Below are 56,814 nucleotides of genomic sequence, written 5' to 3'. Positions count from 1 at the left end.
GGCAACGCAGGTGGTAAATCTCAAGATTAGCCGCAGCGTCCGTCCCGCCATGACCTAGCTTCACAATATGGCGACTGTGCCACGGTGTGTCTTTGGTCACCGGCTTGAAGCAGGCGCAGCACCTGCCGCCCTGTTGCACCCATACCCGATACAGCTTGGCTCGACCTTTAACGGAAGTGAGCATCTTCTTGCCCCAGCGGGACTCGAAGTACTCATCCCATGCAGGGTCGTGAGGGTTGGCAGCAGCCTTAATCTTGATATGTCGCACAATCGGTGTGTCTGAGGCGTCTACTAGCGTGTACTGACGCTTCCGACCATCGGCGGATTTTTCAGTACACGAGAACACCCAACGGCGCGCCCCTTGTACTTTGAAATACCGATCCTTCACCCATCGGCGTGTCTTGCGAGGGTGGCGACGTACCGCCCATCGCCAGAGCATTTCCCACACTGCGCTGTCCACCTGGTTGAAGACCTTCTTGGCGACGACATGACTGTGATAGTTCGCCCAGCCCCGTAGAACCGGGTTGAGCAAACCTATCAAGTTAGCCTGTCGTATCGTTTTGTTGGTCTTGATCAACTCTCGCAGCTTGGCAAGTAGAGCCCCGATGTTCGCCTTGGACGGCTTGATCAGGAGCTTGCCGTTGTACTTGCGCAGGTTCCATCCGAGGAAGTCGAACCCGTCCCCTATGTGCGTTATCTTGGTTTTTTCCGGAGAGAGGACAAGTCCACGCTCTGCCAGAAATTCAACCACGGCGGGCCTGACTTCATTCTCCAGCCATTCTTTCGAACAACCAGTGATGATGAAATCATCTGCATAACGCACCACGCGCATTTTTCGGGCTGTCCACTTCGCGTTGGGAAATCTCTTCGCCAGCATCGCTTCCAACCCATCCAGCGTCATGTTCGCCAACCCCGGGGATATGATGCCTCCCTGCGGGGTTCCGGCGTGGCTGGGGAATAGCTGCTTTTGGTAGACATAACCAGCCCGGAGCCATTTCTGCAAAATCGCCTTGTCCATGGGAATGTTGGCGATCAACCAGTCATGGCTGATATTGTCGAAACAGCCTTGAATGTCGCCCTCTAACACCCATTCCGCGTTTGCTTTTCGTGACAGCACACCAAAGCACTGTGCGACGGCATCCGCAGTTGAGCGTTCCGGCCTGAACCCATAAGAGTTCGGGTCGCCGGTAGTTTCCGCTATCGGTTCCAGAGCCAGCAGATGAAGCGCCTGCATGGCCCGGCATTTCATCGCGGGAATTCCAAGAGGTCTCGTTTTGCCGTTTTTCTTCGGAATAAGCACTCTCCGAAGCGGGAGCGGCGAGTAACCTCGCCGCGTCAACGACTCTATCGCGCCGAGCTTGGCCCTAGGCGTATTCCAAGTAACCTTGTCCACGCCGGGGGTATTTTTGCCTTTGTTTTCAGACACCCGTTTCACAGCAAATGCCTTGCCACTGAACGAGTGAGTCAGCAGCCATTGCAGGGCTTTCACCTTGTTATGTCTGCCATCTTGTACAGCCTTCACAATACGCGCTTGCAGCCCTCTGACACGACGTTGTACGGCGATCCAATCGATGCTGTCCCACGACGTGCCGGAAGGTGCACACGCCAATGCTGCTGCGTTCATTTGCTCTCCTTCCGTTGAAAGGGTTCTACCTACTCTCGTGTGAAGAGAGACCATGAGGACGTCTGCCCGCTTTCGCGTGAAGTGATGTTTCAACCTCTATCCAACCCATTACAGGACGGCGTTCGCTTTTTCCTCGTTCCTTCGCCCGCACCGCCATGGGCAATTTTTACAAACGGCTTTCCCTGACGGGAGCGATACGGGATTTCCACGTTCCGCTTACTGACGTGCGTCGGGTTAGGTGCCTGCTATCGACCGGGAGGCATGTGGGTCACGAATGCGTAGTAGAAAGACGCAGTTCCCACCTCCATTACCATTTTGGTTCGAGCGTGTAAGCCATTTCCGCTCGCTTAATTTAACGATCGTTGCGCAGATTCACGTGTGTTCACCATACCAACTATCTAGCACTTGTCCGGCCATGGCTGCCAGAAGGGTACGCCTCTCACGATTGGTACCCCGCACCTTGCGGCGCCTCGTAACATTGTCGAAGGCGCTCTTGATTCAGCCTTCTAGATTCACCCGGTGACACGGGTGGTTCCCACCAAGGGGGAACAACTTCATTAAGCGACTTCGTGTCGCACCTCCGCCCAATTATTATCAATGGGAACCGCCCCGTCATCGAGGTAGCGCGACAGCGCTGCCCAGCGTTTAAGGCTGTAATCGAGCGCTCTGCTGATGGCCGAACCTTCGGGCACAAGATCACGCTGCGCGTTCATCCAGGCATGCAGCCTATCCTTCACCGGTACGGCTTTTTCTTGCCGTATTCGGCGCCGTAAATCCGGCTCCAGGTCTCTGACTTCTCTTTCGATTTCGTACAACAACTGGATATAGCGCAGGGCTTGCTCGGCGAGCGTGCTTTTATTCGTAGCGTGCAGTTCAAAGAACTTGCGCCGTGCATGGGCCATGCAGCCGATCTCGGTCACGCCGAGTTCAAAGCTGGCCTTGTAGCCGCCAAAATCGTCGCAGACCAACTTGCCATTCCAGTCCTGAAGGAAGTCGCGAGCATGCTCTCCGGCGCGACTGGGGCTGAAGTCATAAACCACCGCTGCCACATCCGAGAACTGGCTGGTAGCGTAGGACCACACATAGGAGCGGTGGGTTTTCTTTGTTCCCGGCATGAGCATCTGCACCGGTGTTTCATCTGCGTGGATGATTTGTTGCCCAAGCACTACTTCGCGCAGCGCATCGACCAGCGGCTGCAACTGAACTCCGGTCACGCCAACCCATTGAGCCAAGGTTGAACGTGGAATCGCCAAGCCCGCTCGACCTAAGATCGATTCCTGACGGTAAAGCGGCAGATGGTCAGCAAACTTGGCGATCATGACGTGTGCGAGCAGGCCCGAAGTCGGGATGCCCTTATCAATGACCTGCGGCGGAACCGGTGCCTGGATCAGCGTTTCGCAGTTATCGCAGACCCACTTGCCACGGACATGGCGTTCGACGGTGAACACGCCGGGCGTGTAGTCCAGCTTCTCGCTAACGTCCTCACCGATGCGCTTCAGGGCGCAGCCGCATGGGCGGTGAGTGTTGTCCGGTTCGTGATGGATCAACGTTCGCGGAAATTCTGCCGGCAATGCCGTGCGCTTGGGCCTTAGCTTTTCCTCGGTCGCCTCTGGTGCTATTTGCAACGCCTGAAGCTCGGCCTCAATCGCCGCGATATCAGTATCGATCAGGTCATCTAGCAGGCTGGCCTGTTCAGGATTCATCTGCTCGCTGCGCTTGGCAAACTTCAAACGCTTGAGCTGGGCGATCTCGTGGGTCTGTTTCTCAATGACTGTTTGATCACGGTTGATTTTCTTGCCCATAGTGTCGACTTGCGAGAGCAACTGCGCTGCGAGGACGCGCAGTTGATTGGGAGACAGTTGGTCGAGATTGGGCGAAGAAGTCATACGCCGGACTTTGCCAGAGCGGGCGTTTCGCGACGATAGACCGATAGGCTAATGGCTGCCGTTAAAGCAGTGTGATCGAGCCTCCAGAACCTGCGCGTTGCCATGGCAGCCCCAGCAACAACGTTTGAAGTTGCTCGGCATCCAGTTCCATCTCAGGACCATGGCGGATGCCAGGCCAGTGGAACTTGCCTTGGTTTAACCGGCGCGCCGCCAGCCATATTCCGAAGCCGTCATGCACCAGCACTTTCATGCGATTGGCGCGGCGGTTGGCGAACAGATAAGCGCAGTGCGGCTGCGCCGCACCGAACACCGCGATCACCTTGGCTAGCGCCGTTTCGGTGCCTGCGCGCATGGCCATCGGTTCGGTGGCGAGCCAGATGGAGTCGATGTGAATCATCGCAGAATATCTCGAAGAAAAGTCGCGCAGGCGGCAGCACTTTCAGTGGGCCAGTCCACTTTGATGATGGCGCGCGGGTGCTGTATTTCAACGCAGATATTCGATGATGCTGGATGGGAGTTCGCCCCCGCCAGCGGCATGGCTAACGGAATAAATGCAGGTGGGTGTGCCGGAATTTTCTGCGTTTGCAGCCGAATCCATTTGTGGACGAGGTTTGCGTTGAGGCTATGGCCGAGCGCGACGCTGGCAATCGAAGCGCCTGGTTGGGCGCACTCTTGAATGATCTGGGCTTTGAAGGATTTGGAATAGGAACGGCGTGTTGGCTGCATGAAATACCCGCTTGAAAGGCTAGAATTGGTGTCCACTTAATTTAAATGCACACCATGTCTTCGCTTTGCAGAGCTGGGTAGATGACCTGGCCGGACGGTTACCCACTTTATTCTGACTCCGCAGATCATTATCACGGGTTTTTAAGACTTTACTCCGCGCAGTGGGGCTACGGTATATGGCTTTACCCAACACCTTGCAACAGGCATTTCGACGGTGATGGCGGATTGGGCAAAAGCAGCCAGTGAGGGTGTTTTTTTGGCTATGCCGGCAGCTCTCAGATTACTTGCCTGCAGTTGATGGCCAAGAAAATCGCCGTGATTCAAAGCACGTCGGGAGATGTGCCAGATTCTGGTCTCGACTCGCTGAACCAAGATGGTGATTCAGTTGAAATGACACTTGCAAGGCAGCTCATTGCTTCATAGTTTGACGGCCACCTTCGGGTGGCCATTTTTTTATAACGATCCCAATTTACCAGCGGCCAACTCGACACTTCAAAAACCATGCGTCCTGGAAAACCTATTTCCTGATGCACCTAAGAGACTGGTTTGAGAGGGTGTATTCGCTTTTGCGCGAGGACGCCCATGAACCTACCACGCCCTACTCGAACCACAGCGATACTCAGTCTGTGCCTTGCATTATTGGCAGGCATTCTGTGTTATGAGCATCATCAACTCTCCCAACTCCGCACCAGCTTGGCTGCGACTGCAGACAAAGAGTCGCTCGATGCGTTGTTGACGCGGCTTGGCAAAGTCGATGAGCGACTGGGCACGGTAGCCGGCAACCACCTGGTGACCAACGAGGACTTCCGAGCCGGGCAGCAGGCTTTATCGAATCGAATTGATGCCGCACAAGCGTATGCAAAGCAAGCGACGGAGTCAGCGCAAGAAATCTCTCAAAATGCTGCGTCTGCTGGTGAATTGCTAGTCCTCAAAGCCAGCGTCGAAACACTCGATAGCCGTCTTCAAGAACTCAGTCAGTCACGCATCAAACAAACCACTGCTGTGCCCCTCAAGCCCAAGCCTAAGCCCGTTGCCCGCCAACCAAAGCGGCCAAAACCGCCCGCTACCGCCACTGTCACACCGCAAACACCCCCTTTTACCGTTGTCGGTATCGAGTATCGCGGCGGTGAACGCTTTTTGTCCGTAGCACCGCCTGGCAGCACGCAGTTGAATCAAATTTACCTTATCCGACCTGGTGACGCTGTGGCGGGCACCGCCTGGCGACTCAACGCGCTGGACGGAAGATCCGCACGCTTTGACGTGGCCGGAACACCTCAAACCGTAACCGTCGCGCAATAGGACCTCCTTTATGCACTCCCCTACCACTTCCTCGAAAACAATGAAGCCCAGGAACATTTTGGGTTTCATTGCAGGCTTGGCCACCTTCGCGTTTGCATACGGCTGTCATGCGGCTTCGGGGCAATCAACGTCGATCTCGAACACTCAGAACAGTGAAGTTCACAACTCTTCTCAAGGAGCAAGTCAGACAGAACTCGCCCGCGAGTGGGGATTGACCCCCCAAGAATGGTCCCGTTTTCAAACTGTGATGGAGGGTCCTCGCGGAATCTATTCGCCAGGCCTGGATCCTCTGACAGCACTTGGCATCGAAGCGAAGTCGGAGGAGGAGCGGCGACGCTATGCAGAGCTGCAGGTGCGAGCCGAGCGACAGCGTATCGATAAGGAACTGGCGTACCAAAGGGCCTATGACCAAGCCTTCGCACGTCTTTACCCCAATGAAAAAGTCATCCAACTATCGTCCAACCCTGCATCTGCTCCTGGCTCGGGAGCGTTAACTGCTGTGAAAGGCACTGGACGACTAGCCGTTTTTGTTCAAGACAGTTGCAACGCATGTATTGACCGCGTCAAAGACTTACAAAACCAGAAACAGTCCTTTGATCTGTACTTCGTTGGTAGTCAAGGTGATGACGAAATAATTCGCCGCTGGGCCATCTTGGCTGGAGTCGAACCGGCCAGCGTGAGAAGCCGACAGATCACATTGAATCACGATGCCGGTCGATGGCTTGGCCTTGGACTCGGCGGTGAGCTGCCGGCCGTGGTACGCGAGGTGAATGGACAATGGCAGCGTCTGTAATTCGCGCGGCTTTAACGGGGGGGCTACTGCTCACCGCGGCATTTGCTAACGGTGCCGAGGTTCCGCCACCGGCCTATCAGTTGATTGCCCTGCCTGCCGGCGTTCCGTCCGAGGTGCTGTACTCCGTTGCACTGCAAGAGAGTGGCACCCGACTTCGCGGCCAGATCGTCCCCTGGCCCTGGACGTTGAATGTCGCCGGCGCCGGATATCGCTTTGCGACACGCAGCGATGCTTGCAGAGCGTTGATGATCGCCCTTCAGACCGCAGGCCCAAATAGAGTCGACGTCGGGCTTGGACAAACCAACATCGGTGCCAACGGCCACCGTTATAGCTATCCCTGCGAAGGGCTGGATCCGTACAAAAACCTCTCGGTTACGGCCCAGATCCTGGCTGAGCAAAAAGCCAAAGGAGGCGACTGGATCACCGCTGCTGGTCGGTACCACCGCCCTGCCGGAGGCGAACCCGCTGCCCGATACCGACGAGCTTTTGCCAAACACCTCAGCCGGGTCACCGGTATCAACCTGATGGCGAATAATCCATGAATAGATTGCTGCATCTGCCTGTTTTGCTGTCTTTGGCCTCCCCCATGGCAGTGCATGCCACCTCGCTGATTGTTGTTGAAGACCGAGGGGGTGTTTCCGCTCTGCCCTACTACCAGTACTTGGCTCCAGAACCTACTGAGCAGTCAGCACAGTCAGAGAATATTGGTGTGCGTGGGCAAGGCTCGTTTCCAGTGCGCTCTGACCAACTGACACCCGGGCAGGTACAGGGCCGGGTAATCAATGCACCTGGCCTGCAACCATTGTTTCTTGTAGGCGACGATGAAAGCTCCAGAAAGTGGTTATCACAGCGCCGCGATCAGTTACAGCAACTGCAGGCAGTGGGCCTTGTGGTTAACGTGGCCAGCGCCGAGCGGTTTGCCGAAATCCAACGATGGGCAGGAAATCTACAGTTGGTCCCGGCTCCATCAAATGATCTGGCACAGCGCTTGGGAGTCCAGCATTACCCGCTGTTGATCACTGCCACAACGATCCAGCAGTAACCAGGGTATGGCCTCTCTTACGCACATCACCTTGGTCATCAAGCAACCAGATGACCCACGAGCAGGCCAACTGCTTTTTGAACAGGTCACCTATGTCGCCAAGCTCTATGGCGGCACCGTCATCGCCCGCGTACCTGGTGACGAGGTGGAGCTATGTCAGCGGCTAAAAGAACGACTGCCCGAGGCAGTTGAGCAAGCGAGGCAAGAGTTGGCCAATTCATCATCACGCATGAAAGGAGGATCCCGGCCCCATGAAGCTGACCAAGAAGCAACGCTGCGAGCTTCACGCTAAATTCGCGGGCCATTGCGCATACTGCGGTGTGCTGTTGGGTGACCGGTGGCATGCGGACCACATGGAAGCAGTATGGCGAGAACCAGAGAGGGTGGACGGCAAGTACTCCGGTGCCATCATTTTGGGGCGGCCAGAGAACCACGCCATCAGCAACATGATGCCCGCGTGCGTGCCGTGTAATTTGAGCAAGGCAGCGATGCCACTAGAAGTCTGGCGAGAGCGCATTGCTGGACACGTCAACTCCCTTAACAGCTACCACCCCATATACCGCCTGGCCAAGTCCTATGGGCTGATCGCTGAGACAGGCAAGCCAGTCGTTTTCCATTTCGAAACAGTGGGGCCATTGTCCCCTTTCACTCATAGGAAGTGATCCATGACCACCTCCTACACCATTGAGTCGTTACTACGCCCTGCTGTTGAGCTGTACACAGTTTGCGTATGTGCCGCTGCGGCGTTGCTCTGTATTTTCGCGCCCTGGGCGGTTGCTCTGACGCCTTTATTCGGCATGGTTGCCGGTACAGGCTTTCTGGGTCTAGGGTTCGTCCGCCTCAAACAAGCGTTGGTAGTGCTGCGTTACCGGCGCAATATTCGGCGCCTACCCCACTACACCATGACCAGCAAAGACATGCCGGTCAGCAATGAGCGGCTATTCATCGGTAAAGGCTTTCGCTGGACCCAAAAACATACTCAGCGGTTGATGGAGACTTACCTCCCAAAGTACGCCGAGTATGTCGAGCCCACGTCTATCTATACCTTTGCTCGCAGAATTGAGGAGCGTCTGGAGTTCGCACCCTTTCCACTCAAATTGCTGTCAAAGGCTACCTCGTGGGATGTGCCATTTAACCCGGCGCGTCCACTTCCTCCAGTCGGGGGGCTACCGCGCTTACACGGTATAGAGCCGAACGAAGCGGATGTCAGCCTGCCACTGGGTGAGCGGGTTGGACACTCCCTTGTATTGGGGACTACTCGTGTTGGAAAAACCCGCTTGGCAGAGTTGTTTATCACCCAAGACATCAGGCGTACCCGCCGTAGCCCCCGGCGCCGCGTTCATATGGGGCGCCGCGTGCAACCCGTTCATCGAAGCCAGCGCAATGTAGAAATGGACCTGGACCGCGAAGTGGTGATTGTCTTCGATCCTAAAGGCGACGCAGACCTCCTGAAGCGCATGTACATCGAATGCAAGCGCGCAAACCGACTGGAGGAATTCTACGTGTTCCACCTAGGCTGGCCCGATCACTCCGCTCGCTACAACGCCGTCGGCCGGTTTGGTCGGATCTCGGAGGTTGCCACCCGCATTGCCGGCCAACTTTCGGGGGAAGGCAATTCCGCGGCATTCCGGGAATTCGCCTGGCGTTTCGTCAACATCATCGCGCGCGCCCTCGTGGCACTGGGACGTCGGCCGGACTATGAACAGATCCTCAAGCATGTGACAAACATTGACGCGCTGTTTATTGAGTATGCGCAGAAGCACTTTGCTGAAAATGATCCCAAAGCCTGGCAAACCATCGTTGAGCTGGAAGGAAAGATCGATCGTAAGAACCTCAGTTTCGCCATGAAGGATCGACCGCTACGCGTGGTGGCCCTGGACATGTACCTCACTCAGCAACGCATCTCCGACCCAGTGATGGAGGGTCTGCGATCAGCCGTACGCTATGACAAAACCTATTTCGACAAGATCGTGGCCAGCCTTCTGCCATTGCTGGAAAAACTGACCACAGGCCGGATTGCAGAGCTGCTATCTCCCGACTACATGGATCTTGAGGACCCACGACCAATCTTTGACTGGATGCAGATCATCCGCAAACGGGCAGTGGTCTATGTCGGCCTGGACGCTTTATCTGATACAGAGGTAGCTGCAGCGGTGGGCAACTCGATGTTCAGCGACCTGGTGTCAGTTGCGGGTCACATCTATAAGTTTGGCATCGATGATGGCTTGCCCGGGGCCACCGGCGGCAAGGTAGCAATTAACGTACATGCGGACGAATTCAACGAACTGATGGGCGATGAATTCATACCGATGATCAACAAAGGCGGTGGTGCCGGCATGCAGGTCACGGCCTATACCCAAACCATGAGCGATATTGAGGCAAAAATCGGTAACCGGGCTAAAGCTGGCCAAGTCATCGGTAACTTCAACAACCTGTTCATGTTACGTGTACGTGAGACTGCAACCGCCGAGCTGCTGACCAACCAGTTGCCAAAGGTCCAGGTGTTTACCAGTACACCAGCAAGCAGTGCAAACGACGCTATTAACGGCAACACCGCTTTCACCTCTAACACTCACGATCAGATCCAAAGTGTCAGCGTACCGATGATCGAACCGGCGCATGTGGTTGCCCTACCCAAGGGGCAATGCTTTGCCCTGATAGAGGGCGGGAATTTGTGGAAGATTCGTATGCCGTTGCCGGCAAGCGATCCCGATGAAGTGATGCCCAAGGATCTTCAGGCCTTGGTTGAGGGCATGCGTAAAGGATCCGGAACCAGCAGCGACTGGTGGCAAGCACCGGGATATGACGCACTAAGTGAGTCGCTTCCTGATGACTTGGTAGACGACTTCCGCCAGATGGCCAATAACGGAAAAGCCGCATAGGCTTGAAGGAACAGAGCCATGGCCGATATCGCGGAAAAAGCCCAGCAACAGCAGGAAGGTCAAAAAAACTTCCTGGGCATGCTGTTCTCTACCCCTTTTCATTTCTTGGGGGTGATGTTCGGCTCCTTGCTCGGCGCCATCGTCGTTGAATGGCTTTGCATGTACACGTTCTGGCCGGATGCCGGCTGGAAACATGCTCAGCAGATGTTCCAACATGAACTGGGCTGGCTGTCCCAGGATCTGCTGCACAGCGTTGTCATCAAAGAACCGGGGCGTACGGCAACCTGGCTGGCACAAACGGTCTATGACTGGCTGATGGTGAAAACCGGCATGCAGGACAATATAAATGCACTGACACAGTACGCTCGCTCAACATCACCACAACAAACGGGAACCTTGAACCTTCGCTACGAACTCGGTCGGGCGATGATCAAATTCCAGGACTATGGCTTAGCCGCGTTATACACAGTCCTGACCTTCTGTGTGCGAATGGTCATTCTGACGTTGACGATTCCGCTGTTCGCACTGGCGGCGTTCACTGGCTTGGTCGATGGCCTGGTGCGGCGTGATCTACGAAAATTCGGCTCCGGCCGCGAGTCAAGTTACCTGTATCACAAAGCCCGGGGGACGATCATTCCGCTGACCATCGTGCCCTGGACGGTCTACCTGGCCATCCCCATCAGCATCAGCCCCCTTTTGATTCTGTTGCCCTGCGCCGTGCTGTTGGGTGTGTCCGTTTACATCACCGTTTCAAGCTTCAAAAAATACCTTTAGGAGCTGCCCATGCAGTGGACACAAGAACAGCAGCCCATCATCCATTCCACGGCTGACAAGCTACTGGTTCAGGCTTTTGCCGGTACCGGCAAAACCACCACACTGGTGGGCTACGCCACACAACACGCCTCGGTGAAAATGCTCTACCTCTGCTACAACAAATCCGTCGAGCTCGCTGCCAGGGGCCGCTTTCCACGCAGAAACGTGGTGTGTAAGACGGCGCATGGCCTCGCATATGCAGTCTATGGCAGTCAGTACGCCACCAAGCAGACCAATAACTTACGCCTGACGGACATCGCAAGGGCCATCAACACCCAGGACTGGGAGCTCGTGCGGGATGTCCTCAGCACGCTTAACAACTTCATGGCCAGCGCCGATGACGAGTTGGGCCGTGTGCATTTTCCCAGATTCCAGGGGCAACGAATGCTCACAAGTGCCCAGGAACGTTTCCTGAACAATGCTTTAAACGTGGCTAAAACCATCTGGAACCGGATGATCGATCTGCAGGACACAGCAATGTCGATCACCCATGACGCTTACTTGAAGCTGTATCAGCTAAGCAAGCCCGACCTGAGCGAACGATTTAACGCCATTCTGCTCGACGAAGGTCAAGACGTGAACCCAGTTATTGCCGACATAGTAAAAATACAACGGGTCCGCAAGGTGGCAGTCGGCGATCCCCACCAGCAGATCTATCGCTTCCGCGGCGCAGAAGATGCGCTCAACAGCGACTGGATGGCCGACGCCGAACGTCACTACCTGACCCAAAGCTTTCGCTTCGGCCCTGCCGTCGCGCATGTGGCCAACATCATTCTTTTTTACAAGGGTGAGACACGAAAGCTGCAGGGGTTAGGTTGCAATACCCTGGTTAAACGGGCTCTGCCTGAAGAGCTACCGCATCGCACGTTTATCCATCGTACCGTGACCGGCGTCATCGAGAACGCCCTGCAGCTGGTCGCAAGCAACCCCAAGATTTTCTGGGTCGGCGGTATCGACAGCTACTCGCTACGCGATCTGGAAGATTTATACCTATTCAGCCGCAACCGTAACCATGAGGTGCAGAACCGCAGGCTGTTGAGAGATTACCGGGACTTTTCACAGTACGTGGAAATAGCCGAGGTAAGCCAGGATACGGAGATGTTGCGATCGATCAAGATCATTACAGCCTATCCGGACCTGCCCCAGCGGATCCAAACCCTACGTTCCCGCTCTGTAGATAACGAGCTCGACGCCACCGTGACACTCACGACTGGGCACAAGGCCAAGGGGCTGGAGTGGGACTTTGTCAGCCTGTATGACGACTTTAGCGCTGATCCGCTTTCACCCGATATCGATCAAGGTCGTAAAGATGACGAGTTGAATTTGCTGTACGTGGCGGTGACGCGAGGGATGAAGATCCTAGCGTTGAACTCAATGGTGCTTTCTATCATGCAGCGCTATGTCGATGCTCGGACCTCTGCACTCCAACCTCAGAAATCACGCGCTTAGCAACAAACTATTTCAGATTGCTGGCACGCGCTTATTATTGAAACCCTGGTAGCTCTGCACATTGAGGACGTCGCCATGGGCCGTCAGAAATTTGAATACCACACTGAGTTCTCTCCCTTTCAGTACGTTGTCAGAACCAAAAAGCTCTTCATGTTCAAGTCCGAAGAGCCCACCACTGAACCCGACACCCAGGGTTTTCTGGAAGATTCTGAACGTCAAAACCGCCTTGCTCAATTAGGCAGCGAAGGCTGGGAGCTGGTCAGCGTGCAGCCCGTGGTCAAAGGAGAAGTCAAGGTTGGCAATCAAAACGCCCAAGGCTGGGCTTACGGATTCGCCTTGCCCATCGGGTATCTGCTGTTCTTCAAACGCCCTATCCACTGTGATTGATGGTGTCAGTACCGTCAGAAGAAATCCTTACAGTCCTGAATATGGTTTTCTTGCGGCGACCATAGCTTGATCACGGCAAGCTGACGGCATCAGGAATGACTAGAGCCCAGCCGTGATCCAGTACCCGCGTCTCACTGCACTCACTTGCCGACTTGCCTTGCCAGGCCTCATCGCACTTTTTGGATGCGGCCTGCCTGTCTCTCATGCGACCGCTGCTTCAGCCTCCGAACAGGCCAACCTGGACGTGATGATCCGCCAGTTGAATGCCTTAGAGGACACCGCACGTCGTAGCGCTCAAGTGGCCGACGAACCTGGCAAGCGTTACTTCTTCGATTACCAGCGTCTAGCAGGTGATATCGCTCGAATTCGTCATGGGTTGGAGGGCTATCTAACCCCAACCCGAGCCCAGCCTCGTGATCCTGTTGAGCTGTCAGGCCAATACACGACCGAAGGACGCAAGCCATGAGCATGAGCGGCGCTCAGGCTGCTGCGTTTCAAGCGGCAGGAGGATTTCCTGCCTCGACGAGCTACCTGTTTTTCGTCGGCGTCGCTGTAGCCATCATCTTTATGTGGGGCGCCTGGGCTATCTGGAGCTGCTACCGAGGATGGGCCACTGGCAACCTTGATCGAACGATTGCCTCGACCTCGCTCGTCCGCATCCTACTGCTTTGCATGATCCTCACCACATTTGTTCTTAGTTGACCCTATGGGAGATACACCATGACTTCATTCTTAAAACCGGGCCGCATGCTGATCGGGTTGCTTGCTCTCCCCCAACTGGCCATGGCGGCTCTTCCGCAGTCTCAGCCTCCTACCCGGGGGGAAGGCTCTAACCTGATGCAAACCATGCAGAACTACGCCTTTGACGGTTTTACTTTGCTTGGCCTCATCATCTGCGCAGTCATTTTCAGTGGCGTTGCTTGGCATGCCTTCGGCACCTACCACGAAATTCAACTTGGCAAGAAAAAATGGGGAGATCTGGGGGCGACAGCCGCCGTTGGCGTCGCCATCCTCGGTGTCGCCATTTTTCTGGTCACCAAGGCTTCAAATATTCTTTAAAAGAGCCGTGGCCATGACAGAACTCTCAGACGATGGGACCCTGATTTTCCTCCCTGTGCGATTGAACAATCAGCCAGTCATCATGGGCGGCCTTACCGCTGACGAAATGTGGGCCACCTTGGCGTTGAGCACCGGCGCAGGGCTGGTTATCGGTATTCCGGCCGCGATATTGACCCAGATTTGGGCACTTATCATCGGCGCCGCCATGCTCTGTGCTGTCCTAGGGCTGTTTCTTGCCAGTCGTTTCTTGCGTCGGTGGAAACGCGGCCGACCTGATACATGGCTATACCGCCAGATGCAATTGAACATCGCGCGGTTCTTTCCTACCTGGAATAAAGCCCTGCTGATTACTCGTACAGGTGCGTGGACCTGTCATCGAACGGAGGTTCAATGACTTACCGTAAAAAAGTAGACGCCCAACTGGCCCACATTAACAGCCTGCGCATGGTCATTGGTTTTCTCATTGCCCTGGGTCTGTACATGGCTTATGGCTGGCAGAGCGCACCGCGTGACCTAACTGTTCATGTACCTCCAGATCTACGTTCAGGTAGCACCCGTAAGTGGTGGGATATTCCACCGGAGTCGGTATACGCCTTCGGTCTGTACATTTTTCAGCAGATGAACCGTTGGCCCGTTGACGGTGAAACCGACTACGAGGACAACATTACCCGCTTGGAAAGCTACCTGACTCCCAGCTGCAAAGCCTACTTGCAGAAAGATTTCGAGCTACGCCGCAATAGCGGGGAACTGCGCAAACGTGAGCGGGGTGTATTTGAAATTCCAGGCAGAGGCATCGACGATAAGTCTGAGCAACATATTGAACAGCACAGCATCAATGACTGGACCGTCAACCTGGACATCACCGCTGACGAGCACTACGGCGGGGAGCGCGTAAAGCGGGCATTTGCTCGCTATCCGTTAAGAATTATCCGATTCGACGTCGATCCCGAAAAAAACCCATTCGGCTTGGCCTGGGACTGTTATAGCAGTAATCCACAACGCATCGAAGTCTCCGCAGAAACGACCAGAGCAGGAGGCAAATGATGACACGCCGCCTACTGATCATCGGGCTCGTAGCCCTTCACTTCTGCGGGTTGGCCAACGCCGTCGAAATCCTGCGCTGGGATCGTATCCCTATAGCACTGCCCTTGATCGTGGGTCAGGAGCGTATTGTCTTTGTGGACCAAAACGTACGGGTGGGTCTGCCTCGTAACCTCGTCGACAAACTGCGCGTGCAGAGCACCGGTGGTGCCCTCTACCTGTTGGCGAAAGAGCCGATTGAACCGACTCGCTTACAGCTGCAGAACATGAACTCCGGTGAGATCATGCTCGTGGATATCATCGCAACGGTAGGGAAACCAAATCAGGTCGCATCCGAGCCGGCTAAAATTGTAGCCGGGGACAGTCCCGCCCCGCGTTACGGCCAAGTCAACGCCAAACCTACAAGCAACCATTCAACTTCTTCCACGGCCCAAGCCAGCGCTCAAGCCGAGGAGGATGAGGACGCGCCGAAACCGCGTCGTGAGACCCCTCTTCCGGTGGTCATGACGCGCTATGCCGCACAGATGCTTTACGCGCCCCTACGCACCGTTGAGCCCGTGGAGGGGATTGCTCAGATCAATCTGAAGCGCGGTTTGGACCTCACCACCCTAATGCCGATATTGCCGGTCGAAGCCTCTGCGTTGGGGTCGTGGCGGTTAGACGAGTATTGGGTCACGGCGGTGAAGCTACGTAACACAAGCGCCCAAAACCTCACATTGGATCCGCGTGACCTGATGGGTGACTTTGTCACCGCGACTTTTCAGCATCCCTACCTTGGCGCCAAAGGTGATTCCAGCGACACCTCGACGGTCTACTTGGTGACCCGTGGTCATGGTCTAGCCGAATCGTTATTGCCGGCCGCCATCAGCCAGATCGATCCGAAGGGAGGCCGTCGTGAAGAGTAATCCACTTGTTAAATACCTGGTCATACCGTTCGCGATCCTGGCGATATACGTAGTGGTCAAATTATTCAATCGCGAAAGTGCCGACCAACAGGTTCATGCGCCGGAAACGGTTGTACTTAGTACGAAGGAGGCTAAAAAGCTTGGGGTTGACGGAGATACACCCAGCGACACATTGCGCACCATTGTCGTGGAAAGCAGACAACTCAAGGACCAAGTCTCCAATGCTTTGAAGAACAATGACGAACTAAAGCAACAGAACATCGAGCTGCAAAAACGCCTGCAGAACATCGACCTCAACGTCGATAACAAACTGCAGAACGTTCAGCAAACGATGAAGCAGGAGGCGCAACAACAGAGCCAAACCCTCTTGGACACACTGCAGCAGCAGTACAATACCCTGAGCAGCAAATCGGGCAGTGGCAATGAGTCTGGATCTGATTTGCCGATCGGCTTCGGCGTTCAGCCAGGTGACGGTCAAGGCTTCAAAGGCGGACCTGGCGCGGACGTTGTTTGGATAGAGCCGCAGGACGCAACGCCGGTCGATGTCAACGGCAAGCCCATCGCTGCAGGGACAAATCAAACGGCAAGCGGCTTCAACTTCCCGACCTCTTTTGGCGAGTCCGTGGACCGAGGACAAAATGCACTGCGCACGGGCGCTCAAAGTGTTGCGAATGAAATCTCGCCACAGGAGGCCCGCAAACAGGTGCGCAAGGTCTACACCTTGCCGCAGAACTCGACATTGATGGGTTCGGTGGCCATGTCCGCGCTGATCGGCCGGGTGCCCATTGACGGCACTGTCAACGACCCCTACCCGTTCAAGGTATTGATCGGGCCGGACAATCTCACGGCCAACGGCATCGACTTGCCCGACGTCGCCGGCGCGGTGGCCAGCGGAACGGCTTCCGGCGATTGGACCCTGTCTTGCGTACGCGGTCAGATCAAAAGCCTGACGTTCGTCTTCAATGACGGCACTGTGCGCACGCTGCCACAACCTCAGGAAGAAACGAATAGCAGTCAAAATAGTAACAATCAGAACAATGGCAACCAAACCACCATTCAGGGTGGCCTGGGCTGGATAAGCGATGCCTATGGCATTCCTTGTATCAGTGGCGACCGCAAAAGCAACGCCTCGCAATACATTGGCTCGCAGGTACTGATTACCGCCGCCGGCGCAGGTGCTGCCTCCCTCATCAAGTCAGATGGAAACAGCGGCTCTTTTATAAACCCTCAGTCCGGGACCATCGGTTCTGTCGGCGGCTCGGGCAGTGAAGCCATGGGCAAAATTATTGGCCAGGGCGTCAATGACGTCTCCAGCTGGGTCAACAAACTCTACGGGCAAGCCTTCGCAGCGGTGTATGTACAACCCGGGGCAAAGATAGCTGTGCACCTGGACCAGCAACTGACCATCGATTACGAACTCAATGGCCGCAAGGTCAACTATCGCTCAGGAGCCCGTCATGTTTCGACTGCGCTTGACTAATCATGGCTTAAAACTAGGTGCATACCTGGCCATCGCCCTACTCGCCTCGGCCTGTTCCACCAACAAAGACGAATTGCTCCCCCATGGGGACCGCACAATGATGGACGTTTGGGATCAAGGCTCCAGCGGCTCAAGCAGCTCGAGCAGCCGCCAATTGCTCGATGCACGCCAAGATCTTCGTCGGCCTCTGGAGACGAGGGAAACAGACAACACCATGTTCACACGTACCGCACAAAACGAGATCTACAGCCAATTTAAACGCCTACCCAATCCCGACCTGGTGATGTACGTCTTTCCTCATTTAGCGGGTTCAGACCCGGCACCGATCCCAGGCTACACCACGGTGTTTCCGCTGTATCAGCGGGTGCAATACGCCATGCCTGGCGAACGCACGGAGGCATATTGATGGGTTTTTTTGAACGATTCAAAACGCGACGGGCGACAGAGCGTGTGGAACCTGGCGTAACACCAGGTTCGCCGTTATCTGACGATGTGCAGGGACCAGCAACCGAGACGTTTGAGGCTGCTACAGAGCGTTACTACGAACGCCTTGCTGCCATGGGTATTCCCTCGCCGAGCGATTGGCGTAACCCAAAGAAAAAGCCAGCCACAACCGCTGATGCTGACCGTCTATACCACGTCAACCCCTCCTTCGTAGACCTACTGCCGTGGGTAGATTACCTGCCTGCAGAAAAAGCCATGCTATTGGAAGACGGCGTGTCTCGTGCTGCCTTTTTTGAGCTGACACCGATTGGTACTGAAGGTCGGGATCCCGAATGGTTACGCAAGGCCCGCGACGCCCTGGAAAACGCCCTCCAGGACTCCTTCGACGAGCTTGAAACCTCACCCTGGGTGGTTCAGCTCTATGCCCAGGACGAAACCAGCTGGGACGATTACCTTCAGCAACTGCATGACTACGTTCAACCACGCGCACAAGGCAGTGCATTCACCGAGCTTTATTTGAAGCTGATGAAGCAACACCTGGAATCCATCTCCAAACCAGGCGGGCTGTTTGAAGACACCAAGGTCAGCCAACTGCCCTGGAGGGGCCAACAGCGCCGCGTCCGTGTTGTTGTCTACCGCCGTACCCAAGGCGCGCAAGCGGATGTGCGAGGCCAGGCACCAGGTCCTTACCTGAAAATCATCTGCGATCGCTTGGTGGGCGGCTTGGCGAACGCCGGCATTAAAACCCATCGCATGGATGGCCACGCCATTCGCCATTGGCTGATTCATTGGTTCAATCCACGTCCCGATCATCTTGGCCCTGCCGATGCAGATATTCGCCGCTTCTACGAATTGGTGTGCAAGCAAGCACCTGGTGCTGCAGAGGGCGAGCTGCCGCTCGCCAGCGGCACTGACTTCTCGCAAAACCTGTTTTATCGCGAACCACTGTCAGATATAGAGAAAGGTCTGTGGTATTTCGACGGCCTTCCCCATCAGGTGGTGATGCTTGACCGCTTGAGGGATGCTCCCAAGACCGGGCACTTAACCGGTGAAACCCGAAAGGGCGGTGATGCGCTCAACGCACTGTTCGACAAAATGCCAGAGGACACCATTCTCTGTATCACTCTCGTGATCACCCCGCAGGACATTCTCGAAGGGCATCTGGAACAGCTTTCACGCAAGGCAGTTGGAGACACTCAGGCCTCGATCCTGACACGCGAAGACGTCGCCACCGCCCGTCAGTTGCTCGGGCGCAAGCACAAGCTGTACAGAGGTAGCGTAGCGTTTTACCTGCGGGGTAAAGATGATGCCCAGCTGCACGAACGCAGTTTGCAACTCAGCAGCGCATTGCTGGGTGCGGGCATGGAGCCGGTGGAACCTCGGGATGAAGTGGCACCGCTGAACTCCTACCTTAGATGGCTACCCGGCAACTTCGACCCCAATGCGCGCAAAGCACTGGAGTGGTACGCACAACTGATGTTCGCCCAACACATTGCGAACCTGGCCCCCGTCTGGGGTAGGTCGACCGGAACCGGGCACCCGGGTATTACCCTGTTTAACCGTGGGGGAGCGCCGATAACCTTCGACCCGCTGAACAAGCTGGACCGGCAGATGAACGCGCATTTGTTCATTTTCGGGCCTACGGGTTCAGGTAAATCGGCCAGCGCGACAAACATCCTTAGCCAAATCATCGCCATCTATCGGCCACGTCTATTCATTGTGGAGGCTGGCAACAGCTTCGGCTTACTCGGTGATTTCGCCAAAAAGTTGGGTTTGACGGTAAACCGGGTTCGACTTGCACCTGGATCGGGTGTCAGCCTCGCGCCATTCGCTGATGCCGTGAAGCTCATCGAACCCAGCCAAAACGTGAAGATTATCCAAGCTGATGATCTTGAGGCGTCGGACGAACATCTGACTAGCCAGACCGAGGATGAACAACGCGACATCCTGGGCGAGATGGAAATTGCGGCCAGGCTGATGATCACCGGTGGTGAAGAAAAAGAGGATGCCCGTCTTACTCGTGCCGACCGTAGCGCCATCCGCCAATGCATACTGAATGCAGCGAAAAAATGCGTGACGGAGCAACGTATCGTTCTGCCGGAAGATATCCGTGAAGCGCTGCGAGAAATGGGACTCGAGCCCGGTATTCCAGACGCCCGAAGCTCACGATTCTTGGAGATGGCGGAAGCCTTGTCCATGTTCTGTATGGGCACCGAAGGCGACATGTTCAACCGTCCTGGCACCCCATGGCCAGAAGCGGACATTACCATTGTCGACCTTGCCACCTATGCGCGAGAAGGCTATAGCGCACAGATGGCCATCGCTTATATTTCCCTGCTCAACACGGTCAACAACATTGCCGAGCGTGACCAGTTTAAAGGCCGTCCGCTGATCTGCTTCACCGACGAAGGCCACATCCAGTTGAAGGTCCCACTCCTATCCCCCTACTCCGTCAAGATTACCAAAATGTGGCGAAAGCTCGGCGCCTGGTTCTGGATGGCCACCCAGAACGTTGACGACGTGCCGCCAGAGGCCTCAGCCCTGCTCAACATGATCGAGTGGTGGATGTGCTTAAACATGCCGCCTGATGAGGTGGAGAAGATCGCGCGGTTTCGTGAACTGACTCCTGCACAGAAGTCGATGATGCTGTCAGCGCGTAAAGAAAGCGGCAAATTCACCGAGGGCGTCGTGTTGTCCAAAAGCATGGAAATGTTATTCCGGGCGGTACCACCGAGTTTGTATCTGGCCCTGGCCATGACCGAGCCGGAAGAGAAAAAGCAACGCTTCGACATCATGCAAGCCAAAGGCTGCAGCGAGCTGGATGCGGCCATTGAAGTTGCTGCAACGCTTGACCGCTATCGCGGTATCGAACCTCACATCATTACTTTCCCCGAGCAAGTCACGGCCTTGGAGCGCCAAGCATGAGAGCATTGAATTCCCTGACCCAGAACCTTATAGAAAGTCTGACCCAGCTGCTTGAACAACCGGGTGAAGACGCCCTTCAAACCCTTGAGGTGTGTGCCCCCGTTTTGATAGAGCAACTGCAACAGGTTTTGGTTCGTGCGGTGGATCGTCGTGACATCGAGTCCCAACTTCACGCGGTGTTAGCCAATTGGCTGCTACAGCACCCACAACCCGAGAATGCTGAGAACGCTCTTCTTGAGGCCCTTCGTAAACAAGCGCTGCTTTCATCGAAGCCAGCAGAGGCTCGGGCATGATAGGCCTTCGCAAATATTGGTTGATGCTGGGGTGCGTTTTGGCAGGCACATCGATGGCCTGCTTAGCCCTCACTCGAAGTGAGATACCATCCCCGCACAACACAGGCCCGTGGTTGTTTGGTCCTTCCAAAGCACGCTGGACTGTGACTGAGTTCGCGGATCTGGAGTGCCCCTACTGCAAGACGTACACACCTGCGTTGAAAACCTGGATACAGCAGCAGAAGGATGTAAACCTGCAGTGGCATCATCTGCCACTGGATGTGCACGGTCCGACCGCATTACACGAAGCCAAGCTCGCTGAATGTGCGGGGGCGCTTGGTGGCGCACCTGCCTTCTGGCAAGCCATTGACCAGATTTTTGACCGGACCCGTAGCAACGGTGAGGGTTTCAATGGGCATCTGAACGTCGTTGATGTTACTTACCAGGACTTATTGTCCTGTGCAGCTACCGACAAAGTGATCGCCCGGCATGTTGGCCAACAGGTCGAGGAGGCCCTCAAAGCGGGCATTACGGCAACTCCTACTGTGATAATTAAAGACAACACGACTGGCAGCTCCGTAAAGCTTGAGGGACCAGCTGACGGGGTATTGTTATTATCAGCTCGTGATTGGCTGGCTCAAAAAAAGAGCTGCGACGCTCTGCAAAAGTCGAACGTTAAATCACTTAGCCATTGTCATTAAATGAGCTTGCATTCCATTCATACATTTTCATGCCCGGCATGTCCTACGCGTGGGCCGAAAGAGACAGCGCAAATACGGTGTTTGCAACTGCAATCAGGGTCAGTTTCATACGACTTTTTCTTGAGGATTGATGGGCTCAACTGAGAGGTGCCGGCGACGCATCAGTCGATAGGCTGCCGGAATGACAAACAGCGACAGCAAGGGCGCGGTAATCATGCCTCCAACCATGGGTGCCGCAATTCGGCTCATCACCTCGCTGCCGGTCCCGCTGCCCAGCAAAATGGGTAACAAGCCAGCAATGATGACAGCCACAGTCATGGCTTTGGGCCGAACGCGCTGGACAGCGCCTTCACGAATCGCGGCCATCAGCCCGTGCTCGGTCCTATCGCCGAGGTCTTCACGCTCAGCCCAGGCGTTCTTCAGATAAAGCAGCATAATTACGCCAAATTCGGCAGAAACACCGGCCAAAGCGATAAAGCCGACACCAGTGGCGACCGACAGGTTGAATCCCAATAGATAGAGAAACCATACCCCACCAGTCAGTGCGAATGGCAGAGTGGCCATGATCAGCAAGGCCTCATCGAAGCGAGCAAAGGTTAAATAAAGCAGCACGAAGATGATCAACAGCGTGGCAGGCACCACCAGCTTGAGTCGTGCGTTGGCCCTTTCGAGAAATTCGAACTGTCCTGCGTAGCTCAGGCTCATACCAGGCTGCAACTTAACCTGCTCGCTGACGACCCGTCGTAGATCGGCGACTACCGAAGCAATATCCCGTCCCCGCACGTCGATATACACCCAGCCTGAAGGTCGGGCGTTCTCACTCTTAAGCATCGGCGGACCATCGCTGACCTTGATCTTCGCAACGGTGCCAAGAGTGATCTGGCTGCCTAGAGGGGTATAGATAGGTAACTGCTCCAGAGCGCCGAGTGAATCCCGCCACTCACGAGGGTAACGTACGTTAATTGGGAAACGAGCCAACCCTTCAATCGTCTCCCCGACGTTTTCACCGCCGATTGCGCCGGCCACGATCGATTGCACATCGGCAATATTTAACCCATAGCGGGCCGCAGCTTTACGATCGATATCCACATCAATATAGCGGCCACCGGTCAGTCGTTCGGCCAACGCTGAACTCACACCTGAGACATCCTTGGCAACACGTTCGATGGCTTGGGTGACGGCATCGATCTCCGTCAGGTTGGTACCGGCAACCTTCACACCAATAGGGCTTTTTATGCCAGTGGCCAGCATGTCGATGCGGTTACGAATCGGCGGTATCCAGATGTTGGTCAATCCTGGGACACGCACCGCTTGGTCTAGCTCCTCAACGAGCTTTTCCTGGGTCATGCCTGGGCGCCACTGTTCGTGTGGTTTGAATTGGATGGTGGTTTCGAACATTTCCAAAGGTGCTGGGTCAGTCGCGGTTTCAGCGCGGCCGGCTTTGCCGAAAACGTGTTCGACCTCTGGAACTGTCTTTATCAGACGGTCAGTCTGTTGAAGCAGTTGCGCGGCCTTCTGCGCCGATAATCCAGGCAGAGCTGATGGCATATAGAGCAGGTCCCCTTCGTCCAGCGGGGGAAGAAACTCACCACCCAGACGAGAGATCGGCCACAACGCGCTGACAAAGACTAGCAACGCAACCAGCAGCGTTATTTTAGGTCGATGTAATACGGCGTCCAGAGCGGGTTCGTAGATCCGGATCAACCAGCGATTTAGCGGATTCTGCTGCTCATTGGGAATTCGTCCACGAATCCAATACCCCATCAACACCGGTACGAGAGTTACCGACAGTCCAGCCGCTGCGGCCATAGCGTAGGTTTTGGTGAACGCCAATGGACCGAATAGACGTCCTTCCTGAGCCTCCAGCGTGAACACCGGAATGAACGACAGGGTGATGATCAGCAGACAGAAGAACAATGCAGGTCCTACCTCGGCAGCCGCTTCAGTCATCACGTGCCAATGACGTTCACCTTTCAGTTCCTCCCCAGGATTGGCCACGTGCCAAGCCTCGACCTTCTTGTGGGCATTTTCAATCATCACCACGGCAGCGTCGACCATAGCGCCGATGGCGATGGCAATCCCGCCAAGGGACATGATGTTGGCGTTGATACCCTGATAGCGCATCACGATGAAGGCGATCAGCACCCCAACCGGCAGGGAAATGATTGCCACCAGAGATGAACGCAGGTGCCAGAGAAAGATTCCGCAGACCAACGCGACGACGATGAACTCTTCGATCAGCTTGTGGCTGAGGTTTTCCACGGCACGATCAATCAACTTGCTGCGGTCGTAGGTGGTGACGATTTCAACCCCCGCCGGCAGACTGCTTTTCAGCTCGTCGAGTTTGGTTTTGACCGCCGCAATGGTTTCACGAGCATTCTTCCCGCTGCGCAGAATCACCACGCCGCCGACGGTCTCACCTTCACCGTCGAGTTCGGTAATGCCTCGACGCATCTCAGGCCCTAACTGAATCGTGGCAACATCGCCCAACGTGACCGGCACACTGCCCGCGCCCAGTTTGAGCGGGATGGCGCGAAAGTCATTGAGCGTCTTTAGGTAGCCGGAAGCTCGTACGATGAACTCTGTCTCCGCCATTTCCAGCACGGCTCCACCGGTTTCCTGATTGGCTTTGCCGATCGCCTCGGTCACCTCAGACTGCGTGATACCCAAGTTCGCCAACTTTAGCGGATCGAGCTGGACCTGATACTGTTTGACCATGCCACCTACGGTGGCAACTTCCGCAACGTTCGGCAGCGTCTTGAGCTCGAATTTGAGAAACCAGTCCTGTAGGGCTCGCAGTTGCGCCAGATCGTGCCCACCGCTGCGATCAACCAACGCGTACTGGAAAATCCAGCCAACGCCAGTGGCATCAGGTCCTAAGGCTGGCTTAGCACTGGCTGGTAGGCGGCTTTGTATCTGGCTCAGGTATTCCAACACCCGCGAGCGGGCCCAGTACAAGTCAGTTCCGTCTTCGAACAGCACATAAACGAAGCTGTCGCCAAAGAAGGAGTAACCGCGCACAGTCTTGGCCCCAGGTACCGAGAGCATGGTGGTTGCCAGTGGATAGGTCACCTGGTTTTCGACGATCTGTGGGGCTTGGCCTGGGTAAGGTGTACGGATAATTACCTGAACATCCGACAGGTCTGGCAATGCATCGATGGGCGTACTTTGAACCGCCCAGATCCCCCATGCCGTGACGAACAGCGTCGCCAGCAACACAAGAAAGCGGTTGGCCACCGACCAGCGAATAAGGGCCGCAATCATGGCTGGCCCCCAGAGCGTTCCAGACGTTCAACACGCAGACCATCGTCCGTCTGGCTAACAGCGATCCGAACCTTGTCGCCCGTTTTTAGGCCCTTCATCAGAGCAGGAGTGGCGAGAGGGAAAGTCATCGTCATGCCTGGCATACCCAATGTCTTGAAGGGACCGTGGGCGAGCGTGACTTCTTTGTCGTTGATCTCAACGATCTGACCATCGGCCTCATGCAAAGCGCCAACGGGCATAGTAGATGGCGAAACGTCCAATGAGCTTGCGACAACGCCCTTGAGACTGGCCTCCGAGTCGAGCAGGAACTGGCCAGAGGTCACCACTTTCTGCCCCTCTTCCAAGCCTTTCAATATCGCCGTCTTGCCATCGTTATCCTGGCCTAGCTGCACCTCCACCGGGCGATATCGACCAGCGTCTTCAGAGAGCATGACCAACGCACGTCGACCGGTACGAATGACGGCCTCGCTCGGCACCCACAGAACACTTTGCTCCGTTGAACGATTGAGGCTTACCTGTGCGGTCAAACCTGGTCTGAGTCGGCCATCTGGATTGGGTAACTCAACTCGAACGCGAAGTGTGCGACTGTCCGAACTGGTTTCCGGAAGAATCGCACTGACGACGCCCTTGAGCACAACTCCAGGGAATGCGGATAAACGCGCTTCAGCTGCTTGCCCTACTACGATTGACCCAGCTTCCGCCTCTGGTACAGCCACGGCCAGCCAGACACTGCTCAAACCATTAACACGAGCCAACGTCTCGCCTGCGGCCACCGTCATACCTTCACGCACACTCAGCTCTTGAAGCACACCACCAATAGGGCTGGTCAGCGTCAGGTTCGATTGAACTTTGCCAGTGCGCTCAACTTGAGCAATTAACGTAAGTGGCATTCCGGTTAGCCGCAGTCGCTGCCGGGCCGCTGTCAGCAAGCCAGCATCGCCACTACGCTTGAGGGCGAGAAATTCCTCCTGAGCAGCTGCCCACTCCGGCACCAAGATATCTGCCAAGGCGGCATTCGCTTTCAGCACATCACCAGGTGCGTGGGCATACACACGCTCGACAAAACCCGCTGTACGGGCCTGAATGACTGCAACGTCCCGTTCGTTGAAGGCCAGCACACCTACCACGTTCAGTGTCGAGGCAAATACGCCTCGACTGACACTAGCCAGTCGCACACCAAGGTTCTGAGTCAGGCTTGGATCAATTCGAATGGCAGCGCTGTCCCCCTTGGTATCTGCGTATTGAGGGATCATCTGCATGTCCATGAAGGGTGACTTACCCGGTTTATCGAATTTCTGTTGTGGGTACATGGGATCATACCAATACAGAACTTTTCGATCGGCAGAGGCTTTGGGTTCATGATCCGGTACGACACCAGCTACTCCGCTCATTCGCGGTTGGGCTAACCAGTAACCCCCGGCAACACCCAAGGCAATCGAGATGCCGATGATTAAAGTCCCTTTCCATAATTTAAAAATCATTGAGCGGACTCCCCGTAAGAGAAATACAGGCGAGCGCTGGTCAGGGCACGTTGCTCTTCAACGTCAACCTGCTTGAGACGGGCTTCGATGAGTTCGCGTCGGGCGGCAACAACCGAGTTCAAATCACCCTTGCCGGAGCGGTAGCTGGCCATCGTGAGTTCGACCTTTTCTTTAGCCAACGGCAACAAGCTTTCCTGATTACGGCTGACTGCACGATTGAGGCGCTCGTAGTCAGCCAACTCATCCTCCAGTTGCTGGGTATGCTCGCGTGACAGGGCTTCGCGCTCAGCCTCAAGCTGGTTTAGTTCGGCGTGCTTGGCCGCAATCTTGGGGTTTTGCCGAGAGTTAGGGAACAGCGGGAGATCCCATGAAAACTGCACGCTGACCATGTCACCGAATTGTTGGCCTCGGTGCTGATAATCGAATTCCCAGCTCCAGTCAGACTGCTTTTCCGCCTCAGCTTCACGGATCTTGGCTTGTGCTTCACGGGTCATCGGCACAAAAGCCGCTAATTCGGGGTGATGTTGCAGCTTATGGGAGTAACCTGAGGTCTCAATAGGCCAATCAGGCAAACCGCCTACCGGTTTGTCATCGGCGGCAGGGCCAATCCAGCGCTTGAGGGCGGCCCGGGCCTGTGCACGTTGACGAACTAAATCATCCTGCTGCTCAGCCAGTTGAGCAGCTTCCTGTTTAGGTGTCACCGCATCGGCGGGTTGGGCTCGGCCACCCGCAATCTGAGCTCTGACGGTATCGGTCAGAAGACGGTTTTCTTTGTAGAAGTCCTGGAACAACGCATCTTTACGCTCAACCGAGTAGCTTCTGATCCAGGCTAATGCCGTGGACTGTCGGACGTTCAGACGCGCCACTCGACGCTCGGCTGACGCTCGATCAACAGCCGCATCCGCGACCTCGATACGTGCTTTGCGCTTGTCGCTGTTGGGCATCTCCTGCCTAATCCCGACCACTTGCATGGTCATGAAGTCCTGGTCGATGCTCCATCTGTCGGGTCCACCAATGGGGTAGTTCTGCACGCCCAGCAGTAGCTTGGGATCGGGTAGTTCGCCGGCGGGAATGGCCGCGCTAGTGGCTGCTTGAATTTTGGCGTCTTGTGCGGTCAACGATGGTGCATTGTTTTCGGCCAGACGCAGCGCTTCATCGAATGTCAATGCGCTAGCGAAGCTCGGCAATGCAAGTACGCTTGCCGCCAGGCCGGCCAGGAAGGACCAACCTGTGCAACAGCACTTGGAGTTCATGTTCACGATTCCTGTGATGATCCACCGCGCGCTTCATAAGACATGCGCGCAGATATGCCATCCCGCTAACGCGGAATGAGGCTCAGTGTGGTACAGGAATCAAGTACGTGGGGGTCGCCATACCCCTGAAGAGGTTTGTACGAGCGGGAAATGGCTGGAGAATGATAGAATGAGAGGACTGGACAGGGTGATAGGAGGCTTGATGATCGATACTTGCAACATGCCGCCAGTTTTGCATTCCTGACCGGGCTTACAAGGTTTGCCATGCTCGGTGGGACTTTTCATGTCGTGGCAGCAGTCTTGCCCCATACCATCCATCATCGCCATGCCCATGGTTTTCATCGGGCATGGTTCAATCGATGTCTGAACACCCGCCATCCCGCTGAGGGGAAGCGCCAAGCTAATCAGGAAAATTAGGCAAAACCGCAGGTAGCGTTTCATGAGCTGGAGTGTAGACGGTGCAAATGGCCCTTACAATTCACCCTTGAGACTCCTTAGTCGGCCATCACCAACCGCTATGCCGCGCTCATTTCCATGACCGGGCTTAAAGTACCTAACCATGCGACTAGACAAATAATGATGACTGCCATTGAAAATTCGAGCTTCATGCTACGGCGCAAGGCATTGACCGCGACAGCATAGTCTCCATTTCGAACAGAACGTTCCAAGAGCGGGCTTAGGTGAAAACGGTTGAGCGTCGCTAATACGATCATCCCGGCAAAGAGCAGGACCTTCAAAAATAGCAACTCGCCATAAGTGCTGAGCATCACCTCATCGAGATTTGGCCCAACGATAAATAGGTAGTTCGCCACTCCCGTAATGCTGATGATCACTACAATCACCGCGCCGGCCGATTCAAACCCTGTCAGTACCCGAGCAAGAATTCGTGCTTCTCGCTCACCTTTCAGTGATTTCAAACGCAGCAGCAGGGCAAATGCCGCTAGCGCACCCAACCAACCGCCTGCGGCCAAAAGATGGAAGATATCGCTAATAAAGTGCCAGTAGCGACGGCTCCCCTCGTCCATTGCTCCGTGCCCTGTCCATGCCAGCGTCGCTAGCGCAATCGCGCCACAGACAGTGACAATCCAAAGACTCAGTGTTGGAAAGCGCTTGTTCAGGGAAACGCCAATAATGGCCGTCACCAACGCCCCTATTCGGACCATCCAGGTCAAACCGACGTCAGTCCCCATGAGAACCATTTGAAAGATATGGTGATGTAGCTCCATGAAACCCGACACGCCACTCATTGCTTTCGCAAGTAACAACATGGCGGCAAGGGACAGAGCTACACCTACAGCAGAAGTACTGTAAAGAAGCGACTCAAAATTCAAAACTGTTCCCGATATTCTTTCTTTTCCCCTGAGGCTATAAAGACCAAAAATTGCCAGTCCAAATAACAGCATCAGGTCGAAATAAAGAGCAAAGCGAACAACGATATTTAATGAGTCGCTCATGAATCATTTCACTTTGAAAGAAAAGTTGCCGGTAATCGGGTGAGTGTCCGAGGAAACGGCACGCCATTCGACTTTGTAAGTACCCGTGGTCAATGGCGATGCGGGTGTAATAACCATCGTCTTCGGATCACCGCCACCTGCCACGTTAGCTTTTACGCCCATAGGTGAATTCGGCATACCAGGCATATCGGTCATAATCAGCTTTGCACCAGAGAACTGAGTCGTTAGATTCTCAGAAAAGTGCAGTTCGATTTTAGACGGAGCCGCCGCATCCGATCCTTCAGCGGGAGTAGAAGAAACCAGCTTTGGATGCGCCTGAGCAACTGCACTCAGAAGCAAACCCGCAGTCAGCGCAACAGCTACGGTGGTAGTTTTAAGGAATGACATGCAAGACTCCTGACAGCAAAAGCTGTTGGTTCTAGGTTTTTAGGGAATATCTAGTTTTTTACTTTTTGACGCTCGTTAAAACCACTGACGAATACCTAGCAAATTCCGTGTTCTAGGGCCGGCTGGACAGGGAGGAATCACAAGATTTCCAACGTCACAGTGCGAGTACACGATGCCACATGAACGCAAACTGTTCGATTACATTTCAGTCAGCTTGGGGCGGGTTTTTGGCACTGATCTGCCCGGATACGGCGCCAAATACGCGACTTTCTTTGGAACGCTCCAAGAGTTTTCTCTCATCCAAAAACGATCCTATTGAGCTAACCACATGTTGCCTGCATACATATGAACAAGGTGTCTTAGACCTTTCTTGCATCAGCACATGGGAGTTCAATATGAAAGGCTGTTATTCCGTTTAACGACGTACACCATATTTTTCCGTCATGCGCTTCAATGATAGATCGAGTAATCGATAAACCTAGCCCTGCATTACTTGGACTTCCTTCTCTGCGAGCTGGGTCCACGCGATAAAATCGATCAAACAGCTTTTCAAGATGCTCGGACGCAATGGGCTCTCCCGGGTTCTCCACAGAGACTGATATTGAAGTTCCTTTCTGCCGAATATCGACAGTAATACACTTTCCTTCGGGGGTGTACCGGAGCGCATTTGAGAGCAGATTAGAGATGGCCCTGTCGAGCATGAGTACGTCACCTCGGACGCTACCCCTGCCTGTGACCTTCAGGTCGATCCCTCGCTCATCAGCCAGCAAACGGTAGTACTCGAGTAATTTCTCTACTACTGCTACCAGGTCAATCGGTTTGTTTTCATGTGTAATTAGACCGTTATCTGATTTCGCTAGAAAAAGCATGTCATCAATCATACGTCCCATACGTTTCAAGTCATCAAGATTTGAGTACAGATTGTCCTCGTAGTCCTCAATATTTCTTTTTCTAGATAAAATCACTTCAGTGTGAGTCATCAAATTGCTAATGGGTGTCCGTAATTCGTGAGCAATGTCCGCAGAGAAGTTCGATAAACGAACAAACGCATCGTCCAGTCTAGATAACATTGCGTTGAACGAGAGCACCATCTGCTGGAGCTCTTGGGGAACGGGACCTAATGGAATACGCTCTTTGAGCGATTTAGCTGACATCGAAGCTGCTACCTGAGTGACTAGGCGAATAGGTCGTAGTCCACTACGCGCTACCATCCAGCCCAGTGCAGCACTGACCAGCGCGCTTATCACCAGTCCTATCCAAAACCATCGTTCAAGCGTCTCGAAGAAGGCCATATGTTGAGTAACATCAAAGATCAACATCACTGTCAATGGCTTGTCCTGCCCCGTCACTATGGCTTGCGCCGTCACGCCTCGAAATATCTGCTCCTGGTCTCGCCACTCCCAGACATTGCTGTTTGTGACCGTTCGGAAGTCTTCAGGAACTACGATCGGACCTGGGTCAGCAAACAGGAGCTTACCGTCACCATCGATGATAAGAGCTGTCAAATCACGATGAGCACCAAGCAGTGCCTCCAGCTCAGGCTTAACATCACTGAATTGATCAATGCTGTTCAACCCAGTCAAAATTCTTTGCGTCGAGTGAAGCTTTTCGTTCAGCGCCTGCTGATCCAGCATCTTGAAATGATGCCGGCTGAGGTTGTTAAAACTGAGTCCAGCGACGGTGAGCACAGCCGTTACAGCTAGCATGAACATCAGGCTCATGCGCGTAGTCAGGGACATTCGCTTCATTCCGACCCCGTCCCCGAATCCGGCGCATCCAGCATGTACCCCATGCCTCGAGAGGTGTGGATAAGCTTGACCTCAAAATCATCATCAATCTTTGCTCTGAGCCTCCTGACAGCAACCTCGATGACGTTAGTATCGCTGTCAAAGTTCATGTCCCAGACCTGGGAAGCAATAAGCGACTTGGGCAGAACCTCACCTCGACGACGGAGCAGCAATTCGAGCAACGCAAACTCTTTGGCCGTTAGATCTATACGTTTGCCTGCGCGGATAACCCTGCGTTTGAGGAGGTCCACCTCCAAATCAGCCAATTTCATATGGGTTTGGGAGGGGGCAGTGGTACCTCTACGCAGCAGCGTTCTGACGCGAGCCAGCAATTCAGAAAATGCGAAGGGTTTGATCAGGTAATCGTCAGCCCCCAGCTCAAGTCCTTTTACCCGATCCTCAACTCGGTCTCGCGCCGTGAGGAAAAGCACAGGGACATTTTTTCCGGATGCTCTCACTTTCTGAAGTACTTCCCAGCCATCCAGCCCAGGCATCATCACATCGAGAATCAGCAGGTCATACGCCTCGCTCAAGGCGTGCTGAAGCGCGTCTTTGCCATTGGTAAAACGATCAACATTGAACCCCGCCTCGGTGAGTCCTTGCTGCAAATAAATACCTATTTTGGGTTCGTCTTCCGCAACCAGAAGTCTCATGGGGATGGCTCTCGAATAATTGTGAGGCTGAGTCTGCAATGAAATGCCTCTGCCAACCAGCAACTGACAGAAAAGTAATATTGGCTTCAGGTAGATGTCAGCGAGTGCTGTCTAGGGTTCGAGCATGAGTACTTTCTGGTGCTCGACCGACTCTTAACCATGAAAGCTAGAGGAGCCGGAAAACAAATCAAAAAGGAGCTTCCTCATGAACCGTTTAAAAGTCCTATTCTTTGCTAGTTCGATACTCATCTCAGCATCTGCGTTGGCTGAAGGTGGTGCAGATCGGATTATGGAGCGCATGGAAAGCCTGCGCGATAAAGCCGAAGCGACCTTGGTACAAGCTGAAAAAGCTCCTGAAGGGCAGCGCCATGTTCACATGGCCGAGCATATGAAAATACTGGGCGAGATCATGGGCCAGCTTCATCTAGATCATCCAAAAGCATCAATGTCACCTCAGGAACATCTCGCCTGGATGGAAAAACACGACGCCATGGTTGATGACGTTTTGAACCAAATGCAGCGCGAGCACAAACTGATGCTTTCTGAGAACCATCAGTAACCGAATAACTCCTACGGGGCTCTCTGAACCGCCCACTAGACACGGCGTCATCTGGGCGCCGTGTTTTCTCAGGAAAACTGACAGAAATGTAGTGTTCAAGTCAGTTAACGCTCAGCTCTATCCCTTTAGCATAGCTAGTATTTTCCACTGGCTCTCGAGGTCACCATGAAAACTAAGCTCATTACTCCAGTTATTGCGGCAATCACCCTACTCCTCGGCGCTACGGCGATGGCCAGCGTAGGTCATGGGAAAGAGGATATCGGTCAGCCTGGAGTCGCCTCAGAGGTCACTCGCACGGTTGATGTAGAGATGGGTGATATTTTCTTCAAAACTAAAAGCATCGACGTAAAGCCCGGTGAAACGGTTCGCTTTGTACTTCACAACAAAGGGGCGTTGCTGCACGAGTTCAATATCGGCCAAGCCGCTGCTCACGCGGCGCACCAAAAAGAAATGGCGAGCATGTTCCAGAATGGAACGCTTACACCCACCGGAACTGGAAAAATGTGGGGCAACATGGGCCATAGCATGGGAGGCATGAAGATGGTTGGAATGGAACACAACGACCCGAATAGCGTGCTGATCGAGCCAGGGGCAACCAAGGAGTTGATCTGGACCTTCAACAACACAACTGGACTTCAATTTGCCTGCAACGTGCCAGGTCATTACCAGTCGGGGATGGTCGGTCAATTTGACTTGAAGTAAGCCTGAACCGACCGCTAAAACCGCGTCGACGCAAGAGTTCGCTATGCTCTGAGGCAGAGATCAGAGCAACACGCTCACACACGGGGTCTAGATCATGGATAAGCATCAGCATCCGGCTGGAAGCACCTCCCCACCATTTTGGAGGCGCAAAACAGGCGTTGTACTGATCATGCTCATTGCGATCGGTGCCTTTTACGGGGTGCGGGAACATTTCACCCACGTTTATCCGTATTTGCCCTACCTCATCCTGTTGATCTGTCCATTGATGCATTTTTTTGGACATGGACATGGCGGACATGACCATGGCGATCAGGCAGGAACCAACAAGGAAGAGAAATAGCTATGCCCACTCCACCGAGCCACCACGATCACGGTCCCGCCCACGCTGCCTCACCCAATGACGGTGGTCTACGCGACCCGGTGTGCGGTATGGCGGTTATACCTCCAAGTAAATTTGGCGAGTCTTACCAAGGACAGACGTATCAATTTTGTAGCCAGAAATGCCAAGAGAAATTTCGGGCAGATCCAGAACGCTACATTGGTAATCATCCCAGCGCTGAACCCAGCAGCGCCGCTATAGAGCCCACGCTACAGGTAGCCACTGAGTTTACCTGTCCTATGCACCCGGAAATAAGACAGCCAGGGCCCGGCAATTGCCCTAAATGTGGCATGACATTAGAGCCCGTCATGCCCGCGCTTGATGACGATGACAAACCCGAGCTCCTGGATTTCACCCGCCGCTTTTGGTGGTCGCTGCCTTTAACCGTAATGGTGGCCCTTCTAGCCATGGCGGGTCACTCATTACAAATCTTCCATGGTTCGGTTCAAAACTGGATCGAGTTCGCTCTTGCCACTCCGGTCACCTTATGGGCAGGTTGGCCCTTTTTTGTAAGAGGCATAGCATCCGTTAGAAATCGCAGTCCAAACATGTGGACTCTGATTGGTTTAGGTACTGCCGCAGCCTATCTTTACAGCGTCGCGGCAACCCTATTTCCCCAAAGTTTTCCCACCACCTTCATGCAAGATGGACGCATCGGCGTCTACTTCGAAGCCGCTGCGGTCATCATCTCGCTCACCTTGCTTGGGCAGATTCTTGAGCTCAAAGCACGGTCACAAACCTCCGCCGCCATTAAGTCCCTTCTTGGCCTATCTCCCAAGACTGCACGCAGGATCAACGCCGATGGTCAGGAGGAAGACATTCCTCTTACCCATGTTCACTTGGGAGACCATTTGCGGGTCAGACCTGGTGAAAAAGTGCCAGTTGATGGCTCTGTACTCGAGGGAGAAAGTGCGGTGGATGAATCCATGCTCACTGGTGAACCTGTGCCGGTCATGAAAAGAGCAGGGGATAGTCTGATCGGTGCCACGCTTAATACTCATGGAAGCTTGGTGATGGAGGCGCGAAAGGTCGGCGCTGACACCATGCTGTCGCAGATAGTACAAATGGTCGCACTAGCCCAACGCTCCAAAGCGCCCATGCAACGAATGGCCGACTCGATCGCCGGCTACTTTGTGATGGCGGTTATCGCGATTGCGTTGCTGACCCTCATAGGTTGGGGACTGTTCGGCCCGGAACCCAGCTGGGTCTTCGGCCTGATCAACGCTGTCGCCGTGCTTATCATCGCTTGTCCCTGTGCTCTGGGTCTGGCAACGCCCATGTCGATCATGGTTTCGACGGGTAAAGCCGCCAGTATGGGTGTGCTGTTCAGAGATGCCAGTGCCATCGAAAACCTTTGCAAGATCGACACACTGATTGTCGATAAAACGGGAACCCTGACAGAGGGACGGCCGGTATTTCACAGTGTGGAGGCCACACCAGATTTCAACCCACGCGATGTGCTTCAACTGGCCGCTAGCCTTGATCAAGGCAGCGAACATCCTTTGGCACACGCCATCGTCGATCACGCCCGAACTGAAAATATTGCGCTCACCAAGCCTGAATCGTTTGAGTCCGGCTCAGGGATTGGGGTGAGTGGTCTCGTTGATGGCAAGAAAGTACAGCTGGGCAACACTGCACTGATGGAAGCTGCCGGCGTGAGCACAAAGGTCTTACAAGAACGTGCAGAGTTGTTGCGCCTTGAAGGCATCAGCATCATCTATCTAGCAGTTGACGGGGTCTTGGCAGGATTACTAGCGGTCTCAGACCCGATAAAACCGACCTCTAAAGAAGCAGTCACCAAGCTTAAGGCTGATAACGTAAAAATCATCATGGCCACGGGAGACGGGCTCACCACCGCACGTGCTGTCGCCAAGGAGATGGGTATTGAAGAGGTTCATGGTGAAGTGAAACCTCAGGACAAGGAGCGCCTGGTGGCGGACCTCCAGCAATCCGGTCGAAAGGTTGCCATGGCCGGCGACGGTATCAACGACGCACCGGCCTTGGCGCGAGCAGATGTGGGCATTGCCATGGGTACAGGGACTGACGTCGCGATGAATAGCGCGCAGCTCACGCTGGTAAAAGGCGACCTGATGGGGATTTTACGGGCACGGGCACTTTCGGTTGCAACGGTAAAAAACATGCGGCAAAACTTGGGGTTCGCCTTCCTTTACAACTCAATGGGTATTCCCCTCGCCGCAGGCCTGCTCTATCCACTGACGGGGCACCTTCTGTCTCCAATGATTGCTGCGTTAGCCATGAGCGTCAGTTCTGCGTCTGTAGTTTTCAATGCTTTGAGGCTGAGGAATACCCGAATTGAATGAGCGTAACCGATGCTCACAGCCCGCTATACATAACTCTTGACCTTACCGTGGTGTCAACGTTGATCTTGTTGTTGCGGTGAAAATAGACTGCTCAGCACAAGAGGAATAACCATGTTCGTCTTAAACGTATCAGGCATTGGTTGCGGTAGCTGCGTCAGCAAAATCACCAAAGCAATTCAGTCACTGGACAGCGAGGCTATGATTTCCGTGGATCGCGCAGCAGGTAAGGTAAGCGTTGAAAGCAGTGAAAACCCAGAGCAAGTCCGTAAAACTGTCGAAGCACTCGGTTTCCCTTCCCAAATCAGCGCCTGAGGCGCTGATTCCCTCGCTGGGTAAAGTTTATTATTCACCTCGCAGAGCTTTAAGTAGCCCCTTAAATGCTCCATTTAATCTAGTAAAGGCGGTTTCGAAATGAATTTCATTTTCCGTATACTTTGCGACCTCGACCTGTTGATCCACAGTATTTTGATCAATGGAAGGTTGGTTCGGCGTACTGTAAAGCAAAGCACCGCCGTGAATATCACTTACTAATTCGTTTACGGCAATATGTTTTGGGTTTGTTGTTTTTAAAGAGAACGGAGTAGCCAAACCTCCTTTTGTTTGGCTAGCCAGTACAGCAGAAAAGTCCAAGTCCCTGGCCTTAAAGTTAGGAGTGTCGGCATTAGCGATATTATTGCTAAGTACCTCAGCTCGTTGGCTGCGAAAACGTAATGCTCTTTCTGCGGAGCCAAGCGCTTTGTCAAAATTAATACTCACCGGTGGCCACCTTTAGTTACGCTGCCATTTAATTCCCACCTATCGAACACTCAAGTGCTTAACGTAGTGCGTCCGAGCCGATGTATGATTTCAGCGAAAAACTCAAAAAACGCCACGCCATCGTGCAGTGACCGGAAACTTACAACGCCGCACAGGTAAATTTTAGATGGTGGATGGAGGTTATGTGTCGTTGGATAGCTTAGACCTTACGGACTAATCACTCTGCATCTCAAGAGAAATATCGCAACCTGACACAACTGTAATATTGGCCTAAGCTTCCTGACAGGGGATGAGTCTTATAGTCCTATTGAGCCTCAAGCTCACCCCCTAGAGTCAACGACTGATGTGGATTCAGGGGTCACCAATAATCATCCGAGGCCCCCCAAATGAACCCTATCAAAACCTTGTTCGTCATCGCGGCTCTGACCGTCTCTTCTTTGGCTATGGCTGAAGGGGGTGGTGACCGGACTTTCGCACGCATGGAAGTGGCCAGGAATAATTCGATGGAATCGTACCGAGTAGCTCAAACGCAAAATGCCCAACATCCCGTCGCTGAAAGCAAAGCCAAGGCGATGGATCACAAGAATTGCTAAATAGCTAGCCCTCCAAGCTGACAGAAATGTAATCACTGCGGTGGTTTAAATGTGGCAATTTCTGAGCTCGCTTGCCGTAAGAGTTTGTCTTTTGTGACGGTGGGCAAAGCTGATCCGGGCAACTCATGATCGGTTGTTTCGCACGGCTTCCCTTTTGACTGATTGGAAATAAACGGCATGCATTCCAAAACCTCTAGACGGACATTCGTAAAAGGCTTGGCCGCTGGTGGCATTCTCGGCGGCTTTGGCCTTTGGCGCACTCCAGTATGGGCGGTGACAAGTCCAGGTCTGCCGAGCGTACTCACCGGCAATGAATTTGATCTGTTTATTGGTGAAACACCTGTAAACATTACCGGCTCGCCGCGAACAGCCATGACCATCAATGGATCATTGCCAGGACCTTTGCTGCGTTGGCGCGAAGGAGAGACAGTCACCCTGCGTGTAAAAAACCGCCTGGACCAAGACACCTCAATCCATTGGCACGGGATCATTCTGCCGGCCAATATGGACGGTGTACCTGGCTTGAGTTTCCATGGCATCGCACCCGACGGCATGTACGAGTACAAGTTCAAGGTTCATCAGAATGGTACGTACTGGTACCACAGCCACTCGGGCTTACAGGAGCAGGCAGGGGTTTACGGGCCAATCGTTATCGACTCGAAAGAGCCTGAACCTTTTCAATACAACCGCGACTATGTGGTGATGTTGACTGATTGGACCGATGAAGATCCTAGTCGCGTCATGGCCAAGCTTAAGAAACAGTCGGGCTACTACAACCACCATAAACGCACCGTTGGTGATTTTATCGACGATGTCAGTAAGCAAGGTTGGTCAGCTACAGTAGCTGACAGGAAGATGTGGGCTGAAATGAACATGAGCCCAACCGACCTTGGAGACGTCAGCGCAGATACTTACACCTATCTCATGAATGGCCAGGCGCCAAACGGTAACTGGACCGGTATTTTCAAGCCGGGTGAGAAGCTACGACTACGCTTTATCAACGGCTCGGCGATGAGCTATTTCGACGTCCGCATTCCTGGTTTGAAAATGACCGTTGTGGCCGCCGACGGCCAACACGTCAACCCAGTGAGTGTTGACGAATTCCGCATCGCCGTAGCTGAAACGTATGACGTGATCGTAGAGCCTGCCAGTGAAGAGGCTTACACCATCTTCGCCCAGTCTATGGATCGGACGGGTTATGCACGCGGAACCCTCGCTCTTCGTGAAGGGCTAGTTGCTCAGGTACCTGCTATAGATCCACGTCCAATCGTCACTATGGATGACATGGGGATGGGCGGTATGGCTGGTATGGACCATGGCAGCATGGCTGGTATGGGCGGCGCAGAGAAGACACCAGGTGACATGTCCGGCATGGCGGGCATGGCGGGCATGGACCACAGCAAGATGACCGGTATGGACCAAAGTGACATGACCGGGATGACCGGCATGGACAGCGGTGACATGACTAACATGGCGGGCATGGATCACAGCAAGATGGCTGGGATGGGCAATGGTGATATGTCAGGGATGGCTGGCATGGGTGGTATGGGTGGAGAAATGCAGACACACCCTGCCTCTGAAACCAACAATCCCCTGGTTGATATGCAAGCCATGAATCCAACGCCAAAGCTAAGTGATCCGGGCATAGGCTTGCGGAACAATGGTCGTCGAGTGCTCACTTACTCCGACTTGAAAAGCACTTTCCAAGACCCTGACGGCCGCGAGCCAAATCGTACCATCGAGCTTCATTTGACCGGTCACATGGAGAAGTTTTCGTGGTCGTTCAACGGCATCAAATTCTCTGACGCCGAACCGCTGCGCCTGAAGTATGGCGAGCGTCTGCGCATCACCTTGGTGAACGACACCATGATGACACACCCCATCCACCTTCACGGCATGTGGAGTGACCTTGAGGACGAGAACGGCAAGTTCATGGTGCGCAAGCACACGATCGATATGCCACCAGGTACCAAACGCAGCTATCGAGTCACCGCTGATGCCTTAGGCCGTTGGGCATATCACTGTCACCTGCTTTTCCATATGGAAATGGGCATGTTCCGTGAAGTACGGGTTGATGAGTAAAGGAGACGATCTGTGAGCACATACCGAAATCGTAATTCCCTCGTGGGTTGCCTCTTTGCCGCTGTCCTGCTGGGTGGACTCTCGTCCACGGTGCTGGCAGAGGAAAATGGCAGCGACCATTCAACCACTGTTCCTGTTACAGCAACGGACAAGCCAGCAACGGCAAACGATTCGAAGCTAGATCACGGGGCGATGGACCATAGCCAGATGAGCCATGAGTCGATGGATCATGACCAAAAAACCAAAAAGGCAGATTGAGATCATGACCAGTAAGTTTTTACGCCCAACGCTGATGGCACTTGCAGTCTCTACCGGTCCAGCATTCTTTTTCATGGCTCAAGCCGCTGAAGAGATGGATCCGTCGATGGCGATGCCATCAAGTGCGGACGCAAAGTCTTCAACTGCACAAAAATCCAAACCCGCCAAACCGAAAGATGCCGCGATGGATCACTCCAAGATGGACCACGGCTCAATGGGAGCCATGGACCATAGCAAGATGGGGGCTATGGATCACAGCGATAACGGGCAAATGGACGGTATGGAAAGCATGGATGGAGGGGCGACTACCACAAGCCGAACCCCAATCCCCGTACTTACCGACGCTGACCGGGCCGCCGCTTTTCCAGACTTACCAGGCCATGGTGTGCACGATAAAAAAATTAACTCGTTCATCCTCCTGGATAAATTTGAGTACCAAGACGCTGACAACGGTAGTGCGCTGGCTTGGGATGCAAAAGGGTGGATCGGCGGTGACGTCGATCGCCTATGGTTGCGTTCGGAAGGCGAACGTACCAATGGCGTAACCGAGAACGCTGAACTTCAGGCTCTGTGGGGACACGCCATCGGTCCTTGGTGGGATGTCGTCACCGGCATTCGACAAGACTTCAAACCTGGGTCACCTCAAACATGGGGAGCGCTCGGTATTCAGGGCATGGCCCTCTATAACTTTGAAGCTGAAGCGACTGCTTATATTGGTGAGAACGGTCAAACCGCAGCTCGGTTTGAAGGCGATTACGACATCCTGTTGACCAATCGCCTGATCTTGCAGCCGACCGCCGAAGTAAACTTGTACGGGAAAAATGATCCTCAGCGCGGCATAGGATCTGGATTGGCCAACACCGAACTAGGCCTGCGGTTGCGCTACGAAATTACTCGTCAATTCGCACCCTACATTGGTGTTAGCTGGAATCGCTCATATGGTAAGACGGCTGACCTAGCCAGCGATGAAGGGGAAAAGACAAACGAGGCCCGGTTTGTAGCTGGTATTCGGATGTGGTTCTGAGCGATTTGAGCACTAGCCCTACGAATTCAAATGATCGGGGAGTTGGCTCCCCGACTCTAAAGTAGATCCTTCAATGTAACCTTTGCAGCGGCATGAACGCTTGAGTGGGGTTCTATTGCTTCGTAGAACATCTCGCCGTCTCCAAGGGAAAAGGAAATATTCATGACAGGTAGCTTCCGACTTTCAAGTCGATTTCTGCGTATTGCAACATTCGCTGCGCTGTTCATCGGCTCAACGGCTCAAGCGGCGCAGGCCCTGACCATCGATGTGCATCGAGATGCAAACTGCGGATGCTGCAAAAAATGGATTCAGCATCTTGAGGCCAATGGCTTCACCGTCATTGATCATGTAGAAACCAACATGAGTGCTGTCAAACAAGATCTAGGTGTCGCTCCACGACTCTCGTCTTGTCACACTGCGATGATCAACGGGAAGTTTGTTGAAGGTCATGTGCCAGTTGAGCAAATAATTGCGATGAGTAAGCGTGACGACCTTCTCGGGATCGCTGCTCCTGGAATGCCAGCAGGTTCTCCAGGAATGGAAGTCGACGGAGTACATGAGACCTACCAAATAATCGGCCTGACCAAAGCCGGCGTAGATCAGGTCATTGCTGAATACCCCGCAAACTAATCCCACCTCATCCATTCGGCCACAGCATGGTCCCAGCTCATGGCCATGCAGCGGGACATGCTATGTTGATTTCATTCTCAAGCAATACGCAAAGGACGATCAGCAACAAGCTGTAAAGGCGCGCCTGCGCCGAATCGGATAACCCCGTACCGCTGTCCTCAATAACAATTTGAGATGACGCCATGCTCCGTCTGCTGACAAGCACTGCGCATCTGACCACGATAGTGCTAAGTTCGGGTGGCGTTGCCACTCAGCTTGCCTTTCCGAATCTGGACATCTGTCTCGGCTGAAAGCGTAGAAAAGTTAAATTACAGTGGTTTGAGAGTTCTTTTTTTGCAGGCTTTTCAGACGCAGGGTCGCGCGTTGTACAGCGGCCATTTTTTCTGGACGCTTCATTCGTTTCCATTTTCTGATGTCTTCCTTGGTGCGACCGCAGCTGACGCACAGTTCGCTGTTCAACTGGCAGACAGAAGTACACGGATTCTCGATGTCCTTGGCCATTGGTCAATTCCTCGGCGAACTTATGCGAACTACGGGCTCATTGCTAAGCCTGAACGGCGACCTGATCGGGTGAAACAGCGCCCGGCTTCGTGCGGTACTCAACTGTCAGATGAGTGATCTCATGAACTGTCGCAAGCCGTTCTCGTATGTTTTGTGCATTCACTGCTGGGCTGCCTAGAACACTCACAATAGCGGCGCGGGCTTGCGGCCCTACCTGCCAGACATGAAGATCTATGATCGAAGCATCTCCCTGTCGCTCAACCAGTTCACGAATCTCTTCAGCGACATGATCATCTGTCTGGTCTAGCAATACACTCGCAGTCACCCGCATCAACGACCAAGCCCAGCGTGCGATGACAACTGCACCCACAATCCCCATTGCAGGGTCGAGCCAGACCCAACCAAGGTAACGACCAGCAAGCAGTGCTGCGATGGCCAGAACCGAAGTCAGTGCATCTGCAATGACGTGAATATAAGCAGAGCGCAGATTATTGTCATGACCATGTGCATGGTGAGATTCATCTTGGCCGTGGTCATGCCCATGGTGATGATTATGACCGCCAGACAGCAAAAGCGCGCTCACCACATTCACTGCTAATCCGACAATTGCGATAAGAGTCGCTGTCCCGAATTGCACTTGAGTCGGTTGAAAGAGACGAAATAGCGACTCTCCGGCAATTCCCAAAGAGACCAGTCCCAAAATCAGAGCAGATGCGAAGCCACCCAAGTCTCCAACCTTGCCAGTTCCAAAACTGTAGCGAGCATTTGAGGCATGTCTTTTTGCGTAACCGTAAGCAGCTGCGGCTATGCCAAGTGCTCCAGCGTGTGTTGCCATGTGAAATCCATCAGCAAGCAACGCCATTGAGCCAGTGAGATAACCTGCGGTGATTTCAGCAACCATCATTACGACGGTCAGAGCCACTACCCACAAGGTTCGCTTGGCGTTTTCTTCATGTGATTTCCCCAGGAACATATGGTCGTGGGAATAGTCGGTGTACGAATTACTCATCTGGGCAAATCCTATTTGGAATAGCGGCGAATGGCTTCGAGAAGCTCATCGACGCCTTTCGCTCTTTCTTCGTTGCTGAGTGTCGGATTCGCAACGTGTTCACGAGCGTGGTCTTCGATAATTTCATCCATCAGCCCATTGATAGCGCCACGGGCAGAAGCGACCAAAAGCAGGGTTTTCGAGCAGTCATCATCAGAGTCGAGTGCTCGCTCAATCGCCTGGACTTGCCCAGCGATTCGCTTTACACGCTTAAGAAGATTGTCTTTGCTTGATCTCATATGACCCATACCATACCCCCCCTACCTATATTGAGAGTATGTTCACACGTTCCAATCAGCCATACAACCCCAGGGACGCTCGCCGCCGGGATGGATATACCAACAGTTTCTTCAATCCACAAAAAAAGGCGCCACTAGGGCGCCTAAGCCGTCTCCAAACCAAAGGAGAAACAAGGAGACGGGGTGTATCGGGGATACCGGACAGTTGATGCCGATGGCTAATGCCCGTTAAAGGAGTTGCAGTGGATATTCAACAATCAGTCTGACCTCGTCCAAATCAGATTCGAAATCGGTAGCTCGTGTCGTTGCTTGGCGGACACGTAAAGACATGTCCTTCAGTGAGCCTGACTGGATGACATACTTAGCCTCGATGTCTCGCTCCCAACGCTTTTGGTCCTGCAATGGGGCACCGTCCGCTCCGCGACGCATGTACACGCTGTTTGCGTTGGAATAGTCCGCATCCCAACCCTTAGCGTAGCGGGTCATGAAGCTCAGACCGGGGATGCCGAAAGCCTGCATATCTAGATCGTAGCGCAGCTGCAAGGATTGCTCTTTCGGTGAGTTGAAATCGCTGTACTGAATGGAGTTATCCAAAAAAATTGAGTCGGACTGGCGAAGGTAGTCAAAGTCGTCGTTACCATTATTGCGCTGGTAACCAACGGTCACGGCGTGCGCTCCGAATTTGACCCCGGTCTTGCCGCTCCAGATCTTGTTATCGAAGCTTCCCAGAAGTTTTTCACCCTCATCAACCGCTCGGTAGTAATTAAAGCCGCCAATTAGCGATACGCTTTCTGAGAGTGGATAGCTCAATGTGGTGCCCGCGTAGTATTGGTTCCACACATCCTTGAATTGGCTGGTGTAAAGACTCACACCTACGTGTTCATTGACCGTGTAATCGCCCCCTAGATAAGCGATCCATGGAGCATCTACTACACCGGCGTAAAAAGTTGAAAAGCCGTCACGCATGCTACTGGAATTGGGTTGGCTCATCGCATGCAGCCGGCCCCCCTGAAGGGTCAGGCCTTTGATGCTGGTATTAGTGAACGTTGCACCCCGGAAACTCTCCGGGAGAAGTCGGGAATCCCCATAGGCAACGACAGGCGTCGATGGAAATACGTCGCCTACCTTGACGACTGTATCCAGGAAACGCACTTTTGCGGCCCCGCCTACTTTTGAGTAGGAGTCTTCAGGTTGGCCTTTGCTATTGTGCGGCAAGACATCGACTGAGCTACGGGCTCCCGAGCGACCATCACCTGAATCGAGCTTGAGGCCTTCCATTGCAAACGCATCAATGCCGAAGCCTACGGTACCTTGAGTAAAGCCTGATTCGAATCGGCCAATGATGCCATGAGCCCATTCGGCTGAGTAACCATTGCCCGTGGGGCTTGATTGACCCTTTCGATAATCACGATTGAGATAGAGATTCCGATTGAGAATACTAAAGGTGCTCCCCTCAATGAACCCTTCAGGCTTTTGCTCCACAGCTACTGCAACTTGCCCCATGCTCATGCCAAGGGAAATGAGAGAAAGACCATAAATGCTTTTATTGTTCATTTAACACTCCAGGCTTTAGCTTGGCAGAGTTTCTTTATGAAATATTTTTTATAATTATAAAAGCCACCAGCACGTGAGGATTTCTCCTACGTGCCGGCAGACATAATTTCATACAATAGATAACTCCAGCGTGACCTGAAAATTACTTCTGTGTCAGCGAACAGCAAGCAGGCTCAAAACATACCGAACAACCTTGCGCAGTCAGGGCTAACGCTAATTAACTTCCGTGAGGGCAGTTAGTACCCATAACCTTGTATTCCAAGGTGTTGAGCTTGCCCGCCGAATCTTCATAGGTCATGCGCGAAGGGGCTACGCCACAGGTTTTATTGGCTTGAGTGGTACTGATTACCTTCTGGACATCGAGGTTCATTCCGTATTCATAATGAACAACTTCAGGTGTCGCCTTTCCGTTTTCTAAGGCGTACTGCTCCATCGCCTTCTGGTTCTCTTGCATCATTCGACCATAAACACGGTCACCACCTCCTTCAGCCATGGCCAAAGAAGACATGGTCAAGATGGAAGCGGCAAAAACAACTTTTAATAATTTCATGATTTTCTCCTAGTGCTCACTTACTTCTGACTAGAGGATAACCAGTGATGCCTTTCAGGAAGCTGCCGCGAATATTACATATCTGTAAGGCCTCTCGTAGAGCTCGTGAGTTCAACTATTTAAAGTTTAGCTTTATTGGCAGAGCACGCTGAATGCATCATACGACCATCAGAAATCAACTCGTATCCCACCTGGAGCATCTAGAGATTTTTTATAAAAATGCATATCTTCCTATTATGAAAAGCGGCTTTGACCGCTACAGGCGGATGAATCGTTTGGGCGTAGCTAAATGAGACTACGAACGTGTCACAAAAGCCTCATGGGCTGCGGAAATTAGGCACTACGTAGAGCACCGAAAACGCAATCGGCAGGATGGTCTTTAACAGCAATACGGTCTCGGAGGATAGGTTTTTATCTTATCCTTAACGTCATCGAAGATGACATTGAAGCTGTGCAGCAGGCGCTCCGTTTGCAACATTTGATCGTGAAGGATCTCAAGCAGGACAGCACAAACTACTGCCTGCCCAAGGATAAAGATAAAGCCTTCGAATCTTGAGGTTGTTTTCTCCAGCACGACCAAACCCGCTGACGATATCGGCAGGGCGAGCATTTTGCCGTTGATGTCGCCCGAAGCTTCAATAGAAGTGATTTTTCGTTATGTCGTGGGGCGGTGGCGAGACTCGTCCGACTGGCGTACTGTGGACCATCGGCGGCGATGGGGCCAAGAAGGGTCGCCTCATAAACTTGGCTTGAACTCTTGCTGTGTGGATAGCCAGTTAACTGCGTACTCACTGCGTCGTCAATTTGAGCCGACCAAGTGCCATCTCTAATCCAACCCACACGAATTCGTCGCTCTCAAATACCCAAAGCTTCCAAATTCCTATTTCTTACTGCGCTCAAGACAGCCATCCGGTCTTCTGTACCTGAATCCATATCAGGTACGGTGCCATGCTCCAGATCCTTACCCACATTAGCGAAACGCGGCGCTGGCTGTTTTCACTGCTACTGTTCTTGTCAACTGCGTCCCACGCGGAGACGTGGGTCATTACAAACCGAGCACATCCAGTATCCGCACCTTCTGGCGCTCGCGTCATCTTCCTGGATGATCAGCAGCGCCTTGAAGAACAACTTTCCAACCAACTACCCGCCGATCCACGCCAGGCAGAAGCGGCCATTCAACGCTACCTTGTCAGCCCTGCAGGGAAGCATCTGCAAAACGAGTTGGCCCAAGCCCAGCAGGGCGTCATAGACGCCTGGAGCCTGCGAGTCGAAAAACTCCCAGCCGTGGTCGTAGATCGTCGCTACGTCGTGTACGGCGAGCCTGACGCAGCTAAAGCCGTCGCGTTGATTGAACGAGCACGGAGCCTGTCACGATGAGACGCTCACGTTTTGCGATCCGGCCTTTGTCGCTGGCTATCACTTTCAGCCTGTCATTCAGTGCATCGGCTGCGATCAACTCGGCAGCGATTATTGCCTCGACCCTGTCACCAACCTGCCTGGAGTACAAAGTGGTCGGCATCTGCTATTGGCTGCTCTGCACGCCATTCGGATGCAAAGTCAAAACCTCGACCAAGGTTCGTCACTACGTACCGGACGCTGTGGTGTCTGCATATGCGAATACCGGGATGAACCCTTGGATAGAGATGTCACCTCTTGGCACCCCGAATCCGATGGCCCAAGCGGGCAACGACGGCACTACCAATCACGTTGCAGAGAACAACATCATCAAATTTAAGGAAGCCGATGTCATCGGCCATCCAGGTGGTGCGGCGTTGAGTCAGTTTGCCAGCGCCTCGGGCTATGTATGCAAAGGCGCAACCTTACCGCTTGTGCCTTACTTTCTGAGCACCCTTGACCCCATTGCTTGGCGATACGGCGTCCCGGAATCCGTATACCCCGAAGCACTCATTCCGGGCATGCGCGAAGTCGGTAGCCTGCTCTCAGCAAGCAGCTGGGGGAACGTCTACCCGCGTAGCGGCTTCCTTAACCAGACTGACGACTACAAAACGGGCGCAGTTATTGCGCAGCGTGCCGGCGACGTGGTTACCCGCCCAGGCCAGGTCCATGTCTACTTGCCGATGCTCGCCCTTCCCTACCCCGGTTACTGGCCCGCAGGGCCGCTACGCGAAGGTGACGCCTCCACTGGTAAGTGGCAAGAGCTCACCCCAGTCCTCAACCCGACTTGCGCAACCTTTCCCACCATCGATCCGAACATCGATGCGCAGGATGGCGGCTACGCCTGGGCACTCTGGCGCCCTTATTCGTGTTGCCAGCGTCGAGGACAGACCTTCCTCGGCAGTACGGACTTCCAATGAAACAGCGATCGGAGCAAAGCATGAAACTCACTACCTTGGCGATAGGGCTCGCCTGCAGCCTCAGCAGTGCAATAGCGCTCTCTGCTGATCCAATCAACGTCTCCTCCTCCGGAAGCGTCATTGGGGACAACGTGCTGTATAGCATTGGCGGCGGCAACGCAGTCACCATGGGGAGCGCAGGCAACATGGATAGTATTTCTGTGGGAGGCGGTTGGAATACCAATCTAATCTGCGGAAACATGAGCCTGAGCACAACCCTTGAAAACCAATTGAATGGTGCCACTTCCGGCTTCAAAAACATCATGAGCTCGGTGGTACAGAGCGCCACCAGCGCCGTGGCTTCGCTGCCGGCACTGATTCTTCAACGTGCGAACCCGGCGCTATACAACCTCATCACCAACGGCATTTTGCAGGCCCGCCTGGACTTCGACCGCTCCAAAGGCACCTGCCGCGCCATTGGCGAAAAGATGGCGGATATCGCCGGTAACCAAATGGGCTGGGGCAAGCTTGCTGAAGGTCAGGCTATGAGTCAGGCGCTAACATCCAACACAGACGCAGTGTCGGCGGTGGAACAAGTCGAAAAGAAAGGTGGAAACGATGGCGTCACTTGGGTTGGTGGTGATAGAGCAGGTGGTTCCGGTCAGAAGCCAATTCGTATCGTAGGCGACGTCACCAAGGCGGGCTACAACCTTCTGAACAAGCGCGCGGCCGGCGACACCGCATCCATCAGTAAAGCGAACTGCAACAACGGCATGGTGTGCAATGTCTGGTCATCGCCCCAGGAAGCCACCACCTTTGCCAATCGTGTCCTGGGTGAACAACAACAGCAGACCTGTGACAGTTGCCCTAAAACGGTGACAGCCGCAGGCGTCGGCCTCACGCCGCTGATCCAGGAAACGTACGACACCAAGCTGAAGGCCCTGCAGGAACTGCTGAGCGGAAGCAAAACGCTGTCGCTAGAAAACCTGGAAGCAGCGAGCAGCAACTCGTTACCCATCACCCGAGGCGTTGTAGCAGCACTCAAGGATGAGCGCGACCAGGACGTACTCGCTCGCCGGCTTGCCTCCGAAGTCGCGTTGTCCGATGTGTTGGAGAAAGCTCTGACCCTACAGCGCACCTTGATGGCAGGCAGTCGGGAACCGAACGTCGCGGCTAATGACCTCGCCGTCCAGGCAGTCGGCCAGCAGAGCTCCTCGCTGCAACAGGAGATCGGCAACCTCAAAATGGAACTGGACATGCGTCAGCAGCTCGCGAAGAACTCGCCTCTGACCATCATTGAACGCAGCAAAGCACGGGCAGAAGACTCTCGTGGCGTGTCCCCGGGAGCCCCAGAAACGAATCGATTGGACGAGTTGCAGTCACCCGCCCAGAACAAACAGTGAGAAAGGCCATGACCGAAATACAGGAGCCTGTCGCCGCTCCCAACCGTTCGCTGGTTCGACGAACCGGGAGGAGCATTCTGCTTGTTCTGGGTGTTTTGCTCGCGACTGCCGCCCTCGTAGTCCTACTCAGCGCTGTCCTGATGAACATGTTCGACAGCGCCGAGCAATGGCAAGCCTGGCGCACCGACCACTATTGGCCGCTCTTTACCTGGCGCCTAATGCTTTATATCGCACTGACCGTTGCCTGGTTCAAATTCAAGGTACGGTTATCGAACTCAGAACGCTCGAAACGGCGCAAAGGCCTGTTGAAGATCGAGATAATGGTGATCTTATTATTTCTGATGGTTGAACTGAGCAAGGTGCTGTATCAGGCAGGGGGTGTTCTGTGACGCTCTACACCAATGACTATTTAGAGTACTACCTGACGTTGGTCGGTTGGATCATCAACAATGGTATCTGGGCGATGATTTCAGATACCGGTCTATTCGCCCTCCCCTTCTGCATCATCGTTATTCGAGAGTGGCTGAAAGTCCGTGGTGAGGGGGCCGATGAGGGCAACAAAGGCGTTCTCTCACTGGCACGTATCGAAACCAATATCTACGTTGGCTACATCGTAGTCGCATTCTTCGCTGTACCAGCCGTCAATGTGAGTTTTGATACCTTGGCATTTGACCAGAGTAGAGCTCAGCAATGTCAATACAACTTACCTAAACCCACAGACACAGGCTGGAACACAACATTCAGCTCACTGGCAGGAAAGAGTGCCCAGATGCCCATGTGGTGGGCATTAATGCATGCATTATCAAAGGGATTAACCAATGGCGCTGTAGCAGCAATTCCCTGCGGGACTGATTTACGGCAAGTACGCATGGAAGTTAGCAACACCAAGATCAACAACCCGCTATTGGCTCAGGAAATTGGCGACTTTACGCACGATTGCTATGGACCCTCCCGTGCCAGATTATTCATGCGCCAACCCGAATTGGGAGCGCAAGGGAATGACCCTCGTTTTGCGCAGGAACTCAGCTGGATTGGTTCGCACTATTTATTGAACACCTCGGGTTATTACGACACGGACTACTCCAAAACTCCAAGGGCATCATGGCCCTATAACGCATCTCGTGATGTGGGTTTACCACAAGTGGGTGGAGGTGGGGGCTATCCAACTTGCAAACAATGGTGGTCAGATAGCGGAGTGGGACTGCGGGACCGTATCAAGGCTCAAGTGTCGCCGGACCTCATGACCAAAATGCTCGGCTGGGCAAAGTGGTTGTCCCCGGACGAAGTCACTGACTCGCTTGTCCGGCAACTGGTCTCGCCGTCGAACCAGGTGAAAGGGGATGTTTATACGGACTACGGGGGACAAATCGACGGAACTGTGTGGAATGGTGCAGCCCGGGCAGCGGGGACTCTCGGGGTTGCATTAGGATCTATGGCCTATTTTCCAGCGATGGACATGGTTCGCCAGGCGCTACCGATGGTCATGGCGTTCTTGAAAATGGCGATGGTGATTTGCATTCCCTTGGTGCTAATCGTCGGGGCTTACCAACTAAAAGTGGCCATGACTATGTCCGTTGTTTTTTTCGCTCTGATATTCGTGGACTTTTGGTTTCAACTGGCTAGATGGGTCGATACCACGATATTGGACGCTTTATATGGAGCCGGTTCTCCGCATTTATCATTTGATCCTGTGATGGGTTTGAACACTGCCACCCAGGACGCAATCTTAAACTTCGTGATGGGCTCGATGTTCATCATCCTGCCAGTGTTTTGGATGGGCGCGCTGGGATGGGCAGGGGTGAGCGCAGGAAAAGCATTGGAAGGCCTTACCAGCGGAACAAAAGATGTTCAAAAGGCAGGTCAGGAAGGGGTGAATACTGTCAAACGTAGCGTTATGTAACGTAAGGGTCTCATATCATTGATATGAGACCCTTAATCATCGTCGTCTACACGTTGACCAGCAACATAGTACCCATAGCCATCGGGGCCATAGCATTGACCATACTCTATCTGGTTTCTGCGAGGCGTAGGTCTGTGATTCAACGCCCAGAGCCCTCCACCCAAAACCAAGGTAAATACTGCAACGCTGATAATCCCGCTGAAAATGTCTGCAGAAAAATATAGGAGTACGGCAGCCACAACCAGACGCTTGACCCAACGCAGGGTACGGTTCTGACTGCACCAAACGAGGCGCGCAGCCTGACCCAGGCCATAGCCTAAGCGACTTGCTACTCCCTGAGAGGTCTGTGCGGTCATGGTGCGTCTCCTTCTTACCCGGTCTAGGGGCGATTTGACATTACTTATAATACCGATTTTTCTATGCTGCAAGATCATGAGACAAACGGCCTTTGCCTTCAGCACCAGATGCCCCCCTTTCACAACAAAAATGGCCCAAAAGGTAAAAGGTTTTGTAGAAGCGAATGGAATGGTTCACAAGGGTAAAAGCCTTACCCGAAAGGGCCGCTTTCAGCGGGAAAAAGGTCCAATCTCATCAACGCATCTCGCGAGTCGAATAAACTTCAACTAACTCGTCTTCTGTAAAATTACTAAGCAAAGAAAAGTATTCAGCTCTGGACTCAACCGTCAACGGTTGGATAGAACCTAAATTAATAAGAGTTGAAACAGCCTCGTCAGGAGTCATTTCGCTAGTAAGTGGGGCTCTCTGCCCAGAGTAATAAACCTTGTCAGACGCAATAGCTACATCCAGCAGTTCACGTACTTCACCATAACGAGCGGAACGCGCAGCGGTTAGAAACACTCCATCAAAAATGACCAAGACGCTATCAACGTGAGGAATAACATATTTAGCTAAGGCGACAACCAGAGGAAGGTTGTTGTCCCACCTTGCTTCCTCATCATCAAGATCATTCCCTACACTAGCAAAAAGAATGATCTCATCACACTTATTGTCACGTATCAAATCACAAAGTGCCCAAACATTATCTGAGGTTGATTTCGTAGCGTAGCGAAGTGAAACCATCATTTTTTCCTCACATAGTCGATCTGCGGCCCCGTGCCCTTAGACCGAAACGACGATAATTCTGCATTCCTTTCTCCGTCACCACCATAGAAAGATGGCTCTTCGCCAAAAGAAATACCCGAGGCAACCAGTGATCCTTTCCCCTTGCTCGCCCCCCCTTTGATAGGAGAAAAGCCTGCCCCATGAATCATTTACGGAGCAGGCGATGTTCTCTATTTTCCGCCGCAATAAAGCGCTACCCGCCCAAAGCCCCTCCCCTAACGGTTTTATACAGCCGGCCTCTAGCCAAGCACTACTGGCATCGCCGCGCCGTCAGAAACTACTGGAGAACATTTGGCAGCGCGCATCGTTATCTCGCTCACAGTTTGTCGAGCTCTATAGGCGTCCACTTGAGCGCTACGCGGAGTTGGTCCAGCAGCTCCCTGCTTCGCAAAACCACCATCATGCACACCCTGGCGGCATGCTGGATCACGGGCTTGAAATCGTCGCCTATGCCTTGAAAATTCGACAGAGCTACCTGCTTCCTATAGGCGCACCGCCGGAGTCTCAATCAGCACAGGCTGAGGCCTGGACTGCCGCCGCGGCTTACGGCGCTCTGATACACGACCTCGGCAAGATCGCCGTCGACGTGCACGTCGAGCTGGCAGGAGGTAAAACCTGGCACCCGTGGCACGGCCCAATCGATCGTCCCTATCGATTCCGTTACGTGAAAGGACGCAACTACCAACTTCACGGAGCCGCTGCCGCACTGATCTACGCGCAGATCCTCTCCTCAGAAATCTTAGATTGGCTCAGTAATTTCCCCGAAGTGTGGTCGCAGTTAATCTTCATTTTGGCTGGTCAGTACGAACATGCCGGCATTTTGGGAGAGATCGTGGTCAAGGCCGATCAGGCGTCCGTCGCACAGGAGCTCGGTGGAAATCCAGCCCGCGCGCTGTCCGCGCCCAAACAGTCTTTGCAGCGTCAATTAGCAGATGGGTTGCGTCACCTGGTCCGAGATACATTCAAACTGAATCAACCCGATGGACCGTCAGATGGATGGCTGACACAGGATGCTCTTTGGCTGGTTAGCAAGCCTATTGCTGATCAATTGCGAGCCTATTTGCTGACCAAAGGCGTTGAAGGTGTACCCAGTACGAATGCGCCTTTCTTCAACATGCTGCAAGATCAGGGGGTAATCCAAACCAATGCCCAAGACAAGGCAATCTGGAAAGCCACGATAGACAATGGTCGTGGCTGGCGAAACACCTTCACCCTGCTGAAGCTCTCACCGGCACTGATCTGGAATGATCCAAGTGATCGGCCCACAGCTTACGCTGGGACTCTTGAGGTAGAAGCTGGCAACCCGGTAGAAGACTCTGCAGCTGAAAATACCGTCGCCACACCGGCCAAAAAGTTGCCTTCGGAAATTCAATCCAGCCCTGTGCCGGCGCCTTTAGCACCGGCACAGCCATCACCGTTCGAACTACCTCAGCATTCCTCGAGCAGTACAGATGAATTTGACGAGCTACTGGCGCTCCTTGGTAACATCAATGAGCCATCAGAAGACACCAAAAACAAAGCGGTCTCAGCGGCACATACCGCGCCTCCGAAACTGGATGAAATCCAGCCTTCCCAAACCTCCAATCAAGGAGGTGCGCCTTTAGCAATAATCGAAGAAGTCACTCCGATGCCTAGCAATAACACCGAGATCGGTCAGGGATTTGTTGAATGGCTTAAGAAAGGCATCGCATCCCGGACCATCATTATCAACGATACCAAAGCGCTGGTTCATACCGTAGCAGGGACCGCTATGCTGGTAACGCCTGGAATTTTCAAACGCTACGTCCTTGAATTCCCCCATATCGAACAGCAAGCCAAAGTACAGCAAGTCAGCGCCTGGCAGCTGGTTCAACGTAGTTTCGAGAAACAGAAACTTCATCGAAAAACGCATAAGAGTTTGAATATTTGGACCTGTGACGTTGTTGGACCTCGAAAATCCAAGCAGCTCAAGGGGTACTTACTACTAGACCCGCGAACAATCTTCTCTGAGGTCCCTTTCGACAATATCAGCCTGTCCTTGAAGTCAGAAGCAACGGAGCCGCCACAATGACGACGCCCTCGAATCTGACGGAGGAATACATCTTTGCCCATGATCTGCGGCCTGCCAGTGCAAAGATCTATCGCGCCTCGACCAAAGCACTACTCAAGCATTTCCGAACGGCCTCAGTTGAGGAGATCGATCATCGTGCGGTTCTGACATGGCGAAAAAAAGTCCTTGAGAACGGATTATCCAAACGCAGCTGGAACACCTATTCAAATCACCTTCGAACTGTTTGGGGCTACGCCATAGAACACGGCCTGATGACCCATACCACGATCAACCCATTCAAGAAAACCAGCGTTATCCCACCAAAGCGAGCCAGCAAGACAATCAATGGAGACGCCATCCAACGAGCACGCAACTGGCTCATATCCCTTGTAGGCCAAGAACGTTGTACGCATGAACGTAGCCAGATCACACCTGCCTGGTTCTGGCTCAGCGTCTTCGAGATGTTTTATTACACAGGCATACGTCTGAATGCCCTGCTGTGCCTGCGTTACAAAGATATCGACTGGGACAGCCAGATGATCTTGGTCCGCGGTGAAACAGAGAAGACCCATCGGGAGTTTTTCCTCCCCATTATGGAAGGACTCGCTCCACACTTATCCAGGATCTTGGGGGAGGCCGAGAAAATCGGTTTTTCACCAGACGATCAGCTGTTCAACGTCAACAGATTCTCTCGTCACTTCCATGGCAAGGAAATGAACATCGACCAGGTGGAGTCAATGTACGGCAAGCTCACCGATAAGATCGGCGTGCGCATGACCCCTCACCGCTTCAGGCACACATTAGCAACAGACTTGATGAAGCAGCCTGAGCGAAACATTCATCTCACGAAAAGCCTGCTGAATCATTCGAATCTAGCGACAACGATGAATTACATAGAGGCGGACTACGACCATATGCGTGCTGTTCTACATGAGCGGAGTCGGGCTCAGGGCGCTCTGAGCCGAGTGACACGGGTTGATCCAAGTGGCAAACCCTCTGCCCCCCTACCCGCCAAAATAGGTGTGCATTCACAGGAAACCGCTCAACCAGAGCCCAAGAAGCTGCCAGCTCCACAACAATCTAGCAGCACAGAGGTCAGTATTGATCGGCGGACCAAGTCGACTGGCCGAAGCGCGCTACAGAAGGCTCTCGAGCTCGCATCTGCGCAACTGCATCGCGAGTCAATGACATGCTCTATGGACCCACCAGTAGATCAAGTAGAGCAGAGTCTACTATTGACGCTAATGGCGAGCGGGCTTGGTGTCGGCACATTCAGGAAACGCACCTCAACTGAGCATTCAATGCGAAGCTCATCATTTTCCAGAGCATCGCCCTAGTACGCTCATAATCAAAGCGCACTGGCTATAGGGAATTCTGGTTGGCCAGAGGCTTTCGCATGCCCGGAATAAAGAACCAGGTCGAAATCCGGATTTTTTCCAGACGAACGGTACGACTTTGCTCAAGGCACAAAAAAAGGCGTCATAAAGACGCCTTTTTCATTAAATATGGTCGGGGTAGGGGGATTCGAACTCCCGACATCCTGCTCCCAAAGCAGGCGCGCTACCGGACTGCGCTATACCCCGGAATGCGCATCGCAAAGCCTATGCACATTGACATCATGACGAACCGAAACTACTGTTCGCCTCAGACGGCTGCATGTCTACGGCGATATCTAAGTGCTGTAACACTTTCCAAAACCGTAAAACCGCCTCTATCAGAGCTAGAACCTCTGATTCTAAGATTTGATTCCAGCGTCAACTGGTCTCAAAAATGGTGGGTCGTGTGGGATTCGAACCTACGACCAATTGGTTAAAAGCCAACTGCTCTACCAACTGAGCTAACGACCCAAATATGGTCGGGGTAGGGGGATTCGAACTCCCGACATCCTGCTCCCAAAGCAGGCGCGCTACCGGACTGCGCTATACCCCGGTTTGAAATTGGCTCCGTGACCAGGACTCGAACCTGGGACCCAATGATTAACAGTCATTTGCTCTACCGACTGAGCTATCACGGAACTACATATTTCAAAGTTACTGCTGTGTTGCCTCCTCTTCGACCCTGTCCGTATCGCTACGTTAGCGTCTCTGAGGCGCGCTATTCTACAATCTTAAAAACCCCTGTCAACCCTTTAAATTGCTTTTAAGACAATGATTTGCGCTTCTTTCTGATTTCTTCTTGGGGAGAAGAAACCCGTGGGCTGACGTTGCTGCGGGGCGCACTTTACAAGCCTTTGCCTTACAGTTCAACGCCCTATCGAAAAAAAAGGCCCCGCAATGCGGGGCCTTCTATGGTTGCGCCAAGCGCAGGGCTTAATGGAAGACGATTTCGTCGTCTTTCACCGTCGCCGTGACGCGGGTGCCAGGCATAAAGCTGCCCGACAGAATCAGCTGCGCCAGTGGGTTCTCGATCCAGCGCTGGATCGCACGTTTGAGTGGCCGTGCGCCATACACCGGGTCGTAACCGACCGCGATCAGCTTGTCCAACGCTTCGCCGCTCAGCTCAAGGTCCAGCTCGCGCTCAGCCAGACGGCTACGCAGGCGGCCCAACTGGATCTCGGTGATGCCCGCGATCTGATCCCGCGCCAGAGGCTCGAAGATCACCACTTCATCGACCCGGTTGATGAATTCCGGACGGAAGTGCGTGGTCAACGCGTCCATCACCGCCGCACGCTGAGCTTCACGATCACCCACCAATTCCTGGATCTGTGCCGACCCCAGGTTGGAAGTCATCACGATCACCGTATTGCGGAAGTCCACCGTACGCCCGTGGCTGTCCGTCAAGCGACCATCCTCCAGCACCTGCAGCAAGATGTTGAACACATCCGGGTGCGCCTTCTCGACCTCATCCAGCAGGATCACCGAGT

The 56,814-nt window shown here is 53.7% G+C and carries 58 protein-coding genes, 4 tRNA genes and 2 pseudogenes (2 of these 64 only partly in view); 39 read left to right on the top strand and 25 right to left on the bottom strand.

Annotated features, from left to right (window positions below):
- The 4 genes and pseudogenes from ltrA to HBO10_RS27980 all read right to left on the bottom strand — a co-directional run.
- On the bottom strand, positions 1-1,624 hold the 5' portion of the coding sequence (gene ltrA, locus HBO10_RS27995; protein ID WP_024073359.1) for a group II intron reverse transcriptase/maturase. Its footprint begins 38 nt before the window's first position; the window shows 1,624 of its 1,662 coding nt (coding positions 1-1,624); its start codon is at positions 1,622-1,624; its stop codon lies off the left edge, out of view.
- A 587-nt stretch (positions 1,625-2,211) separates the two neighbouring features.
- Positions 2,212-3,510, bottom strand: a pseudogene (locus tag HBO10_RS27990) (IS66 family transposase); the annotation flags it as partial.
- 61 nt (positions 3,511-3,571) lie between these two features.
- Positions 3,572-3,907, bottom strand: a complete 336-nt coding sequence (tnpB, locus tag HBO10_RS27985) for an IS66 family insertion sequence element accessory protein TnpB (protein ID WP_024073357.1) — start codon at positions 3,905-3,907, stop codon at positions 3,572-3,574.
- A complete protein-coding gene (locus HBO10_RS27980; protein WP_073844970.1) occupies positions 3,904-4,236 on the bottom strand; it encodes a transposase in 333 nt (110 codons plus the stop codon). The genes tnpB and HBO10_RS27980 overlap by 4 nt, the downstream gene beginning before the upstream one ends.
- Before the next feature lie 191 nt (positions 4,237-4,427).
- On the opposite strand from HBO10_RS27980, the pseudogene HBO10_RS31680 reads away from it, so the two are divergent.
- The 22 genes and pseudogenes from HBO10_RS31680 to HBO10_RS27875 all read left to right on the top strand — a co-directional run.
- Positions 4,428-4,659 (top strand): annotated as a pseudogene (locus tag HBO10_RS31680) (DEAD/DEAH box helicase); the annotation flags it as partial.
- 159 nt (positions 4,660-4,818) lie between these two features.
- Positions 4,819-5,535: a hypothetical protein gene (locus tag HBO10_RS27975; RefSeq protein ID WP_024073356.1), complete on the top strand. Its 717-nt coding sequence runs from the start codon at positions 4,819-4,821 to the stop codon at positions 5,533-5,535.
- Between the two features lie 40 nt (positions 5,536-5,575).
- Positions 5,576-6,328: a TIGR03759 family integrating conjugative element protein gene (locus HBO10_RS27970; protein WP_024073355.1), complete on the top strand. Its 753-nt coding sequence runs from the start codon at positions 5,576-5,578 to the stop codon at positions 6,326-6,328.
- Positions 6,313-6,870 carry a lytic transglycosylase gene (locus HBO10_RS27965; protein WP_008437382.1) on the top strand — a complete coding sequence of 186 codons (558 nt, stop codon included), beginning with the start codon at positions 6,313-6,315 and terminating at the stop codon, positions 6,868-6,870. Before HBO10_RS27970 ends, HBO10_RS27965 begins: the two co-directional genes overlap by 16 nt.
- A gap of 44 nt (positions 6,871-6,914) precedes the next feature.
- Complete coding sequence (locus tag HBO10_RS27960; protein ID WP_223816876.1) at positions 6,915-7,370, top strand: integrating conjugative element protein; 456 nt, start codon at positions 6,915-6,917, stop codon at positions 7,368-7,370.
- A 7-nt stretch (positions 7,371-7,377) separates the two neighbouring features.
- A complete protein-coding gene (locus tag HBO10_RS27955) occupies positions 7,378-7,662 on the top strand; it encodes a hypothetical protein (RefSeq protein WP_024073354.1) in 285 nt (94 codons plus the stop codon).
- The gene (locus HBO10_RS27950; protein WP_008437384.1) at positions 7,622-8,032 is read left to right on the top strand and encodes a hypothetical protein; all 411 of its coding nucleotides are present in this window, start codon (positions 7,622-7,624) and stop codon (positions 8,030-8,032) included. The genes HBO10_RS27955 and HBO10_RS27950 overlap by 41 nt, the downstream gene beginning before the upstream one ends.
- 3 nt (positions 8,033-8,035) lie before the next feature.
- On the top strand, positions 8,036-10,252 hold the full coding sequence (gene traD, locus HBO10_RS27945) for a type IV conjugative transfer system coupling protein TraD (RefSeq protein ID WP_024073353.1): 2,217 nt from the start codon (positions 8,036-8,038) through the stop codon (positions 10,250-10,252).
- An 18-nt stretch (positions 10,253-10,270) separates the two neighbouring features.
- Positions 10,271-11,026: a TIGR03747 family integrating conjugative element membrane protein gene (locus tag HBO10_RS27940; RefSeq protein ID WP_008437388.1), complete on the top strand. Its 756-nt coding sequence runs from the start codon at positions 10,271-10,273 to the stop codon at positions 11,024-11,026.
- Positions 11,027-11,035: 9 nt separating this feature from the next.
- Complete coding sequence (locus HBO10_RS27935) at positions 11,036-12,514, top strand: UvrD-helicase domain-containing protein (protein WP_008437391.1); 1,479 nt, start codon at positions 11,036-11,038, stop codon at positions 12,512-12,514.
- A 75-nt stretch (positions 12,515-12,589) separates the two neighbouring features.
- Positions 12,590-12,901 carry a hypothetical protein gene (locus HBO10_RS27930; RefSeq protein WP_008437393.1) on the top strand — a complete coding sequence of 104 codons (312 nt, stop codon included), beginning with the start codon at positions 12,590-12,592 and terminating at the stop codon, positions 12,899-12,901.
- A gap of 157 nt (positions 12,902-13,058) precedes the next feature.
- Complete coding sequence (locus HBO10_RS27925) at positions 13,059-13,367, top strand: RAQPRD family integrative conjugative element protein (RefSeq protein ID WP_178110642.1); 309 nt, start codon at positions 13,059-13,061, stop codon at positions 13,365-13,367.
- A complete protein-coding gene (locus HBO10_RS27920) occupies positions 13,364-13,603 on the top strand; it encodes a TIGR03758 family integrating conjugative element protein (protein WP_008437400.1) in 240 nt (79 codons plus the stop codon). Before HBO10_RS27925 ends, HBO10_RS27920 begins: the two co-directional genes overlap by 4 nt.
- A gap of 18 nt (positions 13,604-13,621) precedes the next feature.
- Complete coding sequence (locus HBO10_RS27915) at positions 13,622-13,960, top strand: TIGR03745 family integrating conjugative element membrane protein (protein ID WP_008437401.1); 339 nt, start codon at positions 13,622-13,624, stop codon at positions 13,958-13,960.
- 13 nt (positions 13,961-13,973) lie between these two features.
- Complete coding sequence (locus HBO10_RS27910) at positions 13,974-14,354, top strand: TIGR03750 family conjugal transfer protein (RefSeq protein ID WP_008437403.1); 381 nt, start codon at positions 13,974-13,976, stop codon at positions 14,352-14,354.
- On the top strand, positions 14,351-15,004 hold the full coding sequence (locus HBO10_RS27905) for a PFL_4703 family integrating conjugative element protein (protein WP_020302977.1): 654 nt from the start codon (positions 14,351-14,353) through the stop codon (positions 15,002-15,004). Before HBO10_RS27910 ends, HBO10_RS27905 begins: the two co-directional genes overlap by 4 nt.
- Entirely contained in the window at positions 15,004-15,906 is a 903-nt protein-coding gene (locus tag HBO10_RS27900; protein ID WP_008437410.1) for a TIGR03749 family integrating conjugative element protein, read from the top strand. Before HBO10_RS27905 ends, HBO10_RS27900 begins: the two co-directional genes overlap by 1 nt.
- The gene (locus HBO10_RS27895; protein ID WP_024073352.1) at positions 15,896-17,386 is read left to right on the top strand and encodes a TIGR03752 family integrating conjugative element protein; all 1,491 of its coding nucleotides are present in this window, start codon (positions 15,896-15,898) and stop codon (positions 17,384-17,386) included. The genes HBO10_RS27900 and HBO10_RS27895 overlap by 11 nt, the downstream gene beginning before the upstream one ends.
- Complete coding sequence (locus tag HBO10_RS27890) at positions 17,364-17,792, top strand: TIGR03751 family conjugal transfer lipoprotein (RefSeq protein WP_008437412.1); 429 nt, start codon at positions 17,364-17,366, stop codon at positions 17,790-17,792. Before HBO10_RS27895 ends, HBO10_RS27890 begins: the two co-directional genes overlap by 23 nt.
- Complete coding sequence (locus HBO10_RS27885; RefSeq protein WP_024073351.1) at positions 17,792-20,755, top strand: conjugative transfer ATPase; 2,964 nt, start codon at positions 17,792-17,794, stop codon at positions 20,753-20,755. The genes HBO10_RS27890 and HBO10_RS27885 overlap by 1 nt, the downstream gene beginning before the upstream one ends.
- Positions 20,752-21,048, top strand: coding sequence for a hypothetical protein (locus HBO10_RS27880; protein ID WP_008437414.1), 297 nt, complete (start codon positions 20,752-20,754; stop codon positions 21,046-21,048). The genes HBO10_RS27885 and HBO10_RS27880 overlap by 4 nt, the downstream gene beginning before the upstream one ends.
- The gene (locus HBO10_RS27875) at positions 21,045-21,728 is read left to right on the top strand and encodes a DsbA family protein (protein WP_008437415.1); all 684 of its coding nucleotides are present in this window, start codon (positions 21,045-21,047) and stop codon (positions 21,726-21,728) included. Before HBO10_RS27880 ends, HBO10_RS27875 begins: the two co-directional genes overlap by 4 nt.
- Before the next feature lie 105 nt (positions 21,729-21,833).
- Here HBO10_RS27875 and HBO10_RS27870 read toward each other — a convergent pair whose 3' ends face one another.
- The 8 genes from HBO10_RS27870 to HBO10_RS27840 form a co-directional block, all read right to left on the bottom strand.
- The gene (locus tag HBO10_RS27870; RefSeq protein WP_008437418.1) at positions 21,834-24,992 is read right to left on the bottom strand and encodes an efflux RND transporter permease subunit; all 3,159 of its coding nucleotides are present in this window, start codon (positions 24,990-24,992) and stop codon (positions 21,834-21,836) included.
- Complete coding sequence (locus tag HBO10_RS27865) at positions 24,989-26,473, bottom strand: efflux RND transporter periplasmic adaptor subunit (protein ID WP_008437420.1); 1,485 nt, start codon at positions 26,471-26,473, stop codon at positions 24,989-24,991. Before HBO10_RS27865 ends, HBO10_RS27870 begins: the two co-directional genes overlap by 4 nt.
- Positions 26,470-27,726, bottom strand: coding sequence for a TolC family protein (locus HBO10_RS27860; RefSeq protein WP_008437421.1), 1,257 nt, complete (start codon positions 27,724-27,726; stop codon positions 26,470-26,472). The genes HBO10_RS27865 and HBO10_RS27860 overlap by 4 nt, the downstream gene beginning before the upstream one ends.
- Before the next feature lie 99 nt (positions 27,727-27,825).
- Complete coding sequence (locus HBO10_RS31510) at positions 27,826-28,167, bottom strand: hypothetical protein (protein WP_073844967.1); 342 nt, start codon at positions 28,165-28,167, stop codon at positions 27,826-27,828.
- Positions 28,168-28,241: 74 nt separating this feature from the next.
- Positions 28,242-29,180, bottom strand: coding sequence for a copper homeostasis membrane protein CopD (copD, locus tag HBO10_RS27855; protein ID WP_008437423.1), 939 nt, complete (start codon positions 29,178-29,180; stop codon positions 28,242-28,244).
- A gap of 3 nt (positions 29,181-29,183) precedes the next feature.
- Positions 29,184-29,567 (bottom strand): copper homeostasis periplasmic binding protein CopC, encoded by a 384-nt coding sequence (gene copC, locus HBO10_RS27850; protein ID WP_008437424.1) that lies wholly within the window; start codon positions 29,565-29,567, stop codon positions 29,184-29,186.
- A 359-nt stretch (positions 29,568-29,926) separates the two neighbouring features.
- Positions 29,927-31,315, bottom strand: a complete 1,389-nt coding sequence (gene copS / locus HBO10_RS27845) for a copper resistance membrane spanning protein CopS (protein ID WP_034128047.1) — start codon at positions 31,313-31,315, stop codon at positions 29,927-29,929.
- Entirely contained in the window at positions 31,312-32,007 is a 696-nt protein-coding gene (locus HBO10_RS27840; RefSeq protein WP_008437429.1) for a heavy metal response regulator transcription factor, read from the bottom strand. The genes copS and HBO10_RS27840 overlap by 4 nt, the downstream gene beginning before the upstream one ends.
- A 205-nt stretch (positions 32,008-32,212) precedes the next feature.
- On the opposite strand from HBO10_RS27840, the gene HBO10_RS27835 reads away from it, so the two are divergent.
- The 5 genes from HBO10_RS27835 (at position 32,213) to HBO10_RS27815 (ending at position 36,280) form a co-directional block, all read left to right on the top strand.
- Complete coding sequence (locus tag HBO10_RS27835) at positions 32,213-32,566, top strand: co-regulatory protein PtrA N-terminal domain-containing protein (protein ID WP_008437430.1); 354 nt, start codon at positions 32,213-32,215, stop codon at positions 32,564-32,566.
- A gap of 165 nt (positions 32,567-32,731) precedes the next feature.
- Positions 32,732-33,268: a plastocyanin/azurin family copper-binding protein gene (locus HBO10_RS27830; RefSeq protein WP_008437431.1), complete on the top strand. Its 537-nt coding sequence runs from the start codon at positions 32,732-32,734 to the stop codon at positions 33,266-33,268.
- A 94-nt stretch (positions 33,269-33,362) separates the two neighbouring features.
- On the top strand, positions 33,363-33,608 hold the full coding sequence (locus tag HBO10_RS27825) for a DUF2933 domain-containing protein (protein WP_032899631.1): 246 nt from the start codon (positions 33,363-33,365) through the stop codon (positions 33,606-33,608).
- A gap of 89 nt (positions 33,609-33,697) precedes the next feature.
- A complete protein-coding gene (locus tag HBO10_RS27820; protein ID WP_172833414.1) occupies positions 33,698-35,968 on the top strand; it encodes a heavy metal translocating P-type ATPase in 2,271 nt (756 codons plus the stop codon).
- A 111-nt stretch (positions 35,969-36,079) separates the two neighbouring features.
- On the top strand, positions 36,080-36,280 hold the full coding sequence (locus HBO10_RS27815) for a heavy metal-associated domain-containing protein (protein ID WP_008437435.1): 201 nt from the start codon (positions 36,080-36,082) through the stop codon (positions 36,278-36,280).
- Positions 36,281-36,310: 30 nt separating this feature from the next.
- Here the strand turns inward: HBO10_RS27815 and flgB are convergent, their stop codons facing one another.
- Complete coding sequence (gene flgB / locus HBO10_RS27810; protein ID WP_008437437.1) at positions 36,311-36,724, bottom strand: flagellar basal body rod protein FlgB; 414 nt, start codon at positions 36,722-36,724, stop codon at positions 36,311-36,313.
- 386 nt (positions 36,725-37,110) lie between these two features.
- Here flgB and HBO10_RS27805 point away from each other — a divergent pair, with 386 nt between their 5' ends.
- The 5 genes from HBO10_RS27805 to HBO10_RS27785 all read left to right on the top strand — a co-directional run bounded on the left by HBO10_RS27805 (position 37,111) and on the right by HBO10_RS27785 (position 41,311).
- The gene (locus HBO10_RS27805; protein ID WP_019821302.1) at positions 37,111-37,317 is read left to right on the top strand and encodes a co-regulatory protein PtrA N-terminal domain-containing protein; all 207 of its coding nucleotides are present in this window, start codon (positions 37,111-37,113) and stop codon (positions 37,315-37,317) included.
- Positions 37,318-37,494: 177 nt separating this feature from the next.
- Positions 37,495-39,399: a copper resistance system multicopper oxidase gene (locus HBO10_RS27800; protein WP_008437439.1), complete on the top strand. Its 1,905-nt coding sequence runs from the start codon at positions 37,495-37,497 to the stop codon at positions 39,397-39,399.
- Between the two features lie 12 nt (positions 39,400-39,411).
- Positions 39,412-39,657 (top strand): hypothetical protein, encoded by a 246-nt coding sequence (locus HBO10_RS27795; RefSeq protein WP_024073347.1) that lies wholly within the window; start codon positions 39,412-39,414, stop codon positions 39,655-39,657.
- Positions 39,629-40,681, top strand: a complete 1,053-nt coding sequence (locus HBO10_RS27790) for a copper resistance protein B (protein ID WP_008437443.1) — start codon at positions 39,629-39,631, stop codon at positions 40,679-40,681. The genes HBO10_RS27795 and HBO10_RS27790 overlap by 29 nt, the downstream gene beginning before the upstream one ends.
- A 162-nt stretch (positions 40,682-40,843) precedes the next feature.
- Complete coding sequence (locus tag HBO10_RS27785; RefSeq protein WP_008437448.1) at positions 40,844-41,311, top strand: DUF411 domain-containing protein; 468 nt, start codon at positions 40,844-40,846, stop codon at positions 41,309-41,311.
- 303 nt (positions 41,312-41,614) lie between these two features.
- Here HBO10_RS27785 and HBO10_RS27780 read toward each other — a convergent pair whose 3' ends face one another.
- The 5 genes from HBO10_RS27780 to HBO10_RS27760 all read right to left on the bottom strand — a co-directional run bounded on the left by HBO10_RS27780 (position 41,615) and on the right by HBO10_RS27760 (position 45,203).
- Positions 41,615-41,812: a DUF1289 domain-containing protein gene (locus HBO10_RS27780; protein ID WP_008437450.1), complete on the bottom strand. Its 198-nt coding sequence runs from the start codon at positions 41,810-41,812 to the stop codon at positions 41,615-41,617.
- Positions 41,813-41,855: 43 nt separating this feature from the next.
- Positions 41,856-42,821 (bottom strand): CDF family Co(II)/Ni(II) efflux transporter DmeF, encoded by a 966-nt coding sequence (gene dmeF / locus HBO10_RS27775; protein ID WP_008437453.1) that lies wholly within the window; start codon positions 42,819-42,821, stop codon positions 41,856-41,858.
- A gap of 11 nt (positions 42,822-42,832) precedes the next feature.
- On the bottom strand, positions 42,833-43,108 hold the full coding sequence (locus HBO10_RS27770; RefSeq protein WP_024073346.1) for a metal/formaldehyde-sensitive transcriptional repressor: 276 nt from the start codon (positions 43,106-43,108) through the stop codon (positions 42,833-42,835).
- A gap of 219 nt (positions 43,109-43,327) precedes the next feature.
- On the bottom strand, positions 43,328-44,653 hold the full coding sequence (locus HBO10_RS27765) for an OprD family porin (RefSeq protein ID WP_008432871.1): 1,326 nt from the start codon (positions 44,651-44,653) through the stop codon (positions 43,328-43,330).
- 217 nt (positions 44,654-44,870) lie between these two features.
- A complete protein-coding gene (locus HBO10_RS27760; RefSeq protein WP_008432869.1) occupies positions 44,871-45,203 on the bottom strand; it encodes a DUF2790 domain-containing protein in 333 nt (110 codons plus the stop codon).
- Between the two features lie 948 nt (positions 45,204-46,151).
- Between HBO10_RS27760 and HBO10_RS27755 the strand changes: the two genes are divergently transcribed.
- Genes HBO10_RS27755 through HBO10_RS27735 form a run of 5 tightly spaced genes read left to right on the top strand, consistent with a single transcriptional unit; the run spans position 46,152 to position 50,800 of the window.
- The gene (locus HBO10_RS27755) at positions 46,152-46,580 is read left to right on the top strand and encodes a TIGR03757 family integrating conjugative element protein (protein WP_008432865.1); all 429 of its coding nucleotides are present in this window, start codon (positions 46,152-46,154) and stop codon (positions 46,578-46,580) included.
- A complete protein-coding gene (locus HBO10_RS27750; protein WP_008432863.1) occupies positions 46,577-47,518 on the top strand; it encodes a TIGR03756 family integrating conjugative element protein in 942 nt (313 codons plus the stop codon). Before HBO10_RS27755 ends, HBO10_RS27750 begins: the two co-directional genes overlap by 4 nt.
- A gap of 20 nt (positions 47,519-47,538) precedes the next feature.
- The gene (locus tag HBO10_RS27745; protein ID WP_034128048.1) at positions 47,539-48,900 is read left to right on the top strand and encodes an integrating conjugative element protein; all 1,362 of its coding nucleotides are present in this window, start codon (positions 47,539-47,541) and stop codon (positions 48,898-48,900) included.
- Positions 48,901-48,908: 8 nt separating this feature from the next.
- Positions 48,909-49,289, top strand: coding sequence for a hypothetical protein (locus HBO10_RS27740; protein WP_008432858.1), 381 nt, complete (start codon positions 48,909-48,911; stop codon positions 49,287-49,289).
- Positions 49,286-50,800, top strand: coding sequence for a conjugal transfer protein TraG N-terminal domain-containing protein (locus HBO10_RS27735; protein ID WP_008432856.1), 1,515 nt, complete (start codon positions 49,286-49,288; stop codon positions 50,798-50,800). Before HBO10_RS27740 ends, HBO10_RS27735 begins: the two co-directional genes overlap by 4 nt.
- A gap of 32 nt (positions 50,801-50,832) precedes the next feature.
- Here HBO10_RS27735 and HBO10_RS27730 read toward each other — a convergent pair whose 3' ends face one another.
- Positions 50,833-51,156, bottom strand: coding sequence for a hypothetical protein (locus HBO10_RS27730; protein WP_008432855.1), 324 nt, complete (start codon positions 51,154-51,156; stop codon positions 50,833-50,835).
- A 235-nt stretch (positions 51,157-51,391) separates the two neighbouring features.
- Positions 51,392-51,880, bottom strand: coding sequence for a hypothetical protein (locus HBO10_RS27725; protein ID WP_034129654.1), 489 nt, complete (start codon positions 51,878-51,880; stop codon positions 51,392-51,394).
- Positions 51,881-52,085: 205 nt separating this feature from the next.
- Between HBO10_RS27725 and mobH the strand changes: the two genes are divergently transcribed.
- Entirely contained in the window at positions 52,086-53,972 is a 1,887-nt protein-coding gene (gene mobH, locus HBO10_RS27720) for a MobH family relaxase (RefSeq protein WP_008432854.1), read from the top strand.
- Positions 53,969-55,288 (top strand): site-specific integrase, encoded by a 1,320-nt coding sequence (locus HBO10_RS27715; protein ID WP_008432853.1) that lies wholly within the window; start codon positions 53,969-53,971, stop codon positions 55,286-55,288. The genes mobH and HBO10_RS27715 overlap by 4 nt, the downstream gene beginning before the upstream one ends.
- A 169-nt stretch (positions 55,289-55,457) precedes the next feature.
- On the opposite strand, the gene HBO10_RS27710 is transcribed toward HBO10_RS27715, so the two are convergent.
- The 5 genes from HBO10_RS27710 to clpB form a co-directional block, all read right to left on the bottom strand.
- Positions 55,458-55,534, bottom strand: a tRNA-Pro gene (locus HBO10_RS27710).
- A gap of 188 nt (positions 55,535-55,722) precedes the next feature.
- Positions 55,723-55,798, bottom strand: a tRNA-Lys gene (locus HBO10_RS27705).
- A 5-nt stretch (positions 55,799-55,803) separates the two neighbouring features.
- Positions 55,804-55,880 (bottom strand) — tRNA-Pro (locus tag HBO10_RS27700).
- 9 nt (positions 55,881-55,889) lie between these two features.
- A tRNA-Asn gene (locus HBO10_RS27695) sits at positions 55,890-55,965 on the bottom strand.
- 295 nt (positions 55,966-56,260) lie between these two features.
- A protein-coding gene (gene clpB, locus HBO10_RS27690; RefSeq protein ID WP_003188426.1) for an ATP-dependent chaperone ClpB crosses the window boundary here: on the bottom strand, positions 56,261-56,814 show its 3' end. Its footprint extends 2,011 nt past the window's final position; the window shows 554 of its 2,565 coding nt (coding positions 2,012-2,565); its start codon lies off the right edge, out of view — the gene reads right to left on this strand; it ends in the stop codon at positions 56,261-56,263.

The sequence above is a fragment of the Pseudomonas sp. WS 5503 genome (assembly GCF_012985385.1).
GTDB lineage: Bacteria > Pseudomonadota > Gammaproteobacteria > Pseudomonadales > Pseudomonadaceae > Aquipseudomonas > Aquipseudomonas paracarnis.
The sequence above is the reverse complement of the archived record's forward strand: the minus strand, read 5'-3'. Positions and strand labels throughout refer to the sequence as shown.

Coding starts and splice junctions, on each gene's coding strand:
- tnpB (WP_024073357.1), bottom strand. CDS start 3,907: ATGATTCACATCGACTCCATCTGGCTCGCCACCGAACCGATGGCCATG.
- HBO10_RS27980 (WP_073844970.1), bottom strand. CDS start 4,236: ATGCAGCCAACACGCCGTTCCTATTCCAAATCCTTCAAAGCCCAGATC.
- HBO10_RS27975 (WP_024073356.1), top strand. CDS start 4,819: ATGAACCTACCACGCCCTACTCGAACCACAGCGATACTCAGTCTGTGC.
- HBO10_RS27970 (WP_024073355.1), top strand. CDS start 5,576: ATGAAGCCCAGGAACATTTTGGGTTTCATTGCAGGCTTGGCCACCTTC.
- HBO10_RS27965 (WP_008437382.1), top strand. CDS start 6,313: ATGGCAGCGTCTGTAATTCGCGCGGCTTTAACGGGGGGGCTACTGCTC.
- HBO10_RS27960 (WP_223816876.1), top strand. CDS start 6,915: ATGGCAGTGCATGCCACCTCGCTGATTGTTGTTGAAGACCGAGGGGGT.
- HBO10_RS27955 (WP_024073354.1), top strand. CDS start 7,378: ATGGCCTCTCTTACGCACATCACCTTGGTCATCAAGCAACCAGATGAC.
- HBO10_RS27950 (WP_008437384.1), top strand. CDS start 7,622: ATGAAGCTGACCAAGAAGCAACGCTGCGAGCTTCACGCTAAATTCGCG.
- traD (WP_024073353.1), top strand. CDS start 8,036: ATGACCACCTCCTACACCATTGAGTCGTTACTACGCCCTGCTGTTGAG.
- HBO10_RS27940 (WP_008437388.1), top strand. CDS start 10,271: ATGGCCGATATCGCGGAAAAAGCCCAGCAACAGCAGGAAGGTCAAAAA.
- HBO10_RS27935 (WP_008437391.1), top strand. CDS start 11,036: ATGCAGTGGACACAAGAACAGCAGCCCATCATCCATTCCACGGCTGAC.
- HBO10_RS27930 (WP_008437393.1), top strand. CDS start 12,590: ATGGGCCGTCAGAAATTTGAATACCACACTGAGTTCTCTCCCTTTCAG.
- HBO10_RS27920 (WP_008437400.1), top strand. CDS start 13,364: ATGAGCATGAGCGGCGCTCAGGCTGCTGCGTTTCAAGCGGCAGGAGGA.
- HBO10_RS27915 (WP_008437401.1), top strand. CDS start 13,622: ATGACTTCATTCTTAAAACCGGGCCGCATGCTGATCGGGTTGCTTGCT.
- HBO10_RS27910 (WP_008437403.1), top strand. CDS start 13,974: ATGACAGAACTCTCAGACGATGGGACCCTGATTTTCCTCCCTGTGCGA.
- HBO10_RS27905 (WP_020302977.1), top strand. CDS start 14,351: ATGACTTACCGTAAAAAAGTAGACGCCCAACTGGCCCACATTAACAGC.
- HBO10_RS27900 (WP_008437410.1), top strand. CDS start 15,004: ATGACACGCCGCCTACTGATCATCGGGCTCGTAGCCCTTCACTTCTGC.
- HBO10_RS27890 (WP_008437412.1), top strand. CDS start 17,364: ATGTTTCGACTGCGCTTGACTAATCATGGCTTAAAACTAGGTGCATAC.
- HBO10_RS27885 (WP_024073351.1), top strand. CDS start 17,792: ATGGGTTTTTTTGAACGATTCAAAACGCGACGGGCGACAGAGCGTGTG.
- HBO10_RS27880 (WP_008437414.1), top strand. CDS start 20,752: ATGAGAGCATTGAATTCCCTGACCCAGAACCTTATAGAAAGTCTGACC.
- HBO10_RS27875 (WP_008437415.1), top strand. CDS start 21,045: ATGATAGGCCTTCGCAAATATTGGTTGATGCTGGGGTGCGTTTTGGCA.
- HBO10_RS27870 (WP_008437418.1), bottom strand. CDS start 24,992: ATGATTGCGGCCCTTATTCGCTGGTCGGTGGCCAACCGCTTTCTTGTG.
- HBO10_RS27865 (WP_008437420.1), bottom strand. CDS start 26,473: ATGATTTTTAAATTATGGAAAGGGACTTTAATCATCGGCATCTCGATT.
- HBO10_RS27860 (WP_008437421.1), bottom strand. CDS start 27,726: ATGAACTCCAAGTGCTGTTGCACAGGTTGGTCCTTCCTGGCCGGCCTG.
- HBO10_RS31510 (WP_073844967.1), bottom strand. CDS start 28,167: ATGAAACGCTACCTGCGGTTTTGCCTAATTTTCCTGATTAGCTTGGCG.
- copD (WP_008437423.1), bottom strand. CDS start 29,180: ATGAGCGACTCATTAAATATCGTTGTTCGCTTTGCTCTTTATTTCGAC.
- copC (WP_008437424.1), bottom strand. CDS start 29,567: ATGTCATTCCTTAAAACTACCACCGTAGCTGTTGCGCTGACTGCGGGT.
- copS (WP_034128047.1), bottom strand. CDS start 31,315: ATGAAGCGAATGTCCCTGACTACGCGCATGAGCCTGATGTTCATGCTA.
- HBO10_RS27840 (WP_008437429.1), bottom strand. CDS start 32,007: ATGAGACTTCTGGTTGCGGAAGACGAACCCAAAATAGGTATTTATTTG.
- HBO10_RS27835 (WP_008437430.1), top strand. CDS start 32,213: ATGAACCGTTTAAAAGTCCTATTCTTTGCTAGTTCGATACTCATCTCA.
- HBO10_RS27830 (WP_008437431.1), top strand. CDS start 32,732: ATGAAAACTAAGCTCATTACTCCAGTTATTGCGGCAATCACCCTACTC.
- HBO10_RS27825 (WP_032899631.1), top strand. CDS start 33,363: ATGGATAAGCATCAGCATCCGGCTGGAAGCACCTCCCCACCATTTTGG.
- HBO10_RS27820 (WP_172833414.1), top strand. CDS start 33,698: ATGGCGGTTATACCTCCAAGTAAATTTGGCGAGTCTTACCAAGGACAG.
- HBO10_RS27815 (WP_008437435.1), top strand. CDS start 36,080: ATGTTCGTCTTAAACGTATCAGGCATTGGTTGCGGTAGCTGCGTCAGC.
- HBO10_RS27805 (WP_019821302.1), top strand. CDS start 37,111: ATGAACCCTATCAAAACCTTGTTCGTCATCGCGGCTCTGACCGTCTCT.
- HBO10_RS27800 (WP_008437439.1), top strand. CDS start 37,495: ATGCATTCCAAAACCTCTAGACGGACATTCGTAAAAGGCTTGGCCGCT.
- HBO10_RS27790 (WP_008437443.1), top strand. CDS start 39,629: ATGACCAAAAAACCAAAAAGGCAGATTGAGATCATGACCAGTAAGTTT.
- HBO10_RS27785 (WP_008437448.1), top strand. CDS start 40,844: ATGACAGGTAGCTTCCGACTTTCAAGTCGATTTCTGCGTATTGCAACA.
- HBO10_RS27780 (WP_008437450.1), bottom strand. CDS start 41,812: ATGGCCAAGGACATCGAGAATCCGTGTACTTCTGTCTGCCAGTTGAAC.
- dmeF (WP_008437453.1), bottom strand. CDS start 42,821: ATGAGTAATTCGTACACCGACTATTCCCACGACCATATGTTCCTGGGG.
- HBO10_RS27770 (WP_024073346.1), bottom strand. CDS start 43,108: ATGGGTCATATGAGATCAAGCAAAGACAATCTTCTTAAGCGTGTAAAG.
- HBO10_RS27765 (WP_008432871.1), bottom strand. CDS start 44,653: ATGAACAATAAAAGCATTTATGGTCTTTCTCTCATTTCCCTTGGCATG.
- HBO10_RS27760 (WP_008432869.1), bottom strand. CDS start 45,203: ATGAAATTATTAAAAGTTGTTTTTGCCGCTTCCATCTTGACCATGTCT.
- HBO10_RS27755 (WP_008432865.1), top strand. CDS start 46,152: ATGCTCCAGATCCTTACCCACATTAGCGAAACGCGGCGCTGGCTGTTT.
- HBO10_RS27750 (WP_008432863.1), top strand. CDS start 46,577: ATGAGACGCTCACGTTTTGCGATCCGGCCTTTGTCGCTGGCTATCACT.
- HBO10_RS27745 (WP_034128048.1), top strand. CDS start 47,539: ATGAAACTCACTACCTTGGCGATAGGGCTCGCCTGCAGCCTCAGCAGT.
- HBO10_RS27740 (WP_008432858.1), top strand. CDS start 48,909: ATGACCGAAATACAGGAGCCTGTCGCCGCTCCCAACCGTTCGCTGGTT.
- HBO10_RS27730 (WP_008432855.1), bottom strand. CDS start 51,156: ATGACCGCACAGACCTCTCAGGGAGTAGCAAGTCGCTTAGGCTATGGC.
- HBO10_RS27725 (WP_034129654.1), bottom strand. CDS start 51,880: ATGGTTTCACTTCGCTACGCTACGAAATCAACCTCAGATAATGTTTGG.
- mobH (WP_008432854.1), top strand. CDS start 52,086: ATGTTCTCTATTTTCCGCCGCAATAAAGCGCTACCCGCCCAAAGCCCC.
- HBO10_RS27715 (WP_008432853.1), top strand. CDS start 53,969: ATGACGACGCCCTCGAATCTGACGGAGGAATACATCTTTGCCCATGAT.